At 33.8% G+C, this 43142-nt stretch carries 42 protein-coding genes and 1 pseudogene; 32 read left to right on the top strand and 11 right to left on the bottom strand.

Annotation, left to right across the window (positions count from 1 at the left end; translation table 11 throughout):
- From CD127_RS12775 to CD127_RS07710, 3 genes are all read left to right on the top strand, one after another.
- On the top strand, positions 1-184 hold a 184-nt coding region (locus tag CD127_RS12775), incomplete at its 5' end, for a hypothetical protein (RefSeq protein ID WP_206168809.1).
- Positions 174-635 (top strand): hypothetical protein, encoded by a 462-nt coding sequence (locus tag CD127_RS07715; protein ID WP_103297908.1) that lies wholly within the window; start codon positions 174-176, stop codon positions 633-635. The genes CD127_RS12775 and CD127_RS07715, both read left to right, overlap by 11 nt.
- 145 nt (positions 636-780) lie before the next feature.
- Entirely contained in the window at positions 781-1731 is a 951-nt protein-coding gene (locus CD127_RS07710) for a CorA family divalent cation transporter (protein ID WP_103366319.1), read from the top strand.
- 48 nt (positions 1732-1779) lie between these two features.
- On the opposite strand, the gene CD127_RS07705 is transcribed toward CD127_RS07710, so the two are convergent.
- Complete coding sequence (locus CD127_RS07705) at positions 1780-2097, bottom strand: YrhK family protein (RefSeq protein WP_103297910.1); 318 nt, start codon at positions 2095-2097, stop codon at positions 1780-1782.
- 90 nt (positions 2098-2187) lie between these two features.
- Here CD127_RS07705 and CD127_RS07700 point away from each other — a divergent pair, with 90 nt between their 5' ends.
- A complete protein-coding gene (locus tag CD127_RS07700) occupies positions 2188-2709 on the top strand; it encodes a methylated-DNA--[protein]-cysteine S-methyltransferase (RefSeq protein WP_103366318.1) in 522 nt (173 codons plus the stop codon).
- Positions 2710-3146: 437 nt separating this feature from the next.
- Here the strand turns inward: CD127_RS07700 and CD127_RS07695 are convergent, their stop codons facing one another.
- The gene (locus CD127_RS07695; RefSeq protein WP_103366317.1) at positions 3147-4313 is read right to left on the bottom strand and encodes a hydroxymethylglutaryl-CoA synthase; all 1167 of its coding nucleotides are present in this window, start codon (positions 4311-4313) and stop codon (positions 3147-3149) included.
- A 284-nt stretch (positions 4314-4597) separates the two neighbouring features.
- Between CD127_RS07695 and CD127_RS07690 the strand changes: the two genes are divergently transcribed.
- Both CD127_RS07690 and CD127_RS07685 read left to right on the top strand, forming a co-directional pair.
- A complete protein-coding gene (locus tag CD127_RS07690) occupies positions 4598-5752 on the top strand; it encodes a thiolase family protein (protein WP_103366316.1) in 1155 nt (384 codons plus the stop codon).
- Position 5753: 1 nt separating this feature from the next.
- A complete protein-coding gene (locus CD127_RS07685) occupies positions 5754-7028 on the top strand; it encodes a hydroxymethylglutaryl-CoA reductase, degradative (protein WP_103366315.1) in 1275 nt (424 codons plus the stop codon).
- Between the two features lie 146 nt (positions 7029-7174).
- On the opposite strand, the gene CD127_RS07680 is transcribed toward CD127_RS07685, so the two are convergent.
- Together CD127_RS07680 and CD127_RS07675 are read right to left on the bottom strand one after the other, a co-directional pair.
- A complete protein-coding gene (locus CD127_RS07680) occupies positions 7175-7609 on the bottom strand; it encodes a CHAP domain-containing protein (protein WP_103297915.1) in 435 nt (144 codons plus the stop codon).
- 266 nt (positions 7610-7875) lie between these two features.
- Positions 7876-8091, bottom strand: a complete 216-nt coding sequence (locus CD127_RS07675; RefSeq protein ID WP_103297916.1) for a sterile alpha motif-like domain-containing protein — start codon at positions 8089-8091, stop codon at positions 7876-7878.
- Positions 8092-8392: 301 nt separating this feature from the next.
- Between CD127_RS07675 and cidR the strand changes: the two genes are divergently transcribed.
- The 5 genes from cidR (at position 8393) to ptsG (ending at position 15319) form a co-directional block, all read left to right on the top strand.
- Positions 8393-9277, top strand: coding sequence for a cidABC operon transcriptional activator CidR (gene cidR, locus CD127_RS07670; protein WP_103297917.1), 885 nt, complete (start codon positions 8393-8395; stop codon positions 9275-9277).
- Positions 9278-9549: 272 nt separating this feature from the next.
- Positions 9550-9942, top strand: a complete 393-nt coding sequence (locus CD127_RS07665) for a CidA/LrgA family protein (protein WP_167409896.1) — start codon at positions 9550-9552, stop codon at positions 9940-9942.
- Positions 9939-10622, top strand: a complete 684-nt coding sequence (locus CD127_RS07660) for an LrgB family protein (RefSeq protein WP_103366313.1) — start codon at positions 9939-9941, stop codon at positions 10620-10622. The genes CD127_RS07665 and CD127_RS07660 overlap by 4 nt, the downstream gene beginning before the upstream one ends.
- A 53-nt stretch (positions 10623-10675) precedes the next feature.
- A complete protein-coding gene (locus tag CD127_RS07655; RefSeq protein ID WP_103366312.1) occupies positions 10676-12415 on the top strand; it encodes a pyruvate oxidase in 1740 nt (579 codons plus the stop codon).
- A gap of 837 nt (positions 12416-13252) precedes the next feature.
- On the top strand, positions 13253-15319 hold the full coding sequence (gene ptsG, locus CD127_RS07650; RefSeq protein WP_103366311.1) for a glucose-specific PTS transporter subunit IIBC: 2067 nt from the start codon (positions 13253-13255) through the stop codon (positions 15317-15319).
- A 49-nt stretch (positions 15320-15368) separates the two neighbouring features.
- On the opposite strand, the gene CD127_RS07645 is transcribed toward ptsG, so the two are convergent.
- Entirely contained in the window at positions 15369-15926 is a 558-nt protein-coding gene (locus CD127_RS07645; protein ID WP_235851299.1) for a LysE family translocator, read from the bottom strand.
- A gap of 204 nt (positions 15927-16130) precedes the next feature.
- Here CD127_RS07645 and CD127_RS07640 point away from each other — a divergent pair, with 204 nt between their 5' ends.
- The 4 genes from CD127_RS07640 to CD127_RS07625 all read left to right on the top strand — a co-directional run bounded on the left by CD127_RS07640 (position 16131) and on the right by CD127_RS07625 (position 18521).
- Positions 16131-16541 carry an acyl-CoA thioesterase gene (locus CD127_RS07640; protein ID WP_103366310.1) on the top strand — a complete coding sequence of 137 codons (411 nt, stop codon included), beginning with the start codon at positions 16131-16133 and terminating at the stop codon, positions 16539-16541.
- Between the two features lie 24 nt (positions 16542-16565).
- Entirely contained in the window at positions 16566-16895 is a 330-nt protein-coding gene (locus CD127_RS07635) for a thioredoxin family protein (RefSeq protein ID WP_103297923.1), read from the top strand.
- A 140-nt stretch (positions 16896-17035) separates the two neighbouring features.
- On the top strand, positions 17036-18007 hold the full coding sequence (locus CD127_RS07630) for an alpha/beta hydrolase fold domain-containing protein (RefSeq protein WP_103366309.1): 972 nt from the start codon (positions 17036-17038) through the stop codon (positions 18005-18007).
- 211 nt (positions 18008-18218) lie between these two features.
- Positions 18219-18521, top strand: coding sequence for a KGG domain-containing protein (locus tag CD127_RS07625; RefSeq protein ID WP_103366308.1), 303 nt, complete (start codon positions 18219-18221; stop codon positions 18519-18521).
- A 78-nt stretch (positions 18522-18599) separates the two neighbouring features.
- Here the strand turns inward: CD127_RS07625 and CD127_RS07620 are convergent, their stop codons facing one another.
- Positions 18600-19514, bottom strand: coding sequence for an EamA family transporter (locus CD127_RS07620; protein ID WP_103366307.1), 915 nt, complete (start codon positions 19512-19514; stop codon positions 18600-18602).
- A gap of 112 nt (positions 19515-19626) precedes the next feature.
- Here CD127_RS07620 and CD127_RS07615 point away from each other — a divergent pair, with 112 nt between their 5' ends.
- Positions 19627-20511 carry an AraC family transcriptional regulator gene (locus CD127_RS07615; RefSeq protein WP_103366306.1) on the top strand — a complete coding sequence of 295 codons (885 nt, stop codon included), beginning with the start codon at positions 19627-19629 and terminating at the stop codon, positions 20509-20511.
- Between the two features lie 25 nt (positions 20512-20536).
- Here CD127_RS07615 and CD127_RS07610 read toward each other — a convergent pair whose 3' ends face one another.
- Positions 20537-20854 (bottom strand): hypothetical protein, encoded by a 318-nt coding sequence (locus CD127_RS07610; protein ID WP_103297928.1) that lies wholly within the window; start codon positions 20852-20854, stop codon positions 20537-20539.
- Between the two features lie 432 nt (positions 20855-21286).
- Between CD127_RS07610 and pgsB the strand changes: the two genes are divergently transcribed.
- From pgsB to CD127_RS07560, 11 genes are all read left to right on the top strand, one after another.
- Complete coding sequence (pgsB, locus tag CD127_RS07605; RefSeq protein ID WP_103366305.1) at positions 21287-22444, top strand: poly-gamma-glutamate synthase PgsB; 1158 nt, start codon at positions 21287-21289, stop codon at positions 22442-22444.
- A 1-nt stretch (position 22445) separates the two neighbouring features.
- Positions 22446-22898: a poly-gamma-glutamate biosynthesis protein PgsC gene (gene pgsC / locus CD127_RS07600; protein ID WP_103297930.1), complete on the top strand. Its 453-nt coding sequence runs from the start codon at positions 22446-22448 to the stop codon at positions 22896-22898.
- A 23-nt stretch (positions 22899-22921) separates the two neighbouring features.
- A complete protein-coding gene (locus CD127_RS07595; RefSeq protein ID WP_103366304.1) occupies positions 22922-23995 on the top strand; it encodes a CapA family protein in 1074 nt (357 codons plus the stop codon).
- Positions 23985-24146, top strand: coding sequence for a hypothetical protein (locus CD127_RS12675; protein ID WP_167409897.1), 162 nt, complete (start codon positions 23985-23987; stop codon positions 24144-24146). The genes CD127_RS07595 and CD127_RS12675 overlap by 11 nt, the downstream gene beginning before the upstream one ends.
- A gap of 1 nt (position 24147) precedes the next feature.
- Positions 24148-25749 (top strand): gamma-glutamyltransferase, encoded by a 1602-nt coding sequence (locus CD127_RS07590; protein ID WP_103366303.1) that lies wholly within the window; start codon positions 24148-24150, stop codon positions 25747-25749.
- 285 nt (positions 25750-26034) lie between these two features.
- Positions 26035-27522 (top strand): xylulokinase, encoded by a 1488-nt coding sequence (gene xylB, locus CD127_RS07585; protein ID WP_103366302.1) that lies wholly within the window; start codon positions 26035-26037, stop codon positions 27520-27522.
- 287 nt (positions 27523-27809) lie between these two features.
- On the top strand, positions 27810-28844 hold the full coding sequence (locus CD127_RS07580) for a hypothetical protein (RefSeq protein ID WP_103366301.1): 1035 nt from the start codon (positions 27810-27812) through the stop codon (positions 28842-28844).
- 564 nt (positions 28845-29408) lie between these two features.
- Entirely contained in the window at positions 29409-30455 is a 1047-nt protein-coding gene (locus CD127_RS07575) for a PTS sugar transporter subunit IIC (RefSeq protein ID WP_103366300.1), read from the top strand.
- 2 nt (positions 30456-30457) lie between these two features.
- Positions 30458-31144, top strand: coding sequence for a serine dehydratase beta chain (locus tag CD127_RS07570; RefSeq protein ID WP_103366299.1), 687 nt, complete (start codon positions 30458-30460; stop codon positions 31142-31144).
- Between the two features lie 13 nt (positions 31145-31157).
- A complete protein-coding gene (gene sdaAA / locus CD127_RS07565) occupies positions 31158-32057 on the top strand; it encodes an L-serine ammonia-lyase, iron-sulfur-dependent, subunit alpha (RefSeq protein ID WP_103298933.1) in 900 nt (299 codons plus the stop codon).
- Positions 32058-32245: 188 nt separating this feature from the next.
- A complete protein-coding gene (locus tag CD127_RS07560; protein WP_103298934.1) occupies positions 32246-32479 on the top strand; it encodes a hypothetical protein in 234 nt (77 codons plus the stop codon).
- Between the two features lie 44 nt (positions 32480-32523).
- Here CD127_RS07560 and CD127_RS07555 read toward each other — a convergent pair.
- A pseudogene (locus tag CD127_RS07555) lies at positions 32524-33018 on the bottom strand (N-acetyltransferase family protein).
- A gap of 166 nt (positions 33019-33184) precedes the next feature.
- On the opposite strand from CD127_RS07555, the gene srtA reads away from it, so the two are divergent.
- Both srtA and CD127_RS07545 read left to right on the top strand, forming a co-directional pair.
- A complete protein-coding gene (gene srtA, locus CD127_RS07550) occupies positions 33185-33793 on the top strand; it encodes a class A sortase SrtA (protein ID WP_103366298.1) in 609 nt (202 codons plus the stop codon).
- Positions 33794-34008: 215 nt separating this feature from the next.
- Positions 34009-34806, top strand: coding sequence for a Cof-type HAD-IIB family hydrolase (locus CD127_RS07545; protein WP_103366297.1), 798 nt, complete (start codon positions 34009-34011; stop codon positions 34804-34806).
- Between the two features lie 65 nt (positions 34807-34871).
- Here the strand turns inward: CD127_RS07545 and CD127_RS07540 are convergent, their stop codons facing one another.
- Complete coding sequence (locus CD127_RS07540; RefSeq protein WP_103298938.1) at positions 34872-35864, bottom strand: D-lactate dehydrogenase; 993 nt, start codon at positions 35862-35864, stop codon at positions 34872-34874.
- Between the two features lie 323 nt (positions 35865-36187).
- Here CD127_RS07540 and CD127_RS07535 point away from each other — a divergent pair, with 323 nt between their 5' ends.
- Positions 36188-36847: an NAD(P)H-dependent oxidoreductase gene (locus CD127_RS07535; RefSeq protein WP_103366296.1), complete on the top strand. Its 660-nt coding sequence runs from the start codon at positions 36188-36190 to the stop codon at positions 36845-36847.
- A gap of 87 nt (positions 36848-36934) precedes the next feature.
- Here the strand turns inward: CD127_RS07535 and CD127_RS07530 are convergent, their stop codons facing one another.
- A complete protein-coding gene (locus CD127_RS07530) occupies positions 36935-39160 on the bottom strand; it encodes a YSIRK-type signal peptide-containing protein (RefSeq protein WP_160148972.1) in 2226 nt (741 codons plus the stop codon).
- A gap of 492 nt (positions 39161-39652) precedes the next feature.
- Between CD127_RS07530 and CD127_RS07525 the strand changes: the two genes are divergently transcribed.
- Together CD127_RS07525 and CD127_RS07520 are read left to right on the top strand one after the other, a co-directional pair.
- Positions 39653-41146, top strand: a complete 1494-nt coding sequence (locus CD127_RS07525; RefSeq protein ID WP_103366294.1) for an aldehyde dehydrogenase family protein — start codon at positions 39653-39655, stop codon at positions 41144-41146.
- Positions 41147-41292: 146 nt separating this feature from the next.
- Entirely contained in the window at positions 41293-42201 is a 909-nt protein-coding gene (locus tag CD127_RS07520; RefSeq protein ID WP_103366293.1) for a phosphate/phosphite/phosphonate ABC transporter substrate-binding protein, read from the top strand.
- A 40-nt stretch (positions 42202-42241) separates the two neighbouring features.
- Here the strand turns inward: CD127_RS07520 and CD127_RS07515 are convergent, their stop codons facing one another.
- Positions 42242-43048 carry a VOC family protein gene (locus tag CD127_RS07515; RefSeq protein ID WP_103366292.1) on the bottom strand — a complete coding sequence of 269 codons (807 nt, stop codon included), beginning with the start codon at positions 43046-43048 and terminating at the stop codon, positions 42242-42244.
- Positions 43049-43142 lie beyond the last annotated feature (94 nt).

The following is a 43142-nucleotide window of genomic DNA, read 5'->3' as shown; positions in this document are numbered from 1 at the left end:
GTGTAAAGGTAACGCGGGTTTTACTATTGACCAAAAGGGTATATTATTTAAAATAAACAATATAAATATGAAAAATTATTTAACAAATTTTAGTGATATAGTATTTTTTATAAAATTATTCAATATTATTGATGATTTTTATAAAAATACTCTATATGGGAGGATTAAGCATTATGAAAGGTAGCAAAAGATTAGATCAAATCAAAGAAGATAACAAAAAACAACTTAAAAAATTATTTAAATATGATAAAAGTAACGCCTTATCATTTAGTAAAGAAGACCGTGAAAAGGTTCAAGATAAATACGGTGTATATGTAATTTTTGATAAAAAAACACCAATCTTTGTAGGTCAAACTGGTGGTTTCTCTACAGGATACCAACCAATTACTAAAGACTTATTCAACAAATTAGGCCAATATAATTTAAAATCTGGCGTTGGAACTACTAAATTCAAAAAAGCTTTAGCCCAAGAAAAAGGCGTAAGCGAAGATGAAGTAAAAAACATTACTGCTGAAGAATATGGATTAAAATTCCAATATGTTAACGTGAAAGATGAACCAGCATTTATTAACGTTCTAGAAATTTTAGCTTTAGAATATGCTAAAGACAAAGGTTATGAATTATATAACTTCTAAATAATAGTAGGAGGGTAAGACAAGCTCAACACTTGTCTCCCTCCGTTTTTAATTTAATTATTTTTTATAAAGACTTTATGGAGTTAGTCACTAATTTTGAGGGAATAGTATATGAACTAATTTTGAAAAAGAGAGATGAAACGTTATGTCACTAACAGTACGTTACATAGATAGTCAGGGGACTTTTCAACAAATAGATGAAATGAACAAAGTTCCTCAAGATGCTAAAGTGATTTGGTATGATTTCAAGCAACCAACTACCGAGGAACAACAATTATTAACAGAAAAATTTAAAATAGCGTCTCATAAAATTGAAGAATCTGTATATACTATTTCGCGTCCGAAATTCAATCTTAATCATCATGCCAAACAAAAATATATTGTAGTGCATACTATTGATGATTCGGATTTTGAGGCTAATCCAATAAGTATCACCGTGCAAGAGAATCAATTAATTACAATTCATCAAAGTTATATCGATGAAATACATACATTAGTGCATGATATTAGTAAAGATTCGAATTATCATTCAGCCGATCAACTGGCAGTAAAATTACTCGATGACATTACATATAATTATTTTAAATTTGTTAATTCTGTTGAAGATACAGTATTTTCTTTTGAGCATAAAAATGTAGATTCACTTAATAATAAAAAGTTAATACAAGATGTGTATGATATACGTTCGCAAATTATTAAGTTGAAAAGAATACTTATTCCTATGGAAGAATTATTAAATGACTTCGAAGATTATCAATTTCAAGAAAATAATCATGAAGTTAAATTCTTAATTCAACATATCCATAGTCGATTAGAACGTCAGAAAGATACACTCATGGCCTGCGAACAAATGACTGATGATATTAAAGATAATAATGAATCCTATCGTTCAAGTAAAATTAATAATGTCATTAATGTGTTAACAATTATTTCATCTATCTTCTTCCCATTATCTTTTTTGACAGGATGGTATGGGATGAACTTCACATATATGCCAGAATTGAAATGGCATTATAGCTATTTTGTATTTATTGCATTTGCAATTATTGTTTCCCTGTCCCTCATTATTTTATTTAAAAAGAAAAAATGGTTTTAGAACATAAAAGGGTATGACTTATGGTTAATCGAAGTCATACCCTTTTAACTATTTATGTTGTTGCTCTTTTTCTAACTCTCTATATTTATGCTTATAATATCTTGAAAGTTTTAAATCGTGAATAAATGAAATCAAAGGTCTAATCATCATTTGTATACTCCCAATGACAAATAGCACTGTTCCTACAAATACAGTTGTATCACTAAAGAATAAAAAGCTTCCCACTAAAAAGATTAATCCTAAGACAATATCATTGATTTGATATAACGCTTTATAAAAGAATGATATTTGTTTAGCGTGATTATCTTCATTAAATTTATTCGTGTTGAAATGTAAATCAACATCATCTTTATTCAAACCTGCCATCAAAAACTCCTCCATTATATTAATATTTTAAGTTTCCCGTTGTACATTTATTCCAAACTTCGTCATAATAGCCACAAAGGAGTGAGAGCCATGCCTTATTCAATGCTATATACATCACCCGTTCAGAATTTAGAAATTATTAGTGATGGTACTGCAATTACGCACGTATTGTATAAATACAATTCTTCAGATTTAGAATACCCGACTGATTCGAATTTAGCTATTTTTGGAAAAGTAAAACAATGGTTGGACGACTATTTCTTAGGAAATAACCCTACAATTGATTTTCCTTTGAAACCTCAAGGAACTGAATTTCAACAACTTGTTTGGAACGTTTTACAAGATATTAATTATGGCGAGTTTAAAACATACGGAGACATTGCTAAACAAGTAGGTCAAACACTAGGTAAACCTAAAATGTCAGCTCAAGCAGTAGGGGGCGCAGTAGGTAAAAACCCAATTTCAATTATCATTCCATGCCATCGCGTAGTAGGAAAAGACGGAAGTTTAACAGGATATGGAGGCACAATTGATAATAAAATTAAATTATTAGAAATCGAAAAAGCCGACATGACCAACCTATACAGACCAGCCCATTCCACAAAACCATAAAAAAGAAGTCGCACCCACACGACTTCCATTTAACATATTCATTTGATTATAAATTAAAACATAAATCATAAATGATGATGTATGATGTATTTATTAAGAACTTAAGTGCTGATATATTTACATAAAGAGTTCTAAGATAGATAACGAAACGTAGTTGCGAAGACTCCTAGGGGAGCAGTAATTTCAATGAACCTAAGTGCTTTAGCACTTAGGTAAGTAGTTCTAAAATGGATAATGGAGCGTAGTTGAACGACGCCTGAGGGAGCAAGGATGAGTGTCGAGACCAAGGCTCGACCCAGCCCCCTAGGCAAGCGTCTCAACTTAAGCGAAATGATAATCCATTTAAGAACTGCTTTAGAGACGGCACCCCAGGAACGCGTAGCAACTTAAGTGAGTGAAACTCTATCTTAGAACTCTTTTAAAGGTTTATTTTATCTCTACTCAGGACGATGATATTGTCTAATATCCTCTTCAATACTTTCTAAATAGAAGATATCCTTATCATCTTCAGATTTTTCAGTAGCATGATCAAACTCTAACTCATCAAAACGGTTAAAGTACGCTTCATAAGTTTCCACTGATACTTCCTCACGATTATTCAATAATGCTTTATGACCTTCTTTATCTAAATGATCTTCAAAGCCATCAACCAACTTAGCACTAAAGAACTCGCCAACTGAACCAGAACCATAACTGAATAAACCAATCGTTTGCCCAGCTTTAAGGTCTCTATTTTCAAGTAAAGAAATTAAACTTAAATATAAAGAACCAGTATAAATGTTGCCTACATAACGGTTATAGTATACAGCGTCTTCATAACCAGCAGTTAAACGTTCTTGTGTCGTTTCATCTGCATCATTAATAATTGAATCTAACGCTTTTTTACCCATCTTAGTGAATGGCACGTGGAAACATAATGATTCGAAATCAGATAATGTTTTACCTTCACGACGCGCATATTCTCCCCAACTCTCTTGGAAAGATTTAATATAAGCATCTTTAGATAACGCACCAGCAACTAATGGATATTTATGGCCTGTTGGTCGCCAGAAATCATACACATCTTCAGTGTATGCCACAGCATCATCGTTTAATTCTAAAATGCTAGGGTTATGAGAAATCATCATTGCGACAGCACCAGCACCTTGCGTTGGTTCACCGCCTGATTTAATACCATAACGTGCAGTATCACTTGCGATGACTAACACTTTCTCGTTAGGACGTTTCTCAAGATAATCTTTTGCAAGTTGAATCGCTGGTGTAGCAGCGTAACATGCTTCTTTCATTTCGAAGCAACGTGCGAATGGTTGAATGTCTAATAAGTTGTGAATTTGAACCGCAGCTGCTTTCGCATTATCAATTGCTGATTCAGTAGCTACGATAACCATTCCGATATGTTTTTTATCATCTTCTGTTATAATATCTTTAGCAGCATTAGCTCCCATAGATACGATATCTTGTGATACTGGACTTACAGCCATTTGGGTTTGTCCAATACCTATTAAGAATTTATTTGGATCAACTTGGCGTGCTTCTGCAAGCTTAGCCATGTCTACATAGTATTTAGGGACGTAAAAATTAATTTTATCGATACCTATACTCACGGGCATTACATCCTTTCAAAATGGTAGTATTAATCATATTAATAATAGAAACGTCATATAAATAGTCAAAATATTATAAAATTTTGGAAAGCGTTTTCATTCAAAGTGTTGAAATGCATAATAAAATGGTGTTTAATGCTATTAAATGCAATAAAAATGCATACGCGAACATTGAATATAACGTTAATTTCATTACTATTATTAACAATCATATTAGTAATCATTTTACCAAAATCAATAACTAAAATACAATTATATAGAAACTACATACAAGGAGATAAAGAATGAAAAAAATCGCTATTGTAAGTGCCAAAAGAACACCAATTGGCAGATATAAAGGGAAATTGAGAAACTATTCAGCAGTGGAACTAGGTACAACTGCGTTAAAAGGTGCTATTGATGCCATTGACATCGATCCTAGCACAATCCAACAAGTCATCTTCGGTAATGTGTTACAAAGTGGTGTCGGACAAAACCCTGCACGTCAAATCGCTATTAAGTCTGGTATTCCAGATGCAACACCAGCCATGACAATCAATGAAGTATGTGGCTCAGGATTGAAAGCCATTATCTTAGGTAAACAATTGATTCAATTAGGCGAAGCGAACGTAGTAGCAGTGGGTGGTGTAGAAAGTATGACAAATGCACCACAACTTATTTTAAAAGAAGGCGAAGAACCAGTTGAAAGCTTTATGCATGATGGTTTAACAGATGCTTTCCATTATGTACCAATGGGCGTAACTGCTGAGAACATCGCTGAGAAATATGAAATTACGCGTGAAATGCAAGACGAATTTGCTAATAATTCACAACTTAAAGCAGCTAAAGCTACAGAAGCAGGTAAGTTTGATAATGAAATTATCACTATGAAAGATGCTGAAGGCGAAGAAATGACATCAGATGAAGGTGTGCGTCCAAACACAAGTGTTGAGAAACTTGCAACGTTAAAGACCATTTTCAAAGAGAATGGTACAGTGACTGGCGGGAATGCTTCAAGCATTAATGACGGCTCATCTGCGTTAATCTTAATGGAAGAATCTTACGCGAAAGAACATGGTTTCGAAATCCTTGGAATTATCGGTGACTATGCAGAAGTCGGCTGTGATCCACAATTTATGGGTTATGCGCCATTCTATGCCGTTGAAAAGTTACTAGAAAAAACAGATAGCAAGATCGACAACGTTGATATCGTAGAAATGACGGAAGCATTCGCAGCGCAAAGTATTCCGGTTAAAAACAATTTACACATTCCAGATGAGAAATTGAATATCTATGGTGGAGCGATTGCTTTAGGTCATCCAATTGGCGCAAGTGGTGCACGTTTAGTAACAACATTAGTGAATGCGCTTGAACAAGAAGATAAACAAACAGGTATCGCGACTGCTTGTATCGGTGGCGGTTTAGGTATCGCTTTAATGGTTGAAAAAGGGGCGCAGTAAAATGAAGAGTTTAGACAAAGCGTTTCGTCATTTATCACGTGAAGATAAGTTGAAACAGTTAGTCGAATACGGTTGGTTAAATGACGATAATTATGAAGTATTACGTAACAACCCACTTATTAATGAAGAAGTAGCCAACAGTTTAATCGAGAATGTGATTGGACAAGGCACTTTACCAGTAGGCTTATTGCCTAAGATCATTGTTGATGATAAAGAATATGTCGTGCCAATGATGGTAGAAGAACCTTCAGTTGTCGCGGCAGCTAGCTATGGTGCGAAACTGGTCAACAATACTGGTGGTTTCAAAACAGTTAAGAGTGAGCGCTTGATGATTGGTCAAATCGTCTTTGATGCCGTCGAAGATACAGAGGCGTTAGCGCAAGACATTAGAAATCTTGAGCCTCAAATTAAACAAATAGCTGATGAAGCTTATCCATCTATCATCGAACGTGGTGGCGGTTATCGTCGTATTGATATCGATAAGTTCCCTGAGCAACAGTTGCTATCTTTAAAGGTCTTTGTAGATACGAAAGATGCGATGGGCGCAAATATGCTTAACACTATTTTAGAAGCGATTACTGCTCACTTGAAAAATGAGTTCCCAAACCGCGACGTGTTAATGAGTATTTTATCGAACCATGCTACAGCATCTGTTGTACGTGTACAAGGTGAAATCAAAGTCGAAGATTTAAATAGAGGAGAACGTTCAGGTGAAGAAGTAGCCAAACGTATGGAACGTGCCTCAGTACTTGCACAAGTAGATATTCATCGTGCAGCTACACATAATAAAGGTGTCATGAACGGTATTCATGCCGTAGTATTAGCGACAGGTAACGATACACGTGGCGCAGAAGCAAGCGCACATGCGTATGCGAGTCGTGATGGCCAATATCGAGGTATCGCTACATGGGAATACGATGAAGCCCGTGGTCGTCTCGTTGGTACCATTGAAGTACCTATGACTTTAGCTATTGTCGGTGGTGGCACGAAAGTATTGCCAATCGCTAAGGCTTCTTTAGATTTATTAAATGTAAAAACTGCACAAGAGCTTGGACAAGTCGTTGCTGCTGTAGGGTTAGCACAAAACTTTTCAGCATGCAGAGCCTTAGTTTCTGAAGGTATTCAAAAAGGCCATATGAGCTTACAATACAAATCATTAGCGATTGTTGTAGGTGCGCAAGGTGACGAAATTGCAAAAGTAGCAGACGCTTTAAAACAAGAACCTAAAGCCAATACTGCTGCTGCACAACGTATCTTAGAAGAATTAAGAAAATAATCATAGAGGAGAGTAGGTTTAGCACACGAGTGTTATGCCTACTCTTTTTTTAGATAAAAGAAAAATCCCTTAATGAAGTAAGTAAGACATTGGTACTTACCTCATTAAGGGATTCTTATATATAAGTGTGCTAATTATTTTTAAATTTAGTAAATGTAGTTATAGCTACGAGCAGCACTTCTGCTTAAGTAACGTGTGCCGTAACCAAGTGGTACGTTATAGTTATATTCTGATACTAAAATGCTTCCATTATTATAAACGCGTTCTACAACGGCTACGTGGCCATAATATCCTGCAGTTGATTGCATAACTGCGTAGCGACGAGGGATGTGGCCTGTTCTATATCCTGAACGTTGTGCATTGTAATACCAGTTCTTTGCGTTGCCCCATCTATTTGAAACAGGTTTGCCTAATTGTGCGCGACGTTGGTACGCCCACCAAGTACATTGACCTCTATTGTAATAGTTATATGATGCAGCATGAGAAACGTGCGTGTGTTCAATATTTTGATATGTGAAAGTCCCAGCGAACATGATTCCAGTAGCTAATAAAAGACGTGATAACAATTTTTTGAATTTCATTTCGTTCTCCTCAAAATATAAAATACTTAAAAACTGTATTTATCATATTCGTTAAAAAGGTCTAATACAATATAAGAAATCAATTATACAAGTAAATGTAATATGTATGAAATATTCCAATAGTTTTTGTAACTAATTTTACAAATTTGTGATTTTAGCACAGTAAAAGGGGTATGTTTTTAGAAGGAAAAAGAAAACGAGCGCCTCGAAAGGCGCCCGTCTTCTGAGATGATACGTCCATGAATGTATAATTACATTACTAGAAATCATACATTTGTGAATTGGTTAAAAACAGACAATGCTCTTTTAACAATAGTCACCGGTATGGTTTCTGGACACGGATTATGTCGAAAATATGTCAATATTTCGATTTGGCTCTTCACGTCTCTAGGGAAATTGTTATCTTGATTAATCCAATTTACCAATTCACCTAATGGTGTGTCATCACCAACAAAATTTTGCATAAATTCGTAAAAGCTCAAAGCCTCACCTCAATATTCAATTTGAGCCTTTATGATTATAACATTATTTGCAAAATAAAAATACTAGTGAGTTTAATTTAAATTGAATGTAATATATTATTTTAAATTAAATGAATAATTTACAGTATGAAAAGATATGATTTTGTATAACATTTGCAACGTTTTTATGTATGTTATCAAAATCATATTTTTTTATTTAAAATTTTATGTGAGTGTACCGTGATAGATTTTAATTTTCCAAAAAACTAAAAATAAATTTGTGTATAATAGCAATATAAGTAAAAACAAAGAAGGTGAGCATTTGGATATCAAACATATGAAATACTTTATGGAAGTTGTAAATCAAGGTGGTATGACAAATGCTTCTAAGTCTTTATATATCGCCCAACCGACAATCAGTAAGGCAATTAAGGATATAGAGAATGAACTAAAAATGACGTTATTTGATCGCCAAAAACGTTATTTAGTGCTTACTGATGCAGGTAAAGTATTCTATAAAAAATGCGAAGAAATTATCGCATTATATGACAATATTCCATATGAAATCAATGGGTTGCTTGGGCTTGAAACAGGTCATATTAATATTGGCTTGTCTGCGGTGATGGACATGCAACACTTTATATATATTCTAGGTGAGTTCCACAAACTCTATCCGAACGTGACATACAATTTGAATGAGAGTGGCGGTAAATCGATTGAAACGCGTTTGATTAACGATCAAATCGATATTGGGATTACGACCATTCCTATTAATGAGAATGTCTTTGATTATTTATCATTATATAGTGAGGATTTAAGATTAGTGGTCAGCGAAGAACATGAACTTGCTACGCGTGAATCAGTGACGATGGCTGATTTGAAAAATGAAGACTTCATTATGTTTAATGAAGATTTCTATCTTAACGATAAGATTATTGCAGCCGCTAAGAATTCAGGTTTTATACCAAATACGGTCTCAAATGTGTCGCAATGGAATTTTATAGAGTATTTATTATTGGCACATCTAGGTGTAAGTATTTTACCGGAACATATTGCTAGTATGTTAAAAGATAATATTAAAAGCATTAAGATTGAAGATCCAAGTATGAGTTGGGAGCTTGGGGCGATTTGGAAGAAAGATAAATTGCTGAGTCATGCCACTTCTAAGTGGATAGAATTTATGAGTGAACGATTGAAATACGATTGATTATTTGAATCATTTCGCTTAGGAAGCGGGAGAATGAAATCTTTTTAATTAAAGAAGATTTCGTTGTCCTGCTTTTTTCTTTTTTTGAAAATTAAAGAACTATATCGCGCAAAACTGACTTCTTCTAAAATAAAACGGTTACATAGAAAAAAACTATAGTTAATATTCAAAATGAGTATTTTTCTAGTTTTTCAACATAAATTACAATTATGAATATAGTCTTAAATTTAGCTGTAACAATTTCGACATATTTTAGGGGAGGTTCAGTCATCTTGAAAAAAGCGCTCACAGTTGCACAAATTGTTGTTCAAATTGCCATTATTATAGTCATTAGCTATATAGGAAGTTTATTGCAAGACCTTTTACACATTCCACTCGCTGGCAGTATTGTAGGTATGATTTTGCTGTATATCCTATTAGAACTAAAAATCATTCGCATTAACTGGATATCAGAAGGTGCAGAATTTTTATTATCAACGATGGTCTTTTTCTTTATTCCATCGGTTGTCGGTATTATGGATATCTTCTCTAATATAACTAAGAGCTATATCATCTTCTTCTTATTAATCATAGTAGGTACAAGTTGCGTCGCCCTTGTTTCAGGTTATATCGCTGAAAAAATGGTGAAGCAGCCTAAAGCCAAGAAAGGTAATGAGTTGAGATGATATTAAAAGCAATCCTTATGATATTGTTAACCGTCGTTATGTATTTATTGGCAAAGAAATTACAACTTAAATATAACAATCCATTTTTAAACCCTGCCTTAATTGGTTCTATTGGCGTGATTATTGTTTTACTCGCTACACATCAAAACTATCACGATTATATGGTTGGCGGTAAATGGATTAATCATTTATTAAACGCAACTGTCGTGTGTTTAGCTTATCCACTTTATAAGAATCGACATAAAATCATAGAGAATATGAGTATCATATTTTCAAGCGTAATGGCTGGAGTCATACTCAATTTTGTGTTAGTGTTTAGTTCGTTAAAGTTGTTAGGCTACTCAGAAGAAACGATTGTGACAATCTTGCCTCGTTCCATCACAGCTGCTGTAGGAATTGAAGTATCACACGAGTTAGGTGGTACAGATACGATTACCGTATTATTTATTATCACTACCGGGCTGATAGGGAGTATGATGGGATCAATGTTATTGAAAGTAGGTAATTTCAAAACATCAATCGCAAGAGGCTTAACATACGGTAACGCATCACACGCGTTTGGTACGGCAAAAGCGTTAGAACACGATATTGAATCTGGCGCATTTAGTTCAATTGGGATGATATTGACGGCTGTTATTAGCTCAATACTTATTCCAATCATGATTATTTTATTTTATTAATGGGAATATGAAATAAGTACTCGTATAAGTTAGGAAAGGAGCTATTTGTAAAAATGGCGAAAATTAAAGCAAATGAAGCATTAGTCAAAGCATTAGAAGCATGGAAAATTGATCATCTTTATGGTATTCCAGGGGACTCTGTTGACGCAGTAGTAGATAGCTTACGTACAGTAAGAGATTCATTTAAATTCTATCACGTACGTCACGAAGAAGTAGCAAGTTTAGCAGCTGCTTCATACACTAAAATGACAGGGAAAATTGGTGTAGCATTAAGTATCGGTGGTCCTGGTGTTGTTCACTTATTAAACGGTATGTATGACGCTAAAATGGACCGTGTACCTCAACTTATCATTGCTGGACAAACTAACAGCTCATTATTAGGTACTAAAGCATTCCAAGAAACAAATATTTCTAAAATGGTTGATGACGTAGCAGTATTCCATCACCAAATTCAAAAAGGCGATAACGTATTCGACGTTGTTAATGATGCAATCCGTACTGCTTATGAAAAACGCGGTGTTGCAGTAGTTATCTGTCCTAACGACTTATTAACTCAAAAAATTAAAGATACAACTAATCGCCCAGTAGATACTATTAAACCAAAAGCACCATCACCAACATTCCGTAGCATTAAAAAAGCAACTAAATTAATCGATAAAAGTAAAAAACCAGTTATGCTTATCGGTGTAGGTGCACAAAATGCTAAAGAAGAATTACGTGAATTTATCGAAGCAGCAAAAATTCCAGTAATTCACACATTACCAGCTAAAGCTATTTTACCTGACGATCACCCATACAGCATTGGTAACTTAGGTAAAATCGGTACTAAAACATCTTACCAAACAATTCAAGATGCTGACTTATTAATCATGGCAGGTACAAACTACCCTTACGTAGATTACCTACCTAAGAAAAATATCAAAGCAATCCAAATTGATACTAACCCAGATGTAATTGGTAAACGTTTCAACATCAACGTAGGTATCGTTGGTGACACTAAAGTTGCTTTCCATCAATTAACTGAAAGCATTAAACACGTTCCAAATCGTCCATTCTTAGACAAAACTTTACAACGTAAAGCTGTTTGGGATAAATGGATGGAACAAGATATGAATAACGAAAGTTCACCAATTCGTCCAGAACGCTTAATGAAATCAATTAGTAAATTCAGCGATGACGATGCTGTATTCTCAATTGACGTTGGTACTTCAACAGTTTGGTCAACTCGTTACTTAAACTTATCTGTAAATAATAAATTTATTATTTCTTCATGGTTAGGTACAATGGGTTGTGGTCTTCCAGGTGCTATCGCTTCTAAAATTGCTTACCCTAAACGCCAAGCAATTTCAATCACTGGTGACGGTGCCTTCCAAATGGTAATGCAAGACTTTGCAACTGCTGTTCAATATGATTTACCAATGACAATCTTTGTTATGAATAACAAACAATTATCATTCATTAAATATGAACAACAAGCTGCTGGTGAATTAGAATATGCGATTGATTTCTCTGATATGGATCACGCTAAATTCGCTGAAGCTGCGGGCGGTAAAGGTTATGTATTAAAAGACCCTAACCGTATCGATGAAGTTGTAGAAGCTGCATTAAATGAAAATGTACCAACTATCGTTGACGTACATGTTGATCCTAACGCTGCGCCATTACCAGGTAAAATTGTTAATGAAGAAGCGATTAACTATGGTAAATGGGCTTACAGATCAATTACTGAAGATAAAAAATTAGACTTCGATGAAATTCCACCAATTTCAGTAGCAGCTAAACGTTTCTTATAATATCAACTCTTTAGGGAAGCTTACCTTAACAGGTAAGCTTCTTTTTTATATACAGTAGTTCTTAGATGAATGTTACTCATTTTGTTGCGACGCTTTCTTGCGGGAAAGGCTTAAGCCTGTAGTCTTATAAAGGCGTTCTTAGATAGATATTCACTCACTTAAGTTGAGATGCTTGCCTAGGGGGCTGGGTCGAGCCACGGTCTCGACACTCATCCTGCTCCCTCAGGCGTCGCTCAACTACGCTCTATTATCCATTTTAGAATTAATTATTTAAGTGTGTGAGCACTTAAATTCATTAAAATTAATAGTAATAAAATCACTTTCACCACTTCTGTTCGTAATTTATCTAAAGGTTAATTTTTAAATATGTGAGAAATTAATTTTTTAAGGCTTCTTTTTCAACGATTAAGGTATGAGGATAACGACAGTTTTTCATGCAAATTTAAGTATTTGTAAAAATAATTTTAAAAAATGGTGAGGTAGGATAAAAAAAGTATTGAAAACGTTTTATCATGTGTATATAATAAAAATTATTAAAAAAAGAACTGCGTGTTACTATTAAATTAGGCATAAGCAAACAAGAGGTTAAGACAAATAAAACGTCTTAATCAGGATACAACATAGCTATAATCAAACTTTACATATTAAGTAATGTTTTAACTATATGGCTTTGTAATGTGTATCCTTGAAAGTAGAGAAGATGACGGGAGAGGTCTACACTCATTAAGTTGAGTAAGAACTACGCTTACGTTTTCTTAAACATACTTTTCTCTTTTTGCTTATGTCTTATTTGTTGTCATAAAGTTCGTAAAATGATTTCAGAAGGGAATAGGACTTATGTTTAAGAAGTTTTTCGGTCAATTGCAACGTATTGGTAAAGCGTTAATGTTACCAGTTGCGATTTTACCAGCTGCTGGTATTTTACTTGCGTTCGGTAATGCAATGCACAACGAACAATTAGTTAAACTAGCACCATGGTTAAAAATGGATGTCTTCGTAATGATTTCATCTGTCATGGAAGCAGCTGGACAAATTATCTTTGATAACTTACCGTTGCTATTTGCAGTCGGTACAGCACTTGGACTAGCTGGTGGTGACGGGGTTGCCGCTTTAGCTGCTTTAGTAGGTTACTTAATTATGAATGCGACAATGGGTAAAGTAATGCATATCACAATGGATGATATTTATAGCTATGCCAATGGCGCAAAAGAATTAAGCCAAGCTAACAAATTACCAGCGAACGCTTTAATTTTAGGGATTCCAACACTTCAAACAGGTGTGTTTGGCGGTATCATCATGGGGGCACTTGCAGCATGGTGTTACAATAAATACTACAATATTACGTTACCAGCATTCTTAGGATTCTTTGCAGGTAAACGTTTCGTACCAATTGTTACATCAGTCGTAGCAATCATCACAGGTATCGTATTAAGTTTCGTTTGGCCACCGATCCAAGATGGTTTAAACGGATTATCTAATTTCTTATTAAATAAAAACTTAGCATTAACAACATTTATCTTTGGTATTATTGAACGTTCATTAATTCCATTTGGTTTACACCACATCTTCTATGCACCATTCTGGTTCGAATTTGGTCAATATAAAGACCATGCAGGTGACTTAATTCGTGGTGACCAACGTATTTGGATGGCACAATTAAAAGACGGCGTACCATTTACAGCAGGGGCATTCACAACTGGTAAATATCCATTTATGATGTTCGGTCTTCCAGCTGCAGCTTTCGCAATTTATAAAAATGCACGCCCAGAACGTAAAAAAGTTGTTGGTGGTTTAATGTTATCAGCAGCTTTAACATCATTCTTAACTGGTATCACTGAGCCATTAGAATTCTCATTCTTATTTGTTGCACCATTATTATATGCCATTCACGTAGTCTTAGCGGGTACATCATTCTTAGTAATGCATTTGTTAAGCGTGAAAATTGGTATGACATTCTCTGGCGGCTTCATTGATTACGTTCTTTATGGTTTATTAAACTGGGATCGTACACATGCCTTATTAGTAATTCCAGTAGGTATCGTTTACGCGATTGTTTACTATTTCTTATTTGACTTTGCAATTAAGAAATTTAATCTTAAAACACCAGGTCGTGAAGACCAAGAACAAGAAATGCGTAACTCAAGTGTTGCGAAATTACCATTTGACGTTTTAGACGCTATGGGTGGTAAAGAAAACATCAAACACTTAGATGCATGTATTACACGTTTACGTGTTGAAGTAAATGATAAATCTAAAGTTGATGTACAAGGATTAAAAGCATTAGGTGCTTCTGGCGTACTTGAAGTCGGAAACAATATGCAAGCGATCTTTGGTCCTAAATCTGACCAAATTAAACGTGACATGGCGTTAATCATGAAAGGTGAAATCACTAAACCTAGTGAAACAACTGTAACTGAAGAAGTTTCAGATGAACCTGTGCATCTTGAAGAAGTAAAAGAAACAGAAATTTATGCGCCAGGTACAGGACACATTATTCCATTATCAGAAGTGCCTGATAAAGTATTCTCTGAAAAAATGATGGGTGATGGCGTTGGATTTGTTCCAGAAAAAGGAGAAATCGTAGCACCATTTGATGGTACGGTTAAGACCATTTTCCCAACTAAACATGCGATTGGTTTAGAGTCAGATAGTGGTGTAGAAGTCTTAATTCACATTGGTATCGACACAGTGAAATTGAACGGTGAAGGTTTCGAAAGTTTAGTTAATGCGGATGAGCCTGTAACTCAAGGTCAGCCATTAATGAAGATTAACTTAGCATACTTACAAGAACATGCACCTAGCATCGTAACACCAGTTATCATCACAAATTTAGGCGACAAAACATTAACAGTTGAAGATGTTAAGTCAGTTGATCCTGGTAAAGCTATTATGAAAATTAAATAGATATAAAAATAAATCCTGATGGTAGTTAATCTACTGTCAGGATTTTTAATTACCATAATTCAATGGCACTGTATAGTAATAGAACGGTGATGATAACATTAATCACTTTATAATGTTGATGGTAGATGAGATTCATCATTTGGCCTAGATAACTCCACACAACGACACCAGCAATACCGATAATAACTAGTAGGATTGAACGCATATAAGTGTGGTCCCACGTTTCAGGTAAGGTGAAGGTAGTTAGCCCTGTGAGAAAGTAGAGCATCGCTTTGACGTTGGTTGCTTGAATAAGAATTCCTTTTAAAATAGGACGATCTAATGCAGCTTTCGCATTATCAGGTTTTGAAATTAAGACATGATAAGCTAAATATAATAGATAAAGTGTGCCTATGATTTTCATAATAAAGATAAAGGTTGGAGAGTGTTTTAAAGGCTCTGAAAATAATAAAGCCACAATGAGCGTAAAAATAATGCCAATTAATACACCTAAGTTAAAGGGTAAGGCGCGAACGAACCCTTTACGTTGTCCTTCTGACATTGCCATGATGGTATTGGGACCAGGTGTAAAAGACATGGTAGTGACAAAAACTAAATAAGAGAACATAAGCAATCACTCCAAAAATAGAATAAGCTTATTGTAGCATTACAAATAAATATTACAATGTATTTTTTTGATTATTCAGACAAATAAAGTAAAGGTATCATTCAATGGTTTTAATTTTCAAAAATAAAAGTATATCTGATGAAAATCAAAATGTAAGGGCGTAAAATAAAAGTGTATGATGATTTATAAAAGGAGTTAAATATTATGTCTGAAGAAGGTTTATTAGTAGCTGAAAAAGAAATAGAAGTGAATAACTATGATATTGATGCGATGGGTATAGTCAGCAATATTGTATATGTGCGTTGGTTCGAGGATTTGCGTACAATCTTTATTAATAAATATATGACATTCTCTGAAATGATGAAACAACACATTTCTCCAATATTAATGAGAACTGAAGTGGATTATAAAGTACCTATCACGATTCATGACAAACCTGTAGGACGTTGTTGGTATGTGAAAGGTAGTCGTTTAAAATGGGTCTTTAAATTTGAAATTGCTTCTGGTGACAAAGTGCATTGCGTGGGTTACCAAACAGGCGGTTTCTTTGATTTGGAACAACAAAAGATTACTAAGATGCCAGAAGTATTCCAAAATCTTCTTAAAAAAGATTAAATATTTGAGGTAGAGGTGAGACTAATGACAGAACAACTTAACAGTATAGAACAATTTCATCAATTTATAGAGACACATCCGTTAGCCGTCATCCATGTTATGCGTGACCATTGTTCAGTATGTCATGCTGTATTGCCTCAAATTCAAGATATTGTAAGCGAATATAGTCATGCTACGTTTGGCGTCATTAATCAATCTAAAGTGGAAGCCATCGCTGGAGAGTTGTCCATTTTTACTGTGCCAGTAGATTTAATCTTTTTAGATGGAAAAGAAATGCACCGACAAGCACGCTTTATTGACATGCAAAGCTTTGAACATCAACTACAATTGATGAACGATAGTCTTGAAAGATAATCAAGGAGCTCTAACTGGATTCTACTTGTAGAACGTTAGAGCTTTTCCTTATATTGTAGAAACTTTCTGAATAAGTTAGATTACTAAAAGTTAAGATTAAATAGGTTTATAATTAATAGGTGTATAGGAGGACGGTAAAAATGAAAAAAAGATTATTATCGGTGATGACTTCAGGAATATTAGGTTTCCTTGCTTATATTAGAGTTAAAGAAAAACGTAGTTATCAAAGTTATTTAAGAGAGAAATTTATTCGAATGTCAGGTATGAAAAAGACTTTTGAAAATGTAGATGATGCGAAAAAAGCATTAGAAGCTACAAAAAATATAACTGCAGGTAAATATGGCGGTACAAGTTATGAATTTGAACATGATGTAAGAATCAAAGATTGGCATGGTTCATTAACTTATATCTTAAATGATAAACGTGATCGCCAACAAAAAATTGTGCTTTATGTTCATGGTGGTGCTTGGTTCCAAGATCCACTGGAAGAACATTTTCAATTTATTGATAAATTAGCTGGAGAATTGAATGCTAAAATCGTGATGCCTGTTTATCCTAAAGTACCACATCGCGATTATCGTACTACTTTTCAATTATTAAAAGAACTTTATGAAAAACAACTTATGTTAGTGGATAGTGCGAGTCAAATTACAATTATGGGTGATTCTGCTGGTGGACAAATTACCTTATCATTCGCACAATATATAAAAGAAACGACTCAATTACAACAACCTGGACATCTTGTCTTAGTATCGCCAGTATTGGATGCTACGTTTAGTAATCCGGAAGCGAAAGAATATGAAAAAATTGACCCAATGCTTGGTATTGATGGTAGTAAATACTTTATTGAATTATGGGCAGGCAACTTACCTATTGAAGACTACAAAATTTCACCAATCAATGGTGATTTAGAAGGATTAGGACGTATTTCAATCTTTATTGGTACTAAAGAAACGTTATATCCTGATGCAGTAAAATTATCTAAAATGTTAAGTGAAAAAGGAATAGACCATGATTTCACACCAGGCTACAACTTATTCCATATTTATCCAGTCTTTCCATTACCTGAACAACAAAAGTTCTTTGAACAATTAAAGAAAATTATTAAATAATTTTTTTGAGAGATCGGGCTGTCTTTATAATTAATTTTATAAGACAGTCTTTTTTTACATTGTATATTTGTATAAAATTTTTATTTAGTTTGTATGTAAATCTAACGTGTATGTTTATTGAGTTTGTGTAAAAACAGTTTTCTGGAAAATAATGGGGGAATGGTGCTACTAGATACGTGAGTATCATATTATTTTTTGAGGAGGAACTAAAATGTCTGATAACAAAAAAATGAGTCATGAAGAAGCAGGTAAAAAAGGCGGTAACGCTACAGCGAATAACCACGATAAAGAATTCTATCAAGAAATTGGCGAAAAAGGTGGCAGTCAGTCTCAAGGCACTACAAGTTCGAACAGTAACTCAAATAATAATTCAAATGGTAACAACAATAGCAACAGTAATAACGGTACAATGAGTCATGAAGAAGCGGGTAAAAAAGGTGGCAACGCTACAGCGAAGAATCATGACAAAGAATTCTATCAAGAAATTGGTGAAAAGGGCGGTAAAAATTCATAAGTATGATTGACTTTAACATAATGAAATAGAGAGTGGAATGAAGTAAAGTTACGTCATTCCGCTCTCTTTAAATTTGGGCTATAAAGTTTCGGGCTGTTTTTTCAGAGATAATATCAAAATCAACACAAGAATTATAACGATACCGACGACTTGTACTGGTTTAAATGAAACGTCCAACCATAATGCACTCGTAATGACAGCAATCACAGGTTCGATCGTCCCTAGTAAAGTTGTTTCTTTAGGCGAAAGATATTGTAAGCTATCAATAAATAGATAGAAGGCTAATGCGGTACCTGCAATTATTCCAAATATTAAATAAAAGATAGTTGAAATACTTAAACTGCTAGCGTGGAACTGCCAAATTGGATGTTTAAAATTCATTGCAATGCCTGAAATGATCATGGCCCAACCTACAATTAATAGGGAAGGGAACTTTTCAAGTAAACCAGTAGCGTATATGGTATAAAATGCCAAAGCTAAGCCAGCTACAATGCCCCAAAACAAACTTGTAGGAGAAACGACTAAATGAGATATTGAGCCGTTGGTTAAAAGTAAGAACGTACCTACTAATGTCATAACGATTGCTAAAATATCAAAAGGGCGAAATACGTCTAATCCACGAATGACAAACCAAATAATGATGTAAACGGGCGCTATGTATTGTAGTAAAGTAGCGACGGCTACATTTCCTGTAGCAATTGAAGCCATATAGGCGTATTGCACAAATAACATGCCTATCAAACTATAAATTAGTAAACTGATGAATATTTTTAAATTTTTAAGAACCACTAATATAGAGCGCTTTGGATATAACACTTTGTAAACGCCTAAGAGGAAGATCCCGCTTACAATAAGACGCGCAGTAACATACCAATCCACGTCTATACCGCGTTGGTTGAATAATAAATCAGAAACGGTGCCACCTAAACCCCATAATGTAGCCCCGATAATAGCGAAGAGCACACCTTTTAATCTGTGTTGCGTGCGAGTCATTCAATGCACCTCCATCTATTTTGTTAAATTATAAATCTCATAATATAATGTTATTAAATAAGATAATACTCAAATAGTGATTAAAACTATCAAGATATTGAGGTGTTTCAACATGAGTAGACGTATGATTATCACTGAAGATTTAGAGGAAAAGATTAATTATCCTGATGGACGCTGGCCTCATATTATTTTACATACTAAATTAAATGAAACGTTATTAGGATATATACCACTACATTGGCACTACGCTTTGCAGTTCATGTATGTAACTGAAGGAACGGTCCAAGTGAAGATAGCAGATAATGAGATAGTGATTGAACAAGGAGAAGGGTTATTTATTAACTCAAATATTGTGCATGAAATTCATGAAGTTCAGCCTAATTCGCGTTTTTATTGTTGGAACGTAGGCTTACCTGATGTGACAGAATATATTAATTTCAAATATATGAATTATATTATTGATCAAGCGTCTACAATTCCGTTTATTAAATTAGAACGTCATATTGAGGAAGATGTGTGCTTATTGGATAGTATTGAAAAGGTAGGACAAACTTTTATAGCACAACAAGAGTATTATCAATTAGAAGTGTTAAGTGAATTTTATCGATGTCTTAATTATTTATTATTAATTTTCGGAAAATATAATAAAACAAATCATTACTTCTTTGACCCAAGAGTTAAGCAATGTATTGAATATTTACAAGCTCATTATCAGAAAAAAGTAACGTTACAAGAGCTAAGTCAATTAATGCAGATAAGTGAAGCGGAAACGATTAAATTATTTAAACGCTTTGTAGGGGATACGCCTTTTAACTTTCTTCAAAATTACCGTTTAGAACAAAGTGCTAAGCAATTAATGTATATGAAGCATAGTGTCACAGAAGTGGCGATGACATGTGGGTTCTCAACGACGAGTTATTTTATTCAGATGTTTAAACAAAAATACCAACTGACGCCTAAACAGTTTCAAATTCAATACGCCAAAGACTTTAAATGAAATAAAAGCAAATGCCTATCATCTATCAATCGGATGTTTGGGCATTTGCTTTTTTATTATAAATATCTAACTGTGTAGATTGTGTGTTTGTAGCTATTTCATCTTTAGGTAATTCATTAGCTTCGTTTGCTTTATTCATATTTAATTCACGGATGTCTTCATTTGATGTTTTAGTTACGTTGTTAATGTGATGAGGGTCAGTATCTAATACAGAACGACTCATATCATTGCCTTGTAAACTACCCACAAGAATAAAGATTAAGTAACTAGTACAACCTAGTAATATGATGGCTAGGTAAATGCTAACTGCGATTTTTACGGGTTTTGTCATGGGTCTGCTCATTGAGTCCCTCCTGAATTCATAGCTTTATTCATGTCTAAGGTAACATCAGAATTTTAAGTTAGTGTAAATAGAGGGTAAATATTTGTTTACTTGCCAAATTTCAATTATCCCTGTTAAAAATAAAAAAAGTATTTTATCATTTTAAATAACGCAATATTTAAAAATTCTAAAAAGATTTACAAACGTAAAAGCTTTTTAACATTCGGTTTACATTTTTAAAACTGACAAAACATGCACGTGTTAGCATACCTTTATTGGTAGTAATAGTTGAATGTCTATTTTTAGCAAGCTATTACTAGGAATGAAAGTAAAATCAAATTATTAATTTAATCTATATTAATAAATTTATTTTCTTCATTTTCAAAATACATAATTGTTTAAAATGGTTTAAACACAACTTAATACAAAATCAATCAAAGAGAGGGCACTATTTTGATTCTTATTACAATTTGTATCGTATTAATATTATGGCTCGGTATTAGAGAAAAGAAACGCCATAGTAATCGATTAGAGAAAATTCCCCTACGAATCAACATTAACGGTATCCGAGGTAAGTCAACGATTACAAGGATGATTTATAGCGTATTAAGAGAAGACCATTATCATGTTATAGGTAAAACTACAGGAACAGACGCTCGTATGATGTATTGGTTTACAGAGAAAGAATATCCAGTAATTCGAAAACCTCAAGGGGCAAATATTGGCGAACAACGAGATATTGTTCGAAAAGTAGTTAAACGGAAAGCGAATGCTTTGGTAAATGAATGTATGGCGGTTAATCCTGATTATCAAATCGTCTTCCAAGAAGATTTAGTTAAAGCGAATATTGGCGTTATCGTCAATGTAATGGAAGACCATATGGATGTCTTAGGGCCAACTTTACAAGATGTTGCGCAAGCATTCACTGCAACGATTCCTCGCAAAGGGAAATTGGTTGTTATGAAAGATGCTTATACTGACTTTTTTGCCAAAGAAGCCAAAAAACGTAAAACCGAATTAATAGTAGTAGATAAAGACGAGATTCCTGAATCTTATTTAAGAAAATTTGACTACTTAGTCTTTCCAGATAATGTAGCTATTGCATTAGGAGTAGCGCAAGCAGTAGGTGTAGATAAAGATGTCGCTTTAAGGGGCATGTTAAATGCGCCACCTGATCCAGGTGCGGTTGAAATTAAATATTTTAATGCAAATAACACAAAAAATGTATTTGTTAATGCATTTGCAGCGAATGAACCGCAATCTACGAAAGCAATTTTAAATAAAGTGGAATCTTATAACTATCCTTACACTAAAAAAGTAGTTATTTTAAATTGTCGTTCAGATAGGGTAGACCGTACTCGACAATTTGCTGAAAACTTTATTGAAGATGTTGAATTTGACACACTTATTTGTACAGGTAAGAGTACGCAAATGGTGACAGATGTCATGCAACATTTACCAGAAAAAAAATATCTTAATTTTGAAAACCATGAATTTAGTGATATCGAAAAAGCAATTATTAAAGAATCACATAATGCGCTTATTTTCTGCGTAGGTAATATTCATGGTCCAGGCGGAAAAATAACAGAATTTATAGAAGGGATAGAATAAAATGATAGGTTCAGAATTATACTTCTCCTTATTCGTCGGCATTGTATTAAGTTTAATCTTTGCAGAGAAATTTGGAATCAATCCAGCAGGACTCGTAGTACCTGGTTATTTAGCACTTATATTTGATCAGCCTATTATGTTGTTATCTGTGCTCGTTATTAGTTGTTTAACTTACTTTATTGTGACATTTGGTATTAGCAGATGGGTGATTTTATACGGACGACGTAAATTTGCAGCGATGATACTCACAGGAATGGTATTGAAATTTATCTTTGACTTAATTTATCCATTAACACCATTTGAAACAGTTGAAGTTTCAGGCATTGGTGTCGTTATTCCTGGTATCATTGCCAACACAATTCAAAAACAAGGTGTCGTGATTACATTAGCTTCAACAATGTTATTAACATGTATTACCTATGTCATCTTGTTCTTATACAGCTTTATTAATTAATCGCGAGCAAGGAGCGTAAAGTAATGAAAAAGAAAAAACGGTTAACAGCGAGCGAATGGTTACTTAAGCAATCTAAACGCCATAAACGTCGAAATTTTATTTACACACTTATCGTTTTAATAGTTGCATTCGTTCTTTTAGTCTTTGCTATTCGTGCTGTAAAGATTGAGCCAGTAGAAGCAATGCCAAAGTCTAATCCTAATGCAATTCGCAGTACATATTTAGGAAACATTACATTAAATCCACATATTAGAAAAATGAACTTGAATGATGTATTTGCTAGCTTGAAAGAACCATTACATAATAGTGATTTCTCAACTGCTTCGCTTATTGTTAGTCACTTTTCAAAAAATGCAACAGATAATCTAAATAAAAATTTAGACAATATTATGTTCTTGAAAAAGCAGAATATTAAGAGTGTTAATTTAATTAATAACACGATTGATAATGTGCAAGCTCAGGATTTGAGTAAAAAAGTAGAAGCGCAAACAGATTATAACTTCTTAACTGGAAATGGCTCTAATTTAATCAATAGTAAAACGGTGCAACAAAATGTGAAAGGGAAGAAAATAGCTAACGTTTCCTTTACAGATGTGGAATCGAATTATGAAGACCCACTTAAAAATACGACTTCTATTAGTTTAGACCCAAAAATCTTTGTTCCGTTGATTAAAAACTTAAAACAAAGCAATGATTTAGTCGTCGTCAACGTGGATTGGGGTATTCCGAATGAACGTAATGTAACTGACCGACAAAAGGTCTATGGACATGCTTTAATCGATGCGGGGGCGGACGTCATCATTGGTCATAATACTGTGGTACAAAAAGTAGAAAAATATAAAAATGCAAGTATCTTCTATAGCTTAGGAAATCTAACATCAGATTCATTCTTATCGAAAAACCAAAAAGGTTTGGTTGTACAACATGATTGGGATGGACAACATAACAAGTTTCATCTAACACCTGTGCGCGGTGCAGACGGTAAAATCACTAAAGATAAGATGAACAGAATGGAAGAGCAACGTTATTACAACAACATCAAGGATAAAACAATTCATCTGAAACAAGAGAATGGAGGATATACCTATGAATATTAAAAAGCATTGGGTAGGTATCTTAACGACCATCATTATCATAGTTATCTTATTGATGGTAACTTTTTCGAAAGCGAATGAAGGCCTTGATCAATTTGAAAAGAATGACTTAAAAAATATAACGGAGCAATATTTATCTAAAGGGGCCAGTTAGTATGAATATCTATAATAAAGTGATGCTCACTATTATTTTAGTAGTGACGATTCTGATTTCATTTACATTTTATTATTTTAAAAAAGAAGATAGACCTGATAAAGACACTTTATTTGAGAATAAAATTACCAACCATAAATCCTCTGGTAATAATAAAACCTATGGCGTAGCATCTAACAATGCCATTGCAACGAGTGTAGGTAATAAGATTATTGAAGAGGGGGGTAACGCTGTTGACGCTGCTATGGGTGTTTCGTACGCACTTGCAGTGACAGAACCCCATTCATCAGGTTTAGGTGGCGGTGGTGCTACCTTAACTTATGATGGCAAAGATGGCGAAGAGCCTAGAATGTATGAATATAAAACGATGTCTTCTTTTAATTATAAAAAGGGTGACCAAATAGGGACGCCAGGCTTTGTACAAGGGTTACATGATATGCATGAACGCGAAGGTAAAATGGATGAAAAGAAAATCCTTAACTATGTCATCCCTTTAGCGGAAGATGGCTTTGAAGTAGATGCAGAATTAGAGCGCAGTTTAAAAATGTTCGGTTCTGATATTGATCGCGATTCACCTTTCTTTAAAGGTAAACGTACTGTACGTGAAGGCGATGTTGTAAAACAAGACGCTCTAGCGAAAACGTTGAAAAAGATTCGAGATGATGGCCCAAGCTATTTCTATAAAGATATCGGAAAAAGTATTTCAAAACAAATAGATGACGAATTAACGGAAGATGACTTTAAAGCTTTTAAAACAGAAGAAAAGAAACCAACCAGTACGAAATTCTTAAATAACACTGTGTATTCTGCTTCAAATCCACTCGGTGGTACATTGATGTTACAAGGTTTAAAAATTGATGAAAGCTTAGATTCTCAAAATAATCGCGCTGACTTTATATCAGGCATCATTAAATCACGTGATGTAATGTATCGTAATAGAGATGTTGTTAACGGCCAAGAAGCTAGTAGTGATACGCATTTATCTGATGATTATCTATTGAGCCGTTTAAATAGTATTAATTCTAGCTCAGACGTTAATAATGGAAGTGACTTTAATACGCAACAAATCAATAACACAAGTACGACGCACTTTGTAGTCATTGATAAGAGCGGTAAACTCGCAAGTACGACTAATACGTTATCTAGTTTCTTTGGTTCAGGAAAATTTGTTAAAGAAGGGTTCTACATGAACAACTCATTAACAAACTTCTCTAATGATCCTAATAGTCCTAACTTTGGTGAAAAACATAAAGCACCACGTTCTTATACAGCACCAACTATTGTAGTCGGTCCTGACTTCTACATGGGTATCGGTACACCAGGAGGAAATAAAATTCCAACTATTCTTAATGAAGTCATTATTGATTACTTAAGAGGCAATGGCACACTTCAAGAATCTATTGATAAACCACGTTTTTATAACGATGGTGGTACGGTCTTTTATGAAAATGCCATGGAAGACGCAGACATCAATGAATTTAAACGTCTAGGTTACGGTGTTCAAGAAAAACGTAATGACCCTAACTTTGGTAGTGTTCAAGGTGCGATTTACAATAAAAATGATCATACCGTAGAAATTGGTCATGACGTAGGTAACCGATAATTTTAAAAAGTGTGAGATGTTGAAAGCACATAACTAAATATTTTCTACCAAGAGCAGTACAACGAAATCAGTTGAGGTAAAATTGATTCCGTTGCGCTGCTCTTTTTCATAATTAAAAGTAATTAATATAGAAGCAACTATTGAAATTATAGATAAAATCGATATGATAAAAAGTGTAGGTTAGAGAAATTAATTTTATTTTTATAAAAAATAAACACAAATTGAATTGATTTCATAGAAGCATATAGCGAATTTATAAACGAAGTATGTAAAGGGTGGGCAGTCATGAAAGAAGTTGTGTTAGGTATTGATTTAGGTACAAGCGCGGTTAAAATTATTGCAGTGACTCAACAAGGAGAGATGGTTGCATCAACGAGTGAACCACTGACATTGATTCAAACGCGTCCAGGTTACAGCGAACAAGATCCTGCTGAATGGTTTGAAGCGGTTAAACAAGGAATTAAACATCTCAATGAAGCGTCAAAAATGTCAGATTATGTCGTTAAGGGGATTTCATTCTCAGGACAAATGCACGGCTTAGTTGCACTGGATGCCAATCATGCTCCAGTACGTCATGCAATATTATGGAATGATACACGTAACTCTGAACAATGTCGTCAAATCAAAGAGGTCTACGGAGAGCGTTTAAATGGTAATCCTATTCTTGAAGGGTTCACTTTGCCTAAAATGTTATGGGTGAAACAACATGAACCTGATATTTGGAAGCAAGTAGATGTCTTTGTGTTACCGAAAGATTATGTGCGCTATTGTTTAACAGGACAAGTGCATATGGAATATTCAGACGCAGCAAGCACGTCATTACTTAGTCCACAAACGCATGACTGGACACGCGACGTTGGAGATCATTTCGGCCTTGGCGACATTTATCCTCCTTTAGTGCGTTCAACAGCTTATGTTGGGGATGTTCGTCCTGAATTAGCGCAAGAACTTGGTTTCACCGAACAAGTGAAAGTCTTTGCCGGCGGTGGAGATAATGCATGTGGTGCAATCGGCGCTGGTATTATTAATGATAACGATACGCTATGCAGTATTGGAACTTCTGGAGTCGTTCTTAATGTTGAAAAAGATAGCTATACTGACTATCGTAATAATATTCATTTCTTCGATCATAGCGTACCTCAAACTTTTTATGCGATGGGGGTAACGTTGGCGGCAGGTTATAGCCTTAGTTGGTTGAAGAAGACATTCTTTGAAGATGAGTCATTCGACGACATTGTGGCGCAAGCCAGTACTTCATCTGTTGGTGCGAACCGTCTTTTATTTGCGCCTTATTTAGCCGGAGAGCGCACACCTCATGGCGATGCGTTTATTCGTGGAAGCTTTATTGGAATTAGTGGTAGCCATACGAAAGCCGACTTTGCGCGTGCCGTGCTTGAAGGTATTACGTATTCGTTATACGACTCTATTCAGTTGATTCGAGAAGCGGGTAAAGAGATTACGCACGTGACATCTATTGGGGGCGGTGCGAAGAGTGCATTTTGGTTACAAATGCAAGCTGATATTTTTAATGCTACTATCCGAAAATTAAAACATGAAGAAGGACCGAGCATGGGAGCTGCAATGATTGCAGCATACGGTTTAGAGTGGTTTAACTCTTTCGATGAATGTGTCGAACAATTTATCGATATCGAACGTACCTTTGAACCAAACGAAGAACGCCACCGTCAATACGAAGCGTATTATCAAATTTACCAACAAATTTATCAACAAACACATCAATTAACAGAAGCCTTATTAAAAATTGAAGAATAAAAAGTAAAATAAAAGAGAAACGAGCTTGATGAAAAGTTCGTTTCTTTTTTTTGATGCTTAACAGGGGAACACGCAAATTATTAATTTTTGAATGATTTTATCTACAGAAAATAAATATTTGTAAAATGAATTTTTGAGGCAAATGGCTAGAAATAATTTATAAATAAAAATATCTATTTTAAATGGAATTATATTGACAAAAATATAAAATAAGCGTTTAATATGACTATAAAATATAATCCTTTAAGACATCATGACTATGTTCCAACAACGAAAGGATGAAGAATATGTTAATTAATAAACAAGAACTTTATGAAAGTGTCTGGCGTAATCATTTAAGAACGTTTGCCTACATTAATGAATTAGATTACGAGGCTTTGCAGGCCACCCTACACAAACACGGCATTCCATTACCGGATAGAGACCAATTAGAACAGCACATTTTATCTCCCTCAAAGAAATTATTTTCATTAGATGATTCTTCCTTACTTATTTCATTGAAAGAAGAACCTCCACTTAATCACACACTCGACGATTTATACTTTCTTAATTTGTATCCACAAGATATACATGATCAGATTATTACTTCTTATTATTATCTACAAAGCATTAATTTAAAATCTAAGACATTACAAAAACGCAACTTTCCATTTACTGATGACCAAATAAAACCACTTTTAGCAAATTTAAATTTCAGCGCTTCATTATCCTCAAAATACTTATTGTTATTTAAAATACTTTGTACACATCTCCAAAAAGCAAAATTTGAAATAAAGATTAAAAATGATATTTTATATTGTGAACTAAAAGACTATAAAATAGAACTCTCTTTAAGTGCCTTAACTTCTAATCATAATAATGAGAGTATACTAGAAGTGCATCTTAGCGCTTATTGTAAATATGCGCCTACAATAGAAATAGGTAAATCCTTAAACGACCAGTCTTCTAAACAATCCTTTTTATTAGAATTATTCCTCACCATACTTAAATTTCCTGAAAATTTAATATTAGAAGAATATCGCCTAACAAAACACAATTTATTACTTTCTCAGAATTTAAACTCATGTATCAACTTATATCCTAAACAACCTCTGTTTAATTTTGATACGTTTAAACAACTCATTATTTCTTATAAACGAGACAACGTACAACTATCCTTCTTAGAATGGTTGCAAACCACTAACTCAATTAACTTAGTTCCTCGAGACATAGCATTTCAATTATATAACCAACTTTTCCATAAAAATTATAAACCGACAGAATTCATAACTAAGCGCCAATACCATGAATTAATTGAAATATTGGTAGGGGCTTCGTCATAAATAAGCATTATTTAATTAGAGCGCCTCCATAGAATGGCCCTTGAAACAACGAGTTAAATAGTTAATGAATTATATTAATAAGTAATTGGTAAAATTTGATATAATGTAATAACATTTATGATAGATTATCCGATAAAGTTAAAAGATTTATGGTAAAATATATAAATGTTTAAAAAATATAGCAAGCGTGTAAATAATAAATCTCAAATGATTTTTATTTCTCGCTTGCTATTTATGTGCAAGCAAAATATTAGATTCTTATCTAAAATGACGTTACAGTGAAGATGCATTCGAAGATAACTACACAATAAATTGCATTTTTACAAACATTTTAGAATTGGGATAAGTAGTTTGCAAAGTTACTTTTTACAGTGTAAAATGTTAATTATTATTTATTTGTTAACAATTTTTAGCAAAATTAAATTTTTTAATTCCTCAAAAAGTATCAAAATGTGATTTATTTCACAATTTGGTCGTATTTGACTCTTTAGATGTATTGAAATCGTTTTCCAATGGGTGTACCATAATCATGGTTAATAAATAAATAGAAAGAGGTTTTGGGGAATGAATATTATTCTAGGAGTGGGCACCCTTGTATTAGTGCTTATCGTTATGACGCTATTCTTAAACTTTGCGCCATACGGTAAACAAGGACTACAAGCATTATCAGGGGCTGCTTGTGCAACATTTTTACCACAAGCGTTCTTAAGTTACGCTATTGGTGGCGTATTTCATATCCAATTTTTCCAAACAATTGGTGATTTAGTAGGAAGTTTAGCAGGGGTTGCAGTTGGGATTTTAACATGTATCAATCTTGGCGTTTCACCTGTATTTGCAGTTATTGTAGGTTTAGTCTTACATGACTTTAAATTATTACCAGCATTCATCGCAGCTTACTTAGTTGCTTTCGGTATTAAATTTATCGAGAAGAAAGTTCCAGAAGGTTTAGACTTAATCGTTGTAATTTTATTAACACCAGCGATTGCATTTGGATTAGCGAAACTTATTAGCCCAGGAGTTATGGCTGTATTACATCAAATTGGTGGCGCGATTACTTCTGTTGGTGACAGTCATCCATATGCATTAGCAGTTATTTTAGGACTAGTAATTCCAGTAACAGGAATGACACCATTAAGTTCAATGGTATTAACAAGCTTGTTAGGATTAACTGGAATTCCAATGGCTATCGGTGCATTAACATGTACTGGTTCTTCATTCGTAAACGCTGTATTATTCAGCAGACTTAACATTGGCGGTAGTAAATCAAAAGCATTTGCTGTCTTCATTGAACCATTAACACAAATCGATTTAATTGCTAAATATCCTTTACAATTATACGGATCAAATGCCATTATCGGTGTGGTAAATGCATGTATCGTAACATTTAGTGGACTAGTAATAAATGTTAAAGGTATGGCAACACCAATTGCAGGCGCAATCGTATTATTCGGCTTTAATGATGCAACTAGATCAATTCTTACAATTATTGCAGTTGCAATCTCAAGCGTGATTTTAGCATTTATCTTCAGTACATTAATCAAAAAATTCAACTTAATGAATATGAGTATGAAATTGCCTAGTAAACAGAAACAACCTAAGGAGAGTGTTTAATAATGGCTACTAAAAAAAGCTACGATTATCAAAGTGCATTTGATATCATCGGCCCTGTTATGATGGGACCTTCAAGTTCTCATACAGCAGGAGCTGTTAAAATTGGAAATGCTGCCTATTCAGTATTAGGCAATATGCAACCTGAAAAATTAACAATTCACTATTATGAATCTTTCGCAAAAACACACCAAGGTCACGGTACTGACTTAGCAGTTATCGGTGGTTCAATGGGTTATAGCACATTTGATAGTCGTATTAAAGATGCTATAACAATTGCTAAAGACCAAAATATTGATATTGATATTATAGAAGAAGACGACGAAAGCATTGGTGAGCACCCTAACTGTGCTTACTTAATTGCAGAAGCTAAAGGTCGCCATATTGAAGTTATCGGTAACTCAATTGGTGGCGGTACAATTAAATTAAGAAGAATTAGTGTTGAAGGACTAGAAGTTAACTTTGACCACGGTTTACCTATCTTAGAAATGGACGGCAAAATTGACAAATCAGAAGTCAATCATTTCTTAAATGATATCAGTGAACTTGGTGCGTCAATTGATGAGGAAATGATCGAAACGGGCAAAGATCATAGTTTAGCGGTTTTACCATTAACTAAAGCATTACCTGAATCAACGTTAAATCAAATTAGAGAAAAATATAGTCACTTAAACATATCCTATATAAAATAGAGGGGGATTGAATATGTTTGATTCAATTAGAGAAACTATAGACTACGCAGTAGAAAACAAAATGTCTTTCGCGGATATCATGATTAAAGAAGAGATGGAGCTTTCTGGTAAATCTCGCGAAGAAGTTAGAGAAACAATGAAACAAAACCTAGAAGTTATGCGTGACGCCGTTAAAAAAGGTACAACAGGCGACGGTGTTGAAAGTGTAACAGGTTATACAGGTCACGATGCAGCAAAAATTCGTGATTATAATGAAAATAATCATGCCTTAGCTGGCTACGAAATGATGGAAGCTGTTAAAGGTGCTGTAGCAACAAACGAAGTTAACGCAGCAATGGGTATCATTTGTGCTACACCAACAGCAGGTTCCTCAGGTACTATTCCTGGCGTATTATTCAAATTAGAAAAAACACACAACTTAACAGAAGATCAAATGATTGATTTCTTATTTGTTGCTTCATTATTCGGTCGTGTTATTGCCAATAACGCAAGCGTTGCCGGCGCAACTGGTGGTTGCCAAGCAGAAGTTGGTTCTGCATCAGCAATGGCAGCAGCTTCAGCTGTAGCAATTACAGGCGGCGAACCAGAAGCATCAGGTCATGCAATGGCATTAGCAATCAGTAACTTATTAGGTCTTGTATGTGACCCAGTAGGTGGATTAGTTGAAATCCCATGCGTAATGCGTAACGCAATTGGTTCTGGTAACGCATTAATTTCAGCTGACTTAGCATTAGCTGGCGTAGAAAGCCGTATCCCAGTTGACGAAGTTATCGAAGCAATGGATAAAATCGGTCGTGGCTTACCAGCAGAACTTAGAGAAACTGGTCTTGGTGGCTTAGCAGGTACACCAACTGGTGAAGCAATCAAGAAGAAAATCTTTGCTGACGCACCAGAAAACCCAGTTAAAAACTAATTTATAATTAACTCTAATAACACACCATTCTTGAATGTGATTAATACATTCAAGGATGGTTTTTTTTATTGTTTTTTGAAAAGGCAGTCCCAAATATACAAAATCTTAAAAATAATTTACAGAAAATTAAAAAAGTTATTGCAAAATTTCACCCATGTGTATAAAATAACTCCAAAGGGGCTGATGATATGCTTAGATTAAGTATCATCTTTTTAGTATTCGTCATTAACACAACGATTACACATTATTTCACAGTAAAGGGAACTTGGGAGAATCTCTTATTTGAATCAATGTCATTAAGCATGATTTTAGTATTTCTGTTTTATTATGTGAGTTTTGTTATTGAAGAGAAAAAGAGGAAAAAAATAGAAGAATTAAAAGAAAGATTTTATACATTTCAAGAACAACAAGTGGACGAATAATCGTTCACTTGTTTTTTCATCTCTAGGGAAAAATGAGACAAAAACTATTTGTTGAATAAATCATATTGATAAAAAGCAAGATCAAGCCAACGTTCAAATTTATATCCCACATTTTTAATTGTACCTGCATGAGTAAATCCAAATTTTTCATGCAATTTAACGCTACCCTCGTTTAAAGCGTCTATCCCTGCCACAATAGTGCGATAATTTCTTTGTTTGGCATCTTCTATTAAGTGACTAAGCAGTTGCGAGGCAATGCCTTTTCCACGATAATCCTTATCAACGTAAATCGAATGTTCAATTGAATACAGATATGCTGGCCAATTTCTAAATTGTCCATAAGTCGCAAATCCAACCACTTTCTTATCTAATTCGAATACAAAGATAGGCTCATTCGCGAGTAACTTAGCTTCAAACCATGCTTCACGTTCTTTCAGCGTTTGGGCGTCATATGTTTACACTGCCGTACTATTTAGGATTGCATCATTATAAATGTCTAATATTGCAGATAAATCTTGTCTTTCAGCGTTTCTAATCAAGTTGCCACCTACTTTAGTATTTTTTCTTATTTTAAAAGGTTGAACCTATACGAGGCAAATGTTTGTAATTAAAGCTTACACCTAAATAAAGAATTAAATTAAAATAGCGATTTAAAAGTGATATACTATGAGCAAAGAACGACAAGCTTAAAGGAGCACCCAAATAATGAAGAATTGGACAAGCCATTTAATGACGATTATAGGCGTCATCTTAATTCTAGTGGCAGTATATTTATTTGCCAAACCACATATAGACAATTATCTCCATGAAAAAGATAATAACAATAAAATTGAACAATATGATAAAAACGATAAAAAAGAAGCAACGAAAAAGGAAACACCAACCATTCCTAAAGACAAATCCAAAATGGCAGGTTACATATCAATTCCAGATGCAGAAATTAAAGAACCTGTATATCCTGGACCGGCTACGCCAGAACAATTAAATCGTGGTGTAAGTTTCGCAGAAGAAGATGAAAAATTAGACGATCAAAACATTTCAATAGCCGGACATACCTTTATTGACCGTCCACACTATCAATTTACTAACTTAAAAGCAGCCAAAAAAGGAAGCAAAGTTTACTTTAAAGTAGGTAATGAAACACGTAAATATAAAATGACAAGCATCCGAGACGTAAACCCAGACGACGTTAAGGTGTTAGATGAACACAAAGGCGAAACAAACCAATTAACATTAATCACCTGCGACAACTACAACGAACAAACAGGCATCTGGGAAAAACGTAAAATCTTCGTAGCAAAACAAATAAACTAAATTTTTAATTCCTCTTACTTTATCAATGAGTAAGAGGTTTTTATTTTTAAGTTACTTGTTCTTATAAGAATAAATATAGCATTAATTAATTTTAACCCATGAATTTAATTTCTAAATATGAATATAGTTTCAACATTATTTAGTAAACTTTAATCATAAAAATGGGATAGATATAATTGTTTTAAATAAGACGTTAAACTCAAGGGGGAACCTTTATGGTTAAAGCAATTGCTGTGGATATGGATGGTACATTTTTAGATTCGAATAAAGAATATGATAAAGCACGTTTTGACAGGATTTTTCAAGAGTTGAAGCAACGTAATATAGAATTTATCGCTGCGAGTGGTAACCAATTTGCGAAACTGAAATCAATATTTGGTGAGAGGGATATGTTCTTTATTTCGGAAAATGGGGCAGTCATTTACCATGGTACCGACTTATATAATTATCGTAGTTTTAATCAAGATGATTATACGGAAGTAGTCAATTACTTAAATATTGAAAGAAAGATTGATGAATTTATCGTATGTGGTTTGAAAAGCGCTTATATTTTAAAAGATACAAGTGAGGCTTTTAAGAAAGATGCACATTTCTATTATCATCAATTAGAAGAAATCGACTCATTTCAACCGTTACCAGATGATGAGTATGTCAAAATAGCGTTAAACATTAATCGCGATACGCATTCAACATTGGATACTGATTTAGAAGAAAAGTTTAGTGATACTATTAAACTTGTTTCAAGCGGTCATAACAGTATTGATATTATCATGCCTAATATGACTAAAGGACAAGCATTAAAACGCTTATTAAATGAGTGGAATATGGATGCGTCAGAGTTAATGGCATTTGGGGATGCGAATAACGATAAAGACATGTTAGAATTTGCGAAATATAGTTATGTAATGGCAAATAGCCAAGACCAATCTTTATTTGATATCGCAAGTGCTGTTGCACCAAGTAATGATGAACAAGGTGTTTTACAAATCATTGAACAAGAAGTATTAAAATAGATAAGAAAAAAGCTGAAATCTCAATTATTCGAGATTTCAGCTTTTGTAATTTATTGTGTATTATCTTAGTTTAATTGAGTGTCACATTTACCTGTATTAATTACAGATAAAGCAGCGTTTAATCCGCCTTCAACTAAGTTTCTTACAGCTTCGTCTGAGAAGAAAGCGATGTGAGGTGTTACTAAGATATTTTCATTTTCAATTAATTCTAATAAAGTTTTATCTTCAACTTCTTTATTAGACCAGTCATATGTGAAGTAATCTGCTTCATTCTCATACGTATCGATAGCAGCACCATATAAAGTGCCATTATTAACAGCTTTGATTAATTCAGGTGTGTCGATAACAGCGCCACGAGCAGCGTTAACTAATACAGCACCTTTTTTAACTTTAGAGAACATTTCTGCATCAAATAAGTGGAAGCTTTCTTTGTTAGCAGGTACGTGTAAAGAAATGATATCTGCGCCATCAATAGCTTCTTCAACTGAGTCTTTGTATTCTAAGAAGTCTAAAGAATTATTAGGATATGCATCATAACCAACAACTTTAGCACCAAAGCCAGCATAGATTTTACCAGTTGCAGCACCGATACGACCTGTACCAATAATTGCTACAGTCATATTTTTAACAGGAGTAGACATGATTGGCGCTGCCCATTTGAAATTATGTTCTTGAACGCGTTTTTCAATTGCAGGGAAGCGACGTACTAATTGAAGTGCGATTGATACTGAATATTCAGCGATAGTTTCTGGAGAATAGCTAGGCACGTTAGAAATGATAATATCATGTTTTTTAGCAAGGTCTAAATCATACATATCAAATCCAGCTGTACGTTGTGCGATTTGTTTAATGCCATATTTTTCAAGTTTAGGATAAACTGAATCTGCTAATTTACCGAATTGCATTGTAGTTACGCCATCGAAACCTTCTAATTGATCTACTGTGTCTTCGCTTAAAATTTCTTCAGAAGTAACAACTTCAACATTGTTAGCTTTACCCCAATTTAAAGCATCATTTTTCTCGTAGTCACGAGTTCCGAAAAACATAATTTTTGTCATTATAATAACCCCATTTCAAGTTGATTAAATATATATAGTAATAAATAATTAAGACTGAAGTTGTCTATAGAAATGTATGTGTAATTAAAATAATGATTTGAAACATCTCTATTACTTAACTTACAAATACATTATATTGTGAATTAATTCACAAATCAATAGTTTTTAGCAATTTTATCTTTAAAATGTTAAAAATTTTACATAAACAAGTCTTTTGTTATTGATTTTCAAATAATAAGAGAGAAATTTGCAAGCTAATATCTTTAGTGTGAAGAGTGAGTCATTTATAATTTGAGTGACAATAAACTGAGGAGGATATTTTTATGAGTGAAATGCAAGATACGATTATCAAAGCATTCAATTTTAGACATGCAACAAAAGAGTTTGATTCAACAAAAAAAGTGAGCGATTCTGACTTTGACACTATACTTGAAACAGCTCGATTATCACCAAGTTCATTAGGATTAGAACCATGGCGTTTTGTAGTGGTTCAAAATCAAGACTTACGTGAGAAATTAATTCCATATAGTTCAGGTGCTCAAAAACAATTGAAAACGGCAAGTCATTTCGTAATTATCTTAGCACGTAAGAATGTGACTCCTAGTTCCGATTACGTTCAATCAATCATTAAAAATGTTAAAAAATACGAAGAAAGCACGTTACCTGCATTTAATGAAAAAGTAAATGGCTTCCAAACTAATTTCCATATTAATGATAATGAGCGCACATTATTAGATTGGGCGAGCAAACAAACGTATATTGCTTTAGCTAATATGATGACATCTGCAGCGTTACTTGGCATCGATTCATGTCCAATGGAAGGTTTCGACTTAGATAAAGTAACTGAAATCTTATCTGAAGAAGGCATTTTAAATACGGATGAATTTGCACCTTCTGTCATGGTTGGTTTCGGTTATAGAAAAGAAGAACCTAAAGCGAAAGTACGTCAATCTGCTGACGATGTTATCCAATGGATTAAATAAAATTGATTTATATATTTTTAAAAGCTATCTATTTCATCAACTTGAAATAGATAGCTTTGTTTATTTTATATTGCTTATTATTTTAAATTATTTATTCTTCATATTTTTGCGACGTAATAAAAGTAAAGATGATCCAAATATTGCAGTAATAATACTAAGTAAAATATTATTATTTTCTTTAGTTTCTCCAGTTAAAGGAAGTTTATCCTTTCCGTTTGTACTCTTTTCTTGATAAGTATTTTGATGATGTTTTTGTAAAACATTAGTGTTGCTTGTTTTATGAGTATGTTTTGCTTGATTTTGTTTTTTTGGTGCGTTTGGTTTATTTGTTAAATCAGATTTCTCTGGTTTGTTAGGTTTTTCGGGTTTGCTAGGTTTTTCTGGCGTTTTAGATTGTTCCGGACTCTTAGGTTGCTCCGGAGTTTTAGGTTGTTCTGGTGTTTTAGGTTGTTCTGGTGTTTTAGGTTGTTCTGGTGTTTTAGGTTGTTCTGGTGTCTTAGGTTGATCTGGTGTCTTAGGTTGTTCTGGAGTATTAGGTTGTTCCGGTTTGCTAGGTTGTTCTGGTGTCTTAGGTTGTTCCGGTGTTTTAGGTTGATCTGGCGTTTTAGGTTGTTCTGGTGTCTTAGGTTGTTCCGGTTTGCTAGGTTGTTCCGGCGTCTTAGGTTGCTCTGGTGTTTTAGGTTGATCTGGCGTTTTAGGTTGATCTGGCGTTTTAGGTTGCTCTGGCGTTTTAGGTTGTTCTGGTGTCTTAGGTTGTTCTGGTGTCTTAGGTTGCTCTGGTGTTTTAGGTTGATCTAGCGTTTTAGGTTGTTCCGGAGTATTAGGTTGTTCCGGAGTATTAGGTTGCTCTGGTGTTTTAGGTTGCTCTGGTGTTTTAGGTTGCTCCGGAGTTTTAGGTTGTTCTGGCGTACTAGGTTGTTCCGGTGTCTTAGGTGTAGTATTTTTGATAGGTTCAGTCACTTTAGCTACAGCAATATCAGCATAATCTTCATTAGAAGCAACCTCATAAAAAACAGTTGGGTTTGCTGCTAATGCGAAAATACGACTATACATAAAGTTTGAATGACTAATATCATTACCTATTAGTGTCCAATCATGCAATTTTTTAGTAACACCTATTGATGGTTCAAGATATAGTCCATTTTCATCAAAATCACCTTCATGAATATGTTCAGGATGCTCTATAAATGTATAAGAAGAGTATCTACTTTTCTCATCTTGATTAAAATAAGTGACTAAATGACGTCTATAATTGTCTAATGATTGTGCGCCTGTTTCATTAGAATCAAGTGGAATATTTTCTGTTGATGATTTCCATCTTAGTCTAGCATCTAATGGCATATAAGGTGTTTTTTTAAATTGTTCTTTAGTAATATCATAGCTAACATTTATTCCTATCGAGCCATCTATCAAAGTGCTTAATCCATAAGATTTAGCATAATCTGGGTTATAACTTCCTCCACTAAGCTCACTATAAGATTCATTATATTTTATTATTGATGCAGGTAATTCATTTTTACCTTCGTTTTTTAATTTTAAATAATCTTCATATGTAGGAATAAGATTGAAATTGTTAGTGTTTTTATAATCATCTTCAGATATTTGACCTAAAGTTAAATTAACATTATGAGGAACTAAGCTTTCTTCTTCTCTTGTACCTATTAGTTTGAATTGCACGTTTTGAACGAATTTAGGTACAGTTATTCCAAAAGTTTTCGCCGTTTGAACATGATCGCTTGCTTTGATATGACTTAAAGATACAGTGAAATTATAATTTACAGTATCATCATCTTTAAATGTAGATAAACCTGGTGTGACATCAACGCCACCACCACCTATATTTACCATGTGAGGAGAGCCTACAAGAGGGTATGATTTAGGAAGATGAAATTTATCCGTATTTATATAATATTTTTTTTGGTTCTCGTCTAAAGTTGATTGCTCATTAGAATCTTGGTTAGTTATATCTGTATCAGTATTATATGAATTTGACTTGTCGTCACTCTGATTTATAGGTTGAGAATTATTAGTAGAATTCAATTGGTTATTATTATTTAATTCTTTATCGTTATTGTCCACATGAGTAGATGAATCTTTTTGAGGGGCTGATTGATTAGCTTCATTGGACTGATTAGCGTTAGTTGAATCGCTTAAAGATTGTGAGTTTGTAGGTAAAGAACTATTAGTATCATTTAATTCTGAGGCATGAGCGACTGAATCAACTCCAATAAATAATACACTGCCTAAAAGTATTGAACTGATTCCTATAGTGAACTTGCGAATACCAAATCGTTGTTTATGATTGAAAAACAATAAAATCACTCCTTATTTTAATGTGCTATTTTTATATAAAATATTTATAATATATTTAAAATAATCATACACCAAAGTGATTCATCATTAAACGATGTGTAATAAAATAATATTTTTATATTTTTTGTAATTATATTGAATTGCATGTATTTAAGGAGATGATTTCAAAAACTATAAAGACTAATTATTTTTAAATTTTTTTATGATTACCATCGTTTATAGAAAAGATGAACCTAAAGCGAAAGTACGTCAATCTGCTGACGATGTTATTCAATGGATTAAATAAAATCTCTATGTGTAATTCTTAAGTGAACGGGTAAATAGCATATGTACAGAAATGAAGCGAAATAAGTTCGAGCAACTTATTTCGTTTTTTCAACCAGATAAAGTAAAATAATACTAGAAATTAGTAAACGATTACATTTTTAGTAAGATTTATATATAAAACTTTTCGCATCACGTTTTAAAAACTTTTAAAAAGGATGATGAAACATGGCTAAAGTAAATGTTAGAGATTTTATCGATGAAAAATATGGTTTATTCATTAACGGAGAATTCCAAGACAGTGAAAGTGGAGAAACGTTAACAGTAACTAACCCTGCTAACGGCGAAGATTTAGCAGAGGTTGCAAAAGCGAATAAATCAGACGTAGATAAAGCAGTACAAGCCGCAACTGATGCGTTTGACAGTTGGAGCAAAATTTCAAAAAATGAACGTGCTGACTATTTATTAGAAATTAGTCGCCGTATTCATGAAAAAGCTGAACATTTTGCGACTATCGAATCGTTACAAAACGGTAAACCTTATCGTGAAACTTCAACAATTGATGTGCCACAAGCTGCAAATCAATTTAAATATTTCGCAAGCGTGTTAACTACTGACGAAGGTACAGTAAATGAGCTTGATGAAAATACAATGAGCTTAGTAGTTAATGAACCAATTGGCGTAGTTGGTGCAGTAGTAGCTTGGAACTTCCCAATTCTATTAGCATCATGGAAATTAGGCCCAGCATTAGCTGCAGGTAACACAGTGGTTATTCAACCATCATCATCAACACCATTAACTTTAATCGAACTTGCAAAAGTCTTCCAAGAAGTACTACCTAAAGGTGTTGTAAACGTAGTAACAGGTAAAGGTTCTGAATCTGGTGACGCTATCTTCAATCACGAAGGTGTAAATAAATTATCATTCACTGGTTCAACAGACGTTGGTTATGGCGTAGCTAAAGCAGGTGCTGAACGTATTGTACCAACAACATTAGAACTTGGTGGCAAAAGTGCAAATATTATCTTTGACGATGCTAACTTAGAACAAGTCGTTGAAGGTGCACAATTAGGTATCTTATTTAACCAAGGTGAAGTATGTAGTGCAGGTTCACGCTTATTAGTTCAATCTTCAATTTATGATGAAGTAATGCCTAAGATTAAAGAAGCTTTTGAAAATATTAAAGTAGGCGATCCATTCGATGAAGATGTGAAAATGAGTGCTCAAACTGGTCCAGAACAATTAGAAAAAATCGAAAGCTATGTGAAATTAGCTGAAGAAGATTCAAGTGCTAATATCTTAACTGGTGGCCATCGCATTACTGACAATGGTTTAGATAAAGGTTATTATTTCGAACCAACAATTATCGAATTAAGTGATAATAGCCATAAATTAGCACAAGAAGAAATCTTTGGACCTGTATTAGTTGTAGAAAAATTCGACGACGAACAAGATGCTATTAGAATCGCAAATGATTCAGAATACGGCTTAGCTGGTGGTATCTTTACCACTAACCTTAACCGTGCATTAAATGTAGCGAAAGCTATGAAAACTGGTCGTATTTGGATTAACACTTACAACCAAATCCCAGCAGGTGCACCATTTGGCGGTTATAAAAAATCAGGTATTGGCCGTGAAGTTTATAAAGATGCTATTAAAAACTATCAACAAGTTAAAAACATCTTTATCGACACTAGCAACACAACTCAAGGACTATACTAAGATAGATAGAGATTTATTGAACAGGGCGTTTACAACGCCCTGTTTTTATTTTTTGAATTAAATTATTTGAACTATCAAATTTTTGGGGAATAAGGGTATACTACAATAAAAGTGTGTTAAATTAAATTTTTGAAAAAGGAAAAAATATGAAAACTTCAAAAATACTTATTGTCTTATTATTTTTATTATTAATTTGTTCAGGTGGTTGTTCTCAAAATAAAGCAGGAAAATCACAAAAGCATGAACCAAAAGAATTAAATGTAGAATTTGTACCCTCTCAGAATGCTCAAACTTTAGATGCTAAAGTAAAGCCGTTACAACAACTATTATCTGATGAGTTAAAAATTCCAGTTAAAGTCCATGTAGCAACTAACTATAACGCTATGGTTGAAGCACTAAGCTCTCGAAAAGTAGACGTGGCCTTCATTTCACCAGTCTCTTACACATTAGCTCACGAGAAGCATGCTGCAGATGTTTTACTCAAATCAAAAGGTTATCTTGTAGATAATAAAGGTAATAAAACCAATCAATTAGTTGATTATTATCGCTCGCAAATTGTTGTAAACAAAAATAGCAATATCCATAGTTTAAAAGATTTAAAAGGTAAAAAAATAGGACTGCAAGATAGTCAATCCACTTCGGGTTATATCTATCCTCTCGCTAGTTTAAAACAACAGGGCATTAAACGAAATGATGTTAAAACAACGCAAATTAAAGGGCATGATCAAGCACTCATCGCCTTGTTAAATAAAGACGTAGATGCTGTAGCGACATATCAAGATGCACGCGCAGATTTAAAAAAGGATTATCCTAACATTTATAATGACACTAAAGTAATTTATCACACTAAAAAAATTCCAAATGATACAATTTCTGTTCGAAGTGATATGAGTGATAAATGGAAAGATAAAATTAGTACAGCATTTATTAATATAAGTAAAACGTCAAAAGGTAAAAAAGTGATAAATGACATTTATGGCCATCAAGGTTATGAAAAAGCAAAAGATAGTGATTTTGATACAGTTAGAGAATATAGAAAAATGGTAGAAGAATAATAAAAAACAGGGTAGTCATCGGACTATCCTGTTTTAATATTTATCCAGGTACTACGCTTGTATCACTGTGAAGTGTGATGTCGAAGCCTTCTGGTGATGTAAGATGTGTTTCTTCTACATTTGGTTTGTAAATATCAAAGTGAGCTAATCCATAAGTTTGTTCGTTGTCTAAACGTACTTGATTAGATTGCCAAATGTTTGCTGCGATATGATGATGATATTTTTGCGTAGACATAAATAATGATTGTGGGTATTGAGAAATATGTTCTAAACCAATTTGATCAATATAAAATTCACGCGCTTGTCCTAAATCATGTGTTTTAAGGTGTAAATGTCCGATTTTACCGTCTGCAGGCCAACCTTGCCAACCGTCCTCTGAACGTTGTGCAATTAAATCATCGGCATTCACTTCTAGGGTATCCATTTTCACGAAACCATCAGACCATTGCCAAGTGTCAGTAGGGCGGTCTTGATATACCTCAATACCATTGCCTTCTGGGTCATTGAAATATAGCGCCTCACTGACTAAATGATCGCCACCCCCGACAGGAATGTTCATACGGCTCATATGGAAAAGAAAGTTCGCTAAATCTGTGCGACTTGGTAAAAGATAAGCGATATGGAATAAGCCAGCTTCTCTAAACCCAGGGCGACGTCCATCTTCTAATAAATGTAAAGTTAACGTATGGCCATGCGCACCAACGTTAAACGTAACAGATTGGTCATTTTGTTCTTTTATTGAAAATCCTAAAATATTGGAATAAAAATTAGTCATTTTTTTTAAATCTTGAACGTTTAAAGTAATATTTGTAACTTGTGTTGCTTCAGTTGTGTGGAATGAAGTCATAGTAACGTGCCTCCTAAGATGAAAATAATCATCTTTATCTATTATTTATATTAAGTATAATAAATATACTCCATAAACAACAAACGTGCAAGAT

Origin of the sequence: Staphylococcus petrasii, from assembly GCF_002902565.1 — a bacterium.
In the GTDB taxonomy this organism is placed as follows: domain Bacteria; phylum Bacillota; class Bacilli; order Staphylococcales; family Staphylococcaceae; genus Staphylococcus; species Staphylococcus petrasii.
Note: the sequence above shows the minus strand (reverse complement) of the source record. Positions and strands in the feature narration are given on the sequence as shown.

What these genes read in the sequence shown, in the direction of transcription:
- CD127_RS07610 (WP_103297928.1), bottom strand. Translation starts at nt 20,854, where the DNA reads ATGAGCAGACCCATGACAAAACCCGTAAAAATCGCAGTTAGCATTTAC.
- CD127_RS07515 (WP_103366292.1), bottom strand. Translation starts at nt 43,048, where the DNA reads ATGACTTCATTCCACACAACTGAAGCAACACAAGTTACAAATATTACT.
- CD127_RS07645 (WP_235851299.1), bottom strand. Translation starts at nt 15,926, where the DNA reads ATGTTCTCTTATTTAGTTTTTGTCACTACCATGTCTTTTACACCTGGT.
- CD127_RS07595 (WP_103366304.1), top strand. Translation starts at nt 22,922, where the DNA reads ATGAAAAAGAAAAAACGGTTAACAGCGAGCGAATGGTTACTTAAGCAA.
- CD127_RS07635 (WP_103297923.1), top strand. Translation starts at nt 16,566, where the DNA reads ATGACAGAACAACTTAACAGTATAGAACAATTTCATCAATTTATAGAG.
- xylB (WP_103366302.1), top strand. Translation starts at nt 26,035, where the DNA reads ATGAAAGAAGTTGTGTTAGGTATTGATTTAGGTACAAGCGCGGTTAAA.
- pgsC (WP_103297930.1), top strand. Translation starts at nt 22,446, where the DNA reads ATGATAGGTTCAGAATTATACTTCTCCTTATTCGTCGGCATTGTATTA.
- CD127_RS07525 (WP_103366294.1), top strand. Translation starts at nt 39,653, where the DNA reads ATGGCTAAAGTAAATGTTAGAGATTTTATCGATGAAAAATATGGTTTA.
- CD127_RS07640 (WP_103366310.1), top strand. Translation starts at nt 16,131, where the DNA reads ATGTCTGAAGAAGGTTTATTAGTAGCTGAAAAAGAAATAGAAGTGAAT.
- CD127_RS07680 (WP_103297915.1), bottom strand. Translation starts at nt 7,609, where the DNA reads ATGAAATTCAAAAAATTGTTATCACGTCTTTTATTAGCTACTGGAATC.
- CD127_RS07615 (WP_103366306.1), top strand. Translation starts at nt 19,627, where the DNA reads ATGAGTAGACGTATGATTATCACTGAAGATTTAGAGGAAAAGATTAAT.
- CD127_RS07715 (WP_103297908.1), top strand. Translation starts at nt 174, where the DNA reads ATGAAAGGTAGCAAAAGATTAGATCAAATCAAAGAAGATAACAAAAAA.
- CD127_RS07655 (WP_103366312.1), top strand. Translation starts at nt 10,676, where the DNA reads ATGGCGAAAATTAAAGCAAATGAAGCATTAGTCAAAGCATTAGAAGCA.
- CD127_RS07660 (WP_103366313.1), top strand. Translation starts at nt 9,939, where the DNA reads ATGATATTAAAAGCAATCCTTATGATATTGTTAACCGTCGTTATGTAT.
- CD127_RS07620 (WP_103366307.1), bottom strand. Translation starts at nt 19,514, where the DNA reads ATGACTCGCACGCAACACAGATTAAAAGGTGTGCTCTTCGCTATTATC.
- CD127_RS07690 (WP_103366316.1), top strand. Translation starts at nt 4,598, where the DNA reads ATGAAAAAAATCGCTATTGTAAGTGCCAAAAGAACACCAATTGGCAGA.
- CD127_RS07710 (WP_103366319.1), top strand. Translation starts at nt 781, where the DNA reads ATGTCACTAACAGTACGTTACATAGATAGTCAGGGGACTTTTCAACAA.
- CD127_RS12675 (WP_167409897.1), top strand. Translation starts at nt 23,985, where the DNA reads ATGAATATTAAAAAGCATTGGGTAGGTATCTTAACGACCATCATTATC.
- CD127_RS07545 (WP_103366297.1), top strand. Translation starts at nt 34,009, where the DNA reads ATGGTTAAAGCAATTGCTGTGGATATGGATGGTACATTTTTAGATTCG.
- CD127_RS07625 (WP_103366308.1), top strand. Translation starts at nt 18,219, where the DNA reads ATGTCTGATAACAAAAAAATGAGTCATGAAGAAGCAGGTAAAAAAGGC.
- CD127_RS07685 (WP_103366315.1), top strand. Translation starts at nt 5,754, where the DNA reads ATGAAGAGTTTAGACAAAGCGTTTCGTCATTTATCACGTGAAGATAAG.
- CD127_RS07705 (WP_103297910.1), bottom strand. Translation starts at nt 2,097, where the DNA reads ATGGCAGGTTTGAATAAAGATGATGTTGATTTACATTTCAACACGAAT.
- srtA (WP_103366298.1), top strand. Translation starts at nt 33,185, where the DNA reads ATGAAGAATTGGACAAGCCATTTAATGACGATTATAGGCGTCATCTTA.
- CD127_RS07540 (WP_103298938.1), bottom strand. Translation starts at nt 35,864, where the DNA reads ATGACAAAAATTATGTTTTTCGGAACTCGTGACTACGAGAAAAATGAT.
- CD127_RS07580 (WP_103366301.1), top strand. Translation starts at nt 27,810, where the DNA reads ATGTTAATTAATAAACAAGAACTTTATGAAAGTGTCTGGCGTAATCAT.
- CD127_RS07560 (WP_103298934.1), top strand. Translation starts at nt 32,246, where the DNA reads ATGCTTAGATTAAGTATCATCTTTTTAGTATTCGTCATTAACACAACG.
- CD127_RS07630 (WP_103366309.1), top strand. Translation starts at nt 17,036, where the DNA reads ATGAAAAAAAGATTATTATCGGTGATGACTTCAGGAATATTAGGTTTC.
- CD127_RS07570 (WP_103366299.1), top strand. Translation starts at nt 30,458, where the DNA reads ATGGCTACTAAAAAAAGCTACGATTATCAAAGTGCATTTGATATCATC.
- CD127_RS07700 (WP_103366318.1), top strand. Translation starts at nt 2,188, where the DNA reads ATGCCTTATTCAATGCTATATACATCACCCGTTCAGAATTTAGAAATT.
- CD127_RS07590 (WP_103366303.1), top strand. Translation starts at nt 24,148, where the DNA reads ATGAATATCTATAATAAAGTGATGCTCACTATTATTTTAGTAGTGACG.
- CD127_RS07520 (WP_103366293.1), top strand. Translation starts at nt 41,293, where the DNA reads ATGAAAACTTCAAAAATACTTATTGTCTTATTATTTTTATTATTAATT.
- sdaAA (WP_103298933.1), top strand. Translation starts at nt 31,158, where the DNA reads ATGTTTGATTCAATTAGAGAAACTATAGACTACGCAGTAGAAAACAAA.
- CD127_RS07575 (WP_103366300.1), top strand. Translation starts at nt 29,409, where the DNA reads ATGAATATTATTCTAGGAGTGGGCACCCTTGTATTAGTGCTTATCGTT.
- CD127_RS07535 (WP_103366296.1), top strand. Translation starts at nt 36,188, where the DNA reads ATGAGTGAAATGCAAGATACGATTATCAAAGCATTCAATTTTAGACAT.
- ptsG (WP_103366311.1), top strand. Translation starts at nt 13,253, where the DNA reads ATGTTTAAGAAGTTTTTCGGTCAATTGCAACGTATTGGTAAAGCGTTA.